Raw genomic sequence first — 57671 nt, 5'->3', positions numbered from 1 at the left:
GCGAGATCCGCGAGCGCTCCGGAGACGTTCGACAGCTTCGCCCGGGCGGCTCCGGCGCTCTCACCGCTCCACTCGTCCTCGTCCGGTGCCGCATTCGACACGTCCTCGGAGACCTCGCGGATTCGCTTCGCGAGGTCGGTCATGTCGGCGGAGGCTCCCTTGAGCGGCATCGGGTCCCATGCGAGGAGATCGGACCAGGTCGTCATGGGCGGCCCCCAGTGCTCCGCAGGAGGGAATTCGCCCACTCCTCGATGCTGCGGTCCGTTCTCGTCATGTCGTCTTCGAAGGCGGCGATCGCATCGACGGTTTCCGCGAGGCGGGTCGCCGCCTCGGTGAGGATCTTCGCGAGCGCCTCGCTCGCTCCGGCGTAGTCGCCCTCCGCGTCGGATCCGGGCGCAGCCGCGCGAATGCTGGCGGAAAGGTCGGGAACGCGCAGTCCGGCGAGGCGCTCGGAGGCGTCGCGAAGGTCCTCGCGCGCCTTCGCGAGGGCTCCTTCGTCGATGTGCAGGTCCGCCACTCGGCCACCCTATCGGACGGCCCGGTTTCCATCCACCGACGGCTCGGGCCCGCTCCGATCGACGAGGGCGGGGCCCTCGAGCCGACTCGCGGAGGAGAGGACGGGCCTCAGGCCTTGACGGCGTCCACCGCGCCGCCGAAGCGGCGGTCGCGGCCCGCGTACTCGAGGAGGCAGTCCCACAGCGCCTCGCGGTCGAAGGCCGGCCAGGGCGTGTCGACGAACATCATCTCCGCGTAGGCGAGCTGCCACAGCAGGTAGTTCGAGATTCGTTTCTCCCCCGAGGTCCGGATCATGAGGTCGACGTCGGGCACGTCGGGCAGGTAGAGGTGGCGGGCGAAGGAGCGCTCCGTGACGCCCTCGGGCTTGAGCCGCCCGGCCGCGGCCTCGCGCGCGATGTCGCGGGCGGCGTCGGCGATTTCCGCGCGCCCCCCGTAGTTCACGCACATGACGAGGTCGAGCGTCGCATTGTCCCGCGTCGCCTCATCGGCCTTCTGCAGCGCGCGGATCACCGACTTCCACAGGCGCGGCTCGCGCCCCGACCAGCGGACGTGGACGCCCCACTCCTTGAGCTGCCCGGTCCTGCGGGCGAGCACGTCGGAGGCGTAGTTCATGATGAAGCGGACCTCGGCGGGGCTGCGCTTCCAGTTCTCCGTCGAGAAGGTGTAGACGCTGAGGTAGCGGACCCCCGCGTCGATCGCGCCGGCGATCGTGTCCATGAGCGCGTACTCGCCGGCCCGATGCCCCTCCGTGCGCGGGAGGCTCCGCGAGTTCGCCCATCTCCCGTTCCCGTCCATCACGAGGGCGACGTGGGCGGGGACCTCAGAGGCGGAGAAGACCGGTGCCGGGGTCGCCCACTCCCCCGGGCCCGGCAGGCGCCCGTACGGGTCTCCGCCGGCGCGGTCCATCGGGGTCGGGGAAACGGGCATCAGCGGGTCCTCTCGAGAACGCGGAGCGAGCGGATGCGCCGCTCGACGTGCCACTGAGCATAGGAGGACACGAGCGCGTGCGCCTCGGTGCGCGCGAACTCCTCCGAATGATCGGCCCGCGCCCAATCGCCCGACAGGAGGTCGCCGAGCAGGATCATCGCCTCGATCGACGGCGCCGCCGCCCCCGCGGGGCGGCAGTCCTCGCACACGGCCCCGCCCTCGTGAATGGAGAACGCGGCGTGCGGGCCCGCCGCGCCGCACACGGCGCAGTCGAAGCACGAGGGCGCCCAGCCGGCGATCGCGAGCGCGCGCAGGAGGTACGAGGTGAGGACGAGGGACGGGTCGTGGCGCACGTGCGAGAGCGCGAAGAGCGCGCCGATGAGGAGGAGGTACTGGGAGCGGGCGCCCTCGTCGGAGTCCTGCGTGAGGCGCTCGGCCGTCTCCGCCATGACGGACGCGCGCGTGTAGAGCCCGAAGTCGGACGCGAGCGCATCCCCGTGCGAGGCGATGAGCTCGACCTGCGTGATCGTGTCGAGGCTCCGGCCCTTCGCGAGCTGGACGTCGATGACGCCGAAGGGCTCGACCCGGGACCCGAACCTCGAGGACGTGCGGCGCACGCCCTTCGCGACGGCGCGGACGAGCCCGTGATCGGCGGTGAGGAGCGTGATGATGCGATCGGCCTCTCCGAGCTTATGGGTGCGCAGCACGATGGCCTCGTCCCGGTACGTCCTCAACACCCGGCCATCATCCCACCCGCCACCGCCGATTCGCCCAACGGGGCGCTGCGCGCCGCGTCACGCCGGGGCCTGGGCCGGATTCAAGCGATCCGAGTCTATCCCGCGCCGAAGATCTCCGCGATCGCTGAGCTCAGAGACTCGGGAGCCCCGAGTGAGAAGAGGGCGGACAGGGCGCGGGCCGCAGATGCTCCGGCGAGCTCCTTCCACAGGCGCTCTTTCAGATCGTTGGAGCACTGGCATCGTGCGAGCATCCCATAGAGACGATCGCTCGCACTGACCGACTGCCCGGGGGCGACTCCCGCGAAGCTCACGGAGAACGGGGCTGCGGCGTCGATGGCGTCGAGCTCGACACGAAGCGCACCGCTCCCCTCCTCTCGCCCGACGCTCCGAACTTGCGCCCCCTCGACCCCGAGGACTTCGGCAGCCGGAGCGCCGAGGACCTTCACGCACCATCGTCTGCGCTCCGGCAATACACTCGCGTCCCCCTCGTGACGGACCGAAAGCCGACCCGAGTCCTGGTCCCAGTCGAAACGGGTCGTGGAGGCGCGTTCCCCCGCCTCCACCGATTCCGCAGGCGCGATCCCATCGTCGTCTTCGCGCAGCTCATACGAGCCTCCCGCCCCGACGATGACGACCAATTCGATGGAATCCGGATTAGCGATGCCGCATTCCTCATCCTCGGCGCCCGCGAGCGGCAGCACGCACCCCGCACGACCGAGCACCGGAATCGAGGAGAGCGGACGGTGGGCAACGATCTCGCGCCCGCCCTCGTAGCTCATCCCTGTGAAGATGTCAGTCCAGCGCCCCTCCGGCAGCCAGACGCGCGCAGCGCCGAGACCGGTTATCCGCGAGGACGGTGCCGTGATGGGGGCGACCGTCAGACGGGAGCCGAACATGTACTGGTTGGGGACGCGCCACGAGCCCTCCGCTTCGGGATCCTCCCAGTACATCGGTTGGATGAGGGGAACGCCGACGCCATGACCGCGCAACTGCTCGGAGTGTAGGTAGGGAATGAGCCGATGTCGAAGGCGCAGGAAGCGCGCCTGGATCGTTTCATGTTCGGCGGGGAAGGCCCACGGCTCTTTCCGAGTGAACGCTGAAACCGTTGAATGCAGGCGCATGATCGGGCTGAAGACCCCGAATTGAACCCAACGGGTCGCGAGTTCGTCGTCCGCGACACCGCCCATATGACCGCCGATGTCATGGCTCCACCAGCCGAAACCGATATTCGCCGCGGTCGCGGTGAATTCGGGTTGGAAGGCGAGGGACTCCCAGGAGATCACCGTGTCGCCGGAGAAGCCGATCGGGTAACGATGCGAGCCCGGACCGGCGTAGCGCGACAGAGTCACTCCTCGTCCCCGAGTACGAGCGGACTCCAGGACGTGCGCATGATTAAGCATCCACAGCGGATCGAAGCCAGCGATCCTCGAGTTCGTCCCCTGCTGCCAGTCGACCCACCAGAAGTCGACTCCCCCGCGTTCAAGGGGCCCGAGGACTTCATCGAAGTAGGCTTCGAGGAAGGTGGGATCCGCCGGATCGAAGGCGACCGGCTCCTCGCATGCAACGTCGACGCCGAGACGAGCCGCGAGCTGGAGGTAGGCATCCTCATAAGCGCGAATGCCGTCGGCGGGGTGAAGGTTGAGGGCGAGGGCGAGGCCGCGCTCATGAAGACGCAAGGCGAACTCCTCAGGCTCGGGGAACAGATCCCGATTCCATGTGAATCCGGTCCATCCCGAGCCGAAGCGCTCGGGCAGAGAGGTGAGGTGCCAGTCCATGTCAAGGACCGCAACGGCAAGGGGAACCCTGTGAGCGGCGAATTCGTCGAGGATACTCAGGTACTCGAGCTCATCGTAACGATGGAATCGGCTCCACCAGTTGCCCAAGGTGAAGCGCGGGAGGATCGGCTGCGGTCCGGTAAGTCGATAGAAGTCCGCGATCGCTCCGCGGAAGTCGGCTCCGTAGGCGAAGATGTAGCAGTCGTGGGATCCGGGCTCGCGCGCGCACGGCTCCCCAGCGGGGCCGAGGGCGAGACTCGAGTCCTCGAGGCACGTGATGCCGCGCCCGTCCATGATGCCGGCCTCGAGGTCGATGCGTCCGTTCGCATTGTCCAGGGTGCGGGCGGTGCCTCCGAGATTGCGATAGTGGATGTCGTCGATCGACTCGTCGACCCCCCATCGCCATTGGGCCCCCCACCGGCGGTTGCGCCGTTCCCGGGCGCTCAGCCCGTGCGGGCTGAACTCGCACCCGTCATAGTCGAGGCTCATCCATTCCGTCGCGATGCGCACTCCCCCGCCGATCGCGTCGGCATCGATGCGGATCGACGCTCCGTCCGCGACGGAACCGGCCCGGTCGATCACCATTTGGGTCGCGCGGTCCTCGAAGACGCCACTGGGAGACCATTCGACGCGTATGAGCCGTTCGGTCAAGACCTGGATTCGCCACTGGGCACCCCTCGCCACGCGGTCTTCAGGCGGTAGGCCGGCAACCGGCAGGGCGAATCGGGAGTTCGCGGGAGTCCGACGCATGGGGGCGGTCCTTTCAGATCGGGCGGTCTCGTATTCGGGGAGGTGACGGGGCCAGGCGATGAGGAACGCGTGCGCGGGCGGAGGAAACCTCCGCCCGCGCACTGTGAGGACTCAGCCCTTGACGGCGCCTGCAGTCAGCCCCGAGACGATGTACTTCTGGAGGTACTGGAAGAGAAGGATGACGGGAATCGCCGCCACCACCGCTCCCGCTGCGAAAACGCCCCAGGGAGCATTGCGCTCATCGGAGGCCCAGTTGAACATGCCGACCGCCAAGGTGAACTGCTCGGGCTGCTGGAGGACGACCTTCGCGATGACGAAATCGCCGAAGCTCGAGATGAAGCTCAGGAGAGAGACGACCGCGAGGACCGGAAGCACCAGGGGCATGATGATCGTCCAGAAGGTCTGGGCGTGCGAACACCCGTCGATCTCCGCGGCCTCGTCGAGTTCCCTCGGAATCGAATTGAAGAACCCATACAGGAGGAAGGTGTTCGAGCCGAGCGCGCCCCCGAGGTAGACGCAGACTAGGCCGAGCTTCGAGTTGAGGCCGATGATCGGGAAGACGTCCTGAATGCCGAGGAGTAGCAGGTAGAGCGCGACGAAAGCGAGCATCTGCGGGAACATCTGGACGAGGAGGAGGAAGGTGAGCGTCCCCCTGCGCCCCTTGAATCGGTAGCGGCTGAAGGCGTAGGCCGCGGCCGCGCCCATAAGGACCGTCCCGATCGCCGTAATGGAGGAGACGATGAGGGAGTTGACGATCCAGTTCCAGTACTGGCCGCCGTTCCTCGTGCTCAATGCGGCGAAGTTGTCGAATGAGAGAGTGCGGAACAAGTCATTGGAACCGGTAAGAGTCGCATTGGGAACAAGAGATACCGAGAGAACGTAGAGCAGCGGGATGACGCAGTAGATGATGACGGCGATGCCGACGAGATGGCGCCAGCCCACTTCGCGAAGCCATCGCGCTCCGGTGAGCGAGGTGTGGAGCTTCTTCGGCGCGGTCGAGGGTGTCGTGCTCATCAGAGTTCCTCCAGAGCCTTGGTCTTACGGAATCCGAGCCAGGCGATCACGCCGACGACGAGGAAGATGACGATGGACATTGCGGACGCGAGGCCGTAATCCTTCGAGCCCCCCTCGAAGGCGATCTTGTAGACCATCGAGATGAGGATGTCCGTCTCACCCACGGGAACCGACAAGCCCGGATAGTTCGGCCCGCCGTTGGTGAGCATGTAGATGAGGGAGAAGTTATTGAAGTTGAACGCGAAAGAGGCGATGAGAAGCGGCACGGTCGATTGGAGGACCAGCGGGAGCTTGATCGACCAGACCGTGCGTAGCCCGGAGGCACCATCGATCTTCGCCGCCTCCATGCAGTCAGACGGAAGGGATTGGAGCGCCCCCATGCACACGAGGAACATGTAGGGGAAGCCGAGCCAGAGGTTCACGCCGAGGATCGATACCTTGGCCAACATCGGATCGGTGAGCCAGGGGATGTGGTGACCGCCGAGCAGTACCTCGTTGATGAAGCCGTACTTCTCATTGAGCAATCCGCGCCAGACCAGGGTCGCGAGGAAGCCCGGGAAGGCATAGGGCAGGATCAGCAGGGACTGATAGAGCCTGCGTCCCTTCACTCGCTCGTCGGCGAAGACGAGGGCAAGGAACAAACCGAACGCGAAGGTCGTGAGGACTGAGAGGATCGCGAAGGCGAACGACCAGAGGAGGGCCTTGAGGAAGGGAGTGCCCAGGTCCGGCGAGGTGAAGATGTTCCCGTAGTTCGCCACACCGACGAAGACTCGCCAACCGGGTTTCAGGGTCTCGCCCGTGTCCGATGCGAAACAGCCCTTCTCATCCGAAGCCGTGTACACGGTCCCCGTCTGATTGTCCGTCATAGTGTCGGCGACCGCATCGTAGATGAGGTTGGACTTTGCAAGATAGCCCTTCGCTCCGTCCGACGTCACGTAGAAGCCCGCGTTCGGATCGTCGCTCACCGGCGCGAAGAGGCCCGTGACCTCCTTCTGTCGGGTCACGAGCTGGTCGAAGGTGAGGAGCGTTTCACCGGGGATCTCGGTAATCGAGGCGCCTGAAACAGTCGCCCCATCGACGGCTTCGAGCGGGGTCGCCGAGTCCCCGACCATCACCCGGCCAGTCTCCGGGTCGATGATTGCGAGCCCGAGGGTACTCCCTCGGTCGAGTACGGCCGTGGCAACGTCCGGCGTACCGTCAACGCGCGCCGTGTTCGTGGCGAGGAGGGCCTCGATGGCGTCCTGCTTCGTCGAGTTGTGTCCCTGGCCATAGTTCGTCAGGGACACATAGCCGGTGTAGCCCATTACGAAGACCTGGTAGATGAGGAGGAAGATCATTCCCGGCACGAGGTACTTCGAGGGGATCATCCTCGACGAGAAGTAGACGTAGTTGACGACCACGAGGAGGACGACGAGTATCCCGACGATCGTCCATGAGCGAACGAACGCGGCGGTGACGACGCCGTACACCCCGAGGGCGTCGACGAGCATGATGAGGACGAGTTTGATGAAGAAGCCCGGCCTGCGCACGTCTCGAGCATGAGAGGGCTGGTAGGACGGGGACTTCTCGACGTCGAGCGACGTCGAGGATGAAGTGGACATGAGGGGACTCCGGATTCTCACGGGGCGACTCTCGAGGGGCCGACGATGTGCTCGATGATTGCGCCGATACGATGTGATCGGCCCGAGGAGCGATCCCGGGCGATGACCACCCGGGACCGCTCCGAAGCGGTGCCCTACTTGGCGATGGCCTTCTCGATATTTCCGACCATGGCGGCCCAGCCGTCCGCCGCGCCCTCCTTACCGGTGGCGATGTTGCCCTCCGTCGCCCCCCAGAATTCCCACACGGAGGACATCGCGGGGATCGCGGGCATCGGAACGCCGTTGCCGGCGACCTCCGCGAAGCCCTTGACGTCCGCATCGTCGATCTTCGAGGCGACCGGGGTCATCGCGGGAACGCGACCGCCGAGATCGTACATCTTCTGCTGAGCGGCCACCGTGCCCATGTACTCCATGAACTTGGCGACGAGGAGACCGTTCTCCGTCTTGGCGGATGGGAAGAATGCCTGGACTCCGACGAAGGGCTGTGCGGCGGCATTCCCCGCCGCGGGAATCGGAAGGACGGACACATCCATGCCCGCCTCCCGGAACGCGGTGACATTCCACGGCCCGGTCACGATGTAAGGGCTCTTCCCATCGAGGAACGTCTGCTTGGCGATATCAGCGCTAATGGACAGATCGAGGATCCCCGCGTCCCCCTGGCTCTTGAGCCATTCGGCGAAGGCGGTCCCCTCAGAGCCCTTGATGCCGAGCTCGGCGGTGTACGAGCCGTCGGCCTCCTGCTTGAAGATCGGGGCGCCGAAGGACGTCTGGAAGGCATACATGTGGTACGGGTCCAACTGACCGTTCTCGCCAGCCTGAACGACGAAGGGGCGTTCGACGTTCGCCGCCTTGCCGGAGGCGATCATCTCGTCGAAGCTCTTCGGCTCATCGGTCACCAGCGCATTGTTGCGAATGAGCGCGACGGACTCAACGGCGTAGGGCATTCCGTAGGTCTGACCGTTGTACGTGACGCCCTGGATGGCCGCCGGGGCGAGGTCGGGCTTCGCCGCACCCAGGTCAACGGTACCGACGACGCCGTTCTCGACGAGCTGTCCGAGCCCGTCGTGGGCGGTGACGATGACGTCGGGACCGTTGCCCGTCGGCACCTGAGTGATGAATTCCTGGGCGATATCGGCCGTCGGCTTCTGGACCGTGTTGAGGCCGATCTTCGTCTCCGCAGTGAAGTCCTTCGCGATCTCCTGCATCTGGGGATACCGCGTATCATCGGCCCAAATGGTGATGGTGCCGAGCTCACCGGTCGTCCCCGCCGAGGATTGGGCCTCCTCCATGGCGGTCCCTGCGGACCCGGACTGTGAGGCGGTCGAGCCGCAGGCCGCAAGAGTCGACGCGAGTGCGGCGATTCCGACGAGGGCAATGCTCCGTTGCATTTTCGCTCCTTCTTCGATGGGATGGACTCGCGCCGTGAATGCGGGACGCAAGTCGCTGAAAGCGAATGTAACGGTTACACCGCAATTGCCGCAATGATTCGGGAGAGCTTGCCCGAGCTGTAACATTCGTGACATCCCCCTCATCCCCGTGAAGGAGGCCGATGTGAAGAGTCGCACTCGAATGTCGGACATCGCCGAGCAGGCCGGTGTGTCGATCGCGACCGTCTCTCGCGTCATCAATGACACGGGACGCGTGTCAGAGGTGACTCGCCATCGGGTACTCGTCGCCATCGACTCCTTGGGGTACGAACGCCCGTTCCCGGAACAAGCGACGGACTCGCCCCTCATCGGCATCATCGTCCCCGAACTCATCAATCCGGTCTTCGCCTCGTACGCGCACGCGCTTCAGTCCGAGCTCTCGGCTATCGGCGCCGTCCCCTTCCTGTGCACGCAGACGCCGGGGGGCGTCACCGAGGACGACTACATTTCCCGGCTTCTCGACTCTCATGCCGACGGACTCATCTTCACGTCGGGCCGACACGCCGACTACCACGCCGATCTCTCTCGGTATTCGAAGCTTCTGGAACAGCGTATCCCCTTCGTCACCATCAACGGGTCAAGAGAAGAAGTCTCGGCACCCGACTTCTCCACGGACGATGCCAGCGGCATCCGCTGCGCGGTTCGTCACCTGGCTTCACTCGGGCACGAGAGAATCGCACTCCTCACGGGCCGACGCCACATCATTCCGAGCTTGCGGAAGATTGAGGCGTTCGTCTCCGAGACGGGTCTCCTCGGCGTCGGCCCTCCTCGAGTCCTTGAGACCTTCTACACCTACGAGGCTGGTGCCGCCGGCGCGAAAGAGCTGATTGCCGACTCCATGACTGCGATCATCTGCGCCTCGGATCTCCAGGCTCTCGGCGTGATTCGAACGGCTCAATCGCTCGGACTCTCGATACCGGACGATCTGTCCGTCGTCGGCTTCGACGACACCTCGCTCATGGCGCACACCGATCCGCCACTCACCTCGATCCGACAACCCGTGCAGGCAATCTCCCGCGCCGCGGTTCGGATGCTCGAGATGAAGATCGAATTCGGCTCGAACGAGCGCGGCTCTTTTGAGTTCACTCCCGACCTCATCGTTCGCTCATCGACGGGTCCCGTCCGGGAGTCGGCCCGTTCTGCACCCGCCTCCCACGGCGCCGGACAGTAGCGGCCAACGCCCACTCCGCGATTCACTCCCCTCCTCCGACGCGTCGGCCCGCCCTCGTCGATGAACGAGGACGGGCCGGGCGGTTCGCGAGAACGGAGGCGGATCAGCGCAGGGCGCGATTGACCGCCGAGATCACGGCCTTGTAGGTCGCGCGCGTGATCGAGGAGTCGATGCCGACGCCCCACACGATCTGCCCGTCGACGGCGGCCTCGACGTAGGAGGCGGCCTTCGCGTCGCGGCCCTGGCTCATCGCGTGCTCGGAGTAGTCGAGGACGCGGACGTCGAGGTCGAACTGGTGGAGCGCCGAGACGAAGGCGTCGATCGGGCCGGACCCGGTCGCGTTCACCGTCACGGTCTCGCCGTTGTCCTTGAGGACGGCCTCGAGCTCAACGTGGTCGTCGTCCGAGCTCGTCACCTTCGAGGACCCGAGGACGAAGCGGCCCCACGGCGTGAGATCGGCCGCCGCCGAAGTCGGGAGGTACTCGTCGGCGAAGATCTTCCACAGCGCATCCGCGTCGATCTCCCCGCCGAAGGAGTCCGTGTGGCGCTGGACGATGCGGGAGAACTCGATCTGGAGGCGGCGCGGCAGCTCAAGGTTGTGCGCCGTCGACATGAGGTAGGCGACGCCGCCCTTGCCGGACTGCGAGTTGACGCGGACGACGGCCTCGTAGGAGCGGCCGACGTCGTGCGGGTCGATCGGGAGGTACGGGAGCTCCCACGGGACCGCGTTCTCGTCGCCGCCGGCCTCGGCCACCTTCTTCTTGCGGGCCGAGAAGCCCTTCTTGATCGCGTCCTGGTGGGAGCCGGAGAAGGACGTGTAGACGAGGTCGCCGACGTAGGGCCAGCGCGGAGAGGTCTCCATCTGCGTGCAGAACTCGACGGTCGCGCGGATCTCGTCGACGTTCGACAGGTCGACGCCCGGATCGACGCCCTGGCTGAAGAGGTTGAGGCCGAGAGTCAGCAGATCGACGTTGCCGGTGCGCTCGCCCTGGCCGAGGAGGCAGCCCTCGACGCGGTCGGCGCCCGCGAGCATCGCGAGCTCCGCGGCCGCGATGCCGGTGCCGCGGTCGTTGTGCGGGTGGACCGAGATCGCGATGTTCTCGCGGTGCGAGAGATTGCGCGACATGTACTCGATCTGGTCGGCATAGACGTTCGGAGTCGCCCGCTCGACGGTCGCCGGGAGGTTGAGGATGATCTCGCGGTCGGCGTCGGGCTGCCACACGTCCATGACGGCCTCGCAGATCTCGAGGGCGAAATCCCGCTCGGTGTCGATGAAGATCTCCGGGGAGTACTCGAAGCCGAAGATCGTCTCGTCGCCGAGGCGCTTCTCCGCCTGCGCGATGACCTCGCGCGTGCCCGACACGGCGAGGTCGATCGTCTGCGCCTTGTCGTTGCGGAACACGAGCTCGCGGAACAGCGGCGAGGTCGCGTTGTAGAGGTGGACGGTCGCCCGCGGGAAGCCGACGAGCGCTTCGAGGGTCCGCTCGATGATCTCGGGGCGCGACTGGGTGAGGACGGAGATCGTCACGTCGTCGGGAACGGCACCCGAATCGATGAGCGAGCGGACGAAGTCGAAGTCCGTCTGCGAGGCTGCGGGGAACCCGATCTCGATCTCCTTGTAGCCGCGGGAGACGAGGAGGTCGAACATCTTGCGCTTGCGCACCGAGTCCATCGGCTCGATGAGCGACTGATTGCCGTCGCGCAGATCGGTCGACATCCAGCGCGGCGCCTTCGTGATGCGCTTGGACGGCCAGGTGCGATCGGGCAGATCGACGGGGTTGACGTCGAGGAACGCGCGGTACTTCTGTACGGGCATTCCGGATCCGGCGGGGGTGGGGACAGTGCCTGTGGTCTTCACGAGATGACTTCCTGTGTCGTGGACTCGCCCGTTCATCGGGCTCGGGCCGGACACGACGTCAGCCGCGACGAGGTTCCGGCCCTTTCAGGCCTCGTCGCGGCGAAGAAGAAGGAGTTGCTGTGCCGAGCGCATGTCTGCACTGTAGGCCCTCCCCGCCGATCGCGCGCGGGAGCCCCACGATCCGGACGCCCTCGGCCTACGTATCCAAGGTCCGGACGCCCGGGCCCGGACGCCCACCTGCCCGGACGCCGTTTCCCCGCGAAGTCGGCAAGGAGATCCCCTCGACGGGGCAAGGTGATGCTTTCGACGAAGAAAGGTGATGCTCTCGGCGGCGGAGGGCGCGGCGGGGGCGCCGGGGGATCAGGCGGTGACGACGGTGCCGACCGAGCCGGTGAGGGCGCGGGAGGCGTCGGCGAGCGCGCAGATCACCCCGCGCCGCGCGCCGGCGGGGGCCCCGGCGACGAATTCGAGGACGGCCTCGACCTTCGGGCGCATCGAACCCTCGGCGAACTCCCCCGCATCGACGAGGGCGCGCCCGCGCTCGAGCGACAACCGCGGCAGCCACTCCTGGTGCGCGGTCCCCCAGCCGATCGCGACGCGCGGGACGGCCGTGAGGATGACGAGGGTCGAGGCGCCGAGCTCGTCGGCGAGGAGGGCCGCCGACCGATCCTTGTCGACGACCGCGTCGACGGCGCGCATTCCCGTCGCGGTGCGGATGACGGGGATCCCTCCCCCGCCGGAGGCGACGACGATGAATCCGGCGTCGGCGAGGGCCCGCACGGCGTCGACCTCGACGGTCGCGCGCGGCGCCGGCGAGGCGACGAGCCTGCGGAATCCTCGCCCGGCGTCCTCGCCGAAGACCTGTGTCGGGTCCTCGGCGCGGCGGCGCTCGGCCATCTCGCGGGTGAGGAACTGGCCGATCGGTTTCGTCGGATGCGCGAAGGCGGGGTCGGCCGGGTCGACCTCGACGCGGGTGAGAAGGCCCGCGACCCGTCCGGAGCGGCCGCGGCGCGCGAGCTCCTCGTCAAGGGAGCGGACGAGGTGCTCGCCGATATAGCCCTGGCTCATTGCGACGGTCTCGGGAAGGTCGACCTCGGGGACGCCCGGGTCGACGGCGGCGCCGAGCGCGAAGGCGCGCGTGATCTGCCCGACCTGGGGGCCGTTGCCGTGGGCGACGACGAGCGGCCCGGCCTCGGAGATGTCGACGAGGGCGGGAGCGCAAGCGCGCAGGAGGCGAAGCTGGTCGTCGGGCGTGTGGCCGAGCGCGTTGCCCCCGAGGGCGACGACCGCGATAGGCGCCCGGGGGATCTGCGTCATGTCAGAATCCGAGTCGCCCGAGCATCTTCGGGTCGGACTGCCAGTCCTTCGCGGTCCTCACGTGAAGGTCGAGGAACACGCGCTTCTTCAGGAGGTCCTCGATGAGGGGCCGCGCCTTCGATCCGATCTCTTTGAGCCGGGATCCGCGCTTGCCGATGATGATCGCCTTCTGGGAGTCGCGTTCGACGTAGACGTTGACGTGGACGTCAACGAGGGGCGGCCGCTCGTCGCCCTCGCGGCGGGGCCGTTCGACGATCTCCTCGACCTGGACGGCGAGCGAGTGCGGGAGCTCGTCGCGCACGCCCTCGAGGGCGGCCTCGCGGATGAACTCGGCGATGAGGGTGTCGCGCGACTCGTCGGTGACATCGCCTGCGGGGTAGAGGGGCGGCGAGAGCGGGACGGTCTGCGAGAGGACGTCGAGGAGGATGTCGATCCCCTCCCCGCTCATCGCGGAGACCGGGACGATCGCGGCGAATTCGCCCATCTCGTCGATGGAGAGGAGGTGCTTCACGAGCCGCTCGCGCGACACGAGGTCGGCCTTCGTCGCGACCGCGATGATGGGACGTCGCACGTCGCGCAGCTCGCGGGCGATGAACTGGTCGCCGGGCCCGATCTTCTGGTCGGCGGGCAGGCAGAAGACGACGACGTCGACCTCGGCGAGGGCCTCGCGGACCATGTCGTTGAGCCGCTTGCCGAGGAGCGTGCGCGGCCGGTGGTATCCGGGGGTGTCGACGAGGACGAGCTGCGAGCCCTCCCGGTGGACGATGCCGCGGATGTTGTGGCGGGTGGTCTCCGGGCGCCCCGAGGTGATGGCGATCTTCTGACCGACCAGCGCGTTCGTCAGCGTCGACTTGCCGACGTTCGGGCGCCCGACGATCGAGACGAATCCCGCGCGGAAGTCCTCGGGATAGTCGGGCATCATGAGGCCCGCGCCCGCGTTCGCGTCGTCGCGCAGGCCCTTGAGATCCTCGAGGCGCGCGAAGACGTCCTCGGGGTCGCCGTCCTCGTCCTCCCAGTCGTCGACGTCGGCGTCCCCGTCCTCGTCGATCGACGAGGACGCGGCGGGATCGCCGGACGGGCCTGCTTCCGAGGGGCCGTCGTCGGCGGAGTCCCCGGCATCGCCGTTTCCGTCGCCCGCCTCGAATCGGGCGAGGTCGGCGTCGTCGAACTCGACCTCGGCGCCCTCGAAGGCGTTGGGGCCCGCCATCAGCTCGTCGTCGCTGGGGAATCGCATGTCTCAGTCCTCGCTCTTCGGTTCGGTCGCACCATTATCGTCCACGCGCGCGCAGAGGACGGTCCCGACCTGGCGGCGGCGCCCGCGGGCCTTCTCGGCCTCCATGCGGACGCCCTCGGCGACGCCGACGGCGCCGGGGAGGGGGACGCGCCCGATCGCCTTGGCGAGGAGCCCGCCGACCGAGTCGACGTCCTCATCCTCGAGCTCCATGCCGAGGAGCTCGCCGAGCTCGCTGATCGGGAAGCGGGAGGGGACGCGCCACGTGCCGTTCCCGAGGTCCTCAGGCTCGAGGACGACGCGGTCGTGCTCGTCGGTGAGCTCGCCGACGACCTCCTCGATGAGGTCCTCGAGGGTGACGAGGCCGGAGACCCCGCCGTACTCGTCGATGACGATCGCCATGTGGAAGTGCTCGGCCTGCATGTGCCGCAGGAGGTCGTCGGCGGGCTTCATCTCGACGGTGAACTCGGCGGGGCGCATCATCTGCTCGGCGACCTGGTCCATGTCGGAGCCGTAGGTCTCGAGGCGCTGGACGACGTCCTTGAAGTAGAGGACGCCGCGGATGTCGTCGACGTCGTCTCCCTCGACGGGGATGCGCGAGAACCCGGAGCGGACGAAGAGGCGCAGGGCCTTGCGGGCGGGCAGGTCGACGGGCGCGGTCACCATCTCGGTGCGCGGGACCATGACCTCGCGGACGAGGGTGTGGCCGAGGTCGAGGACGGAGCGGAGCATCTCCCGGTCCTCCTCCTCGAAGCCCTCGGTCTCGCCGACCTGGTCGACCATCTCGCGCAGGTCGTTCGCCATTTCGGCGCGGGCCTCGGCCTCGGTCTGGGCGGGCTGGGGCAGGCGGCCGCGCAGGCGCACGACGAGCGGGTCGAGGACGCGCGAGGCGTCGACGAGCCGGGAGACGAGCGGCGCGCCGCGCAGGGCGATCCGCTCGGGGCGGCGCGATCCCCACCGCGAGGGGAGGAGGGAGACGAGGACGAACTGGACGAGCGAGACGACGAGGAGCGCAACGAGGCCGGTCGCCCACCAGGACAGCCCGGCGCCCGCGATCGCGAGGGTGAGGCAGATCGCGAAGACGACCTGCCAGAAGGTCCGGAATCCGCGGACGACGAGGCCCGTGCGGGTCCGGTGCTCGAGGAGGAGCGCGAGGAGCGGCGCGTGGCGCTCCTCGTCCTCGACGAGGTCCTCGGCGGTGGCGAGCGAGAGGCGTTGGAAGGCGACCTCGACGGACTGGAGCGCCGAGGCGACGGCGACGGCGACGAGCGCGAGGACGAGGAGCGCCGCCGCGGGGATCGACTGGGCCCAGTCCGAGGTCATCGGGTCGCGAGGAAGGTGAGGAGGAGTGTGCGTTGGAGGGAGAACATCTCCTCCTTCTCGTCCTCCTCGGCGTGGTCGTAGCCGAGGAGGTGGAGCATCCCGTGGGTCGCGAGCATGAGCATCTCCTCGACCGTCGTGTGCCCTGCCTCCTTCGCCTGCGCCTCGGCGACCTGCGGGCAGATGCAGATGTCGCCGAGCGTCCCGGCGGGAGTCGGCTTCCCGGCCGTGCCGGGGCGGAGCTCGTCCATGGGGAAGCTCATGACGTCCGTCGGGCCCGGAAGGTCGAGCCAGCGGATGTGAAGGTCCTCCATCGGCTTGGGGTCGATGAAGAGGATGTTGAGCTCAGCGTCGGTGGCGACGTGCATCTGCGTGAGGACGTGGTCGGCGAGGGCGGCGAACTCCTCCCCGTCGATCGCGTACTCGGTCTCGTTGATGACCTCGGTCATCTCTCCCCCTTCTCGTGGTGCCCGGACCCCGTCCTCGTCCCCCTGCTGCGGGAGCGCGAGGAGAGGGCGCGCGTCGCGGCGGCGCGGTCCTCCCAGCGGGAGTAGGCGTCGATGATCTGGCCGACGAGCTCGTGGCGGACGACGTCCGCGCTGGTGAGCCGCCGGAATTCGATGCCGTCGATGCCGTCGAGGATTCTCTCGATGACGGCGAGGCCGGACTGCGAGGCGCCGGGCAGGTCGATCTGCGAGGCGTCGCCGGTGACGACGATCTGCGAGTTGAAGCCGAGGCGCGTGAGGAACATCTTCATCTGGTTGGCGGTCGTGTTCTGCGCCTCGTCGAGGATGATGAAGGAGTCGTTGAGGGTCCGCCCGCGCATGTAGGCGAGCGGCGCGACCTCGATCGTCCCGGCGGCCATGAGCTTGGGCAGGGCCTCCGCGTCGAGCATGTCCTTGAGCGCGTCGTAGAGCGGGCGCAGGTACGGGTCGATCTTGTCGGTGAGCGTGCCGGGGAGGAACCCGAGGTTCTCCCCCGCCTCGACCGCCGGGCGCGTGAGAACGATCCGGCGGACCTCGCCGGCGAGGAGCTTGCGGACGGCGACCGCCATCGCGAGGTAGGTCTTGCCCGTGCCCGCGGGTCCGACGCCGAACACGATCGTCGAGCGCTCGATCGCCTCGACGTAGGCGCGCTGGCCCGCGGTCTTCGGCCGGATCGAGCGGCCGCGGACCGTGAGGACCTCCTCGGAGGGGGCGCCCGCGAGCGCCGTCGACTTGAGGAGACCGATCGCCCGCTCGACGGCGTCGGCGTCGAGCGGCGTGCCGCGGCGGGCGAGGCCGACGAGCTCCTCGAGGAGGTCGGCGGCGACGTCGACGTCCGCTTTCAGTCCAGTGAGGGCGGCGTCGCGCCCGATGACGTGGAAGGAGACGCGCGGGAATCCGCGTTCGAGGGCGCGCAGGACCTGGTCGGCGGTCCCGAGGACGAGGATCGGATCGAGGTCGGCCGGGATCGGGACGTGCCGGGTCGCGGCGACGATGCGCGCCACTTCGGGGTCGGTCACTGAGCCTCGCTCTCCTTCGGGGACGCGCCCAGTCTAGCCGGGCGGGATCCCCGGGGCGCTCGGGCGGGTCGCGCTCGGCCGCCGCTCGGAGGGCTGCGGGATCGACGAGGTCGGGGCGGGGCGCCGGTGGAGGCGTTGCCGGGCAGCCCCGGGAGTGTCGACGAAGGCCGCCATCGCCTGGTACGTCTCCCGGTCGGCGATAATCGAGGGGTGACCCCGCTCGCCCGACTGCTCGCCGACCCGCCCGACCTCCCGGTCGTCGCGGCCCTCGCCGATCTGTCGGCGCGGATCGCGCCCGGCCGCGCCCTCGTCCTCACGGCTCCCCCGGGCTCGGGCAAGACGACGCTCGCGCCGCCGCTCCTCGCCGAGCGCCTACCCGGCCGCGTCCTCGTCGTGCAGCCGCGCCGGATCGCCGCCCGCGCGGGCGCGCGGCGTCTCGCCGCCCTCCTCGGCGACGAGATCGGGGGCCTCGCCGGGTTCTCCGTGCGCGGCGCGACGCGCCTGTCGGGGCGCACCCGCGTCGAGTTCTGCACTCCCGGCGTGCTCGGGCGGCGCCTCCAGGCCGACCCGTCCCTCGAGGGCGTCGGCGCGGTGATGATCGACGAGTTCCACGAGCGCCACCTCGACACCGACCTCGCCCTCGGGCTCCTCCTCGACGCGCGGGCCGTCCTGCGCGAGGACCTCCATCTGACGATCGCGTCCGCGACCCTCGAGGCCGATCGGGTCGCCGAACTCCTTTCCGGCGTCGTCCCGGAGGTCGACCGCGTCGACGTGCCCGGCGTCCTCCACCCGCTCGAGGTCCGCTACGCCGCTCCCCCGCGCGGCGTCGGATCCCTCGAGGCGGGTCCGCGCGGCGAGGTCCGCGTGCCCCGCGCCTTTTGCGCGCACGTCGCCGCCCGCACGCGCGCCGCCCTCGCCGCGACCGAGGGGGACGTCCTCGTCTTCGTGCCGGGCGCGCGCGAGATCGACGAGGTCGCCTCGGGCCTCGGCGGATTCGGCCCCGGATACCTCGACGGCGAGCAGGTCGAGGTCCTCCCCCTTCACGGCTCGTTGTCGGCCGCCGAGCAGGATCGGGTCCTCGTCCCCCGCTCCGGCGGGCCGCGTCGCATCGTCGTCGCGACACCCGTCGCCGAATCCTCCCTCACGGTCCCGGGCGTCCGCTGCGTCGTCGACTCCGGGCTCGCGCGCGAGCCGCGCCTCGACATCGCGCGCGGCACCTCCTCCCTCGTCACCGTGTCGGCCGCCCGGGCCCGCTGCGACCAGCGCGCGGGCCGCGCCGCGCGCCTCGGGCCGGGCCTCGCGATCCGCTGCTTCGACGAGGTCGACTGGGCCCGCAGGCCCGCCCAGGCCCTTCCCGAGATCCTCGTCGCCGATCTTTCCGACGCCGCGCTCCAGGCGGCGTGCTGGTCGAACGACGGGCTCGCGGGGCTCGCGCTCCTCGATCGGCCGCCGGCCGCCGCGCTGACGGCGGCCCTGACGAGTCTCGAAGGGCTCGGCGCCCTGTCCGCGGGGCGAGCGACCGATCTCGGGCGCCGCGTCGCGAGGCTCCCCCTCAATCCGGGCATCGGCTGCGCCCTCGTCGCTACCTCCCCGCGGATCGGAGCCGAGCGGGCCGCGCGCTTCGCCGCACTGCTCGGGGAGGAGCCGCGCGTGAATGATGCGGACCTCGCCGCCCTCGCGCGCTCGCTGAAGGCGCGCGACCGGGCACTCGCCGCGCGTGTCGATCGCGGGGCGTCGCGGCTGCTCCGCTTGCTCGGGGACCTGGGCGATCGACGGGAACCGGGGTCCGAGGGCGCCGCTTCAGGCGGGGGTGCTGATTCGGCCGGGGGCGCTGGGGCGGCCGTCAGCCGGCCCATCCGCCTCCGTGACGAGGACGCCCTCGCCCTCGTCGTCGCGCATGCCCGCCCCGCGTGGATCGCGCGCGCCCGCGGGAAGGGGCGGCGCTACCTCCTCGCCGACGGACAGGGCGCGTCGCTGCCTGAGAATTCGCCGCTCGAGGGAAGCGAGTGGCTCGCCGTCGCCGAGGTCTCACGAGCCGCCGGGGCCGACGGCCTCATCCGCGCGGCCGTGCCGATCGCGGCCGACGACGCGGTGGAGGTCGGCGCGCCGCTCCTGCGGACGATCGCCGAGACCTCGCTCGTCGGCGGGCGGATCCGACTCGCGCGCCGCGAATCGCTCGGCGCGATCCCGCTCGGCGAGCCGCTCGCCTCGGCTCCGAGCGAAGAGGAGGCGCTCTCCGCCCTCGTCGACCTTCTCGGCTCGGAGGGACTCGGAATCCTCGACTGGACGCCCGCTGCCAGGAGTCTGCGCGAGCGGCTCTCAGCCCTGCATGCGGTGGATCCGGACTCGTGGCCCGACATGTCCGACGAGGCCCTCCTCGCCGCGGCGCCCCTCTGGCTCGCGCCCGAGCTGCCCGGGCTCGCGAGGGGACGACCCATTGCCGGGATCGACATGGTCCGGGCGCTGCGCTCCCTGCTCGAATGGCCGGTCGCCGGGCGCCTCGACGAGCTCGCGCCCGTCGACATCGAGATCCCGACCGGCGCTCGCCGCAGGATCGACTGGTCGAGCGGGAGGCCCGTCCTCGCCCTGCGCGTCCAGGAGGCCTTCGGGTGGCTCGACACTCCGACCTTCGCGGACGGGCGCCTGCCCCTCGTCCTCCACCTCACGGACCCCGCCGGGCGGCCGACCGCGGTGACCTCCGACCTGCGGAGCTTCTGGGCCGGCCCCTACCGGGACGTGCGCGCCCAGCTGCGTGGGCGCTACCCCAAGCACCCGTGGCCGGAGGACCCGTTCTCGGAGAAGCCGACCTCGCGCGCCAAGCCCCGGCGGTAGCTTCGATTCGCCGACGGCATTACCCGACCCCCACCGAGAGCATCACCTTCGCGCGCCGAAAGCATCACGTTCGCGCGCCGAGGGGATCTTCGAACGCCCAGGTCGGCCGGGCTCACGCCTCCTTGCGCGCCGCGATGTCCTCGAGCGTCTGCGAGAACTCGAACACCACCGGATCGCCGCCGATCCGGTGCTCGTCGGCGTGCAGGGCGTCGATCGCCGCAAGATCGTCCGCCTCGAGCTCGAGGCCCGCGGCCGCGAGGTTCGCCTCCATGCGCTCGCGGTGCGTCGACTTCGGGATGACGATGTGTCCGACCGCGAGGTGCCAGGCGAGGACGACCTGCGCGGGCGTCGCGCCGATCCTCTCCGCGATCCCGACGATCGTCGGATCGGCGAGGTCCGCGCCCTGGCCGAGCGGCGAGTACGCCTCGATCGCGATGCCGAGCTCGACGCACGCGTCGCGCACATCGGGGCGGTGGAAGAGCGGGTGGGCCTCCACCTGGTCGACCGCCGGCACGACGCCGGTCGCGTCGACGATCCGGCTGAGGTGCTCCGGCAGGAAGTTCGAGACGCCGATCGAGGTCGCGAGCCCCTCCTCGTTGAGGGCGATGAGGGTCTCCCAGCTCTCGAGGTAGAGGTCCTTCGACGGGACCGGCCAGTGGATGAGGTAGAGGTCGACGCGGTCGAGCCCGAGCGCGTCGAGAGAGCGCGAGAGCGCCTCACGGGCGCTCTCGCGCCCCTGGTCGAAGTTCCGCAGCTTCGTCGTGACGAACAGGTCGTCCCGGTCGATCCCCGAGGTCCGGATCGCCTCGCCGACGCCCGCCTCGTTGTAGTACGCGGCTGCGGTGTCGATGTGGCGGTACCCGATCTCGAGCGCCTCGGTCACGGCGACGGCCGTCGATTCCGGCGGGATCTGGAAGGTCCCGAATCCGATGGCGGGGATCTCGGTCCCGGAGTTGAGCAGGAGGTTCGGCGTCGGCGCGATCATGTCCTCAGCCTACGTCCGGGCCCCCGGTACGTCAGTGGCTAGCGTGATGCTCGACACCTTGTGGCGAGAGTCGGAATGAACCGGGGATCGCCCTCGTTGATCGGAATGACGCGCCGCGACGGCGATACTCCGCCGCGACGACCACCGATGCCACCGCGAACGTTCGCGACCTCGAACTCGAAGGAGCCCCATGTCCGACCAGACCGCCATTGAAGATTTCGACCTCCTCGTCGTCGGAGGCGGCAAGGCCGGCAAGTCGCTCGCCATGGAGCGCGCGAAGAAGGGCCTCAAGGTCGCGATGGTCGAGCGCCGCTTCGTCGGCGGCACCTGCATCAACGTCGCGTGCATCCCGACGAAGACCCTCGTCGCCTCGGCCCGCCGTCTCGAGAACGCCCGCACCGACGAGGCCTTCGGCGTCGTCGGCACCTCCGGCGCCTCGGTCGACCTCGGCAAGCTCCGCGCCCACAAGGAGGGGATCGTCTCCGCGATGGTCGGCGCCCACGAGAAGATGTTCGCCGCCCCCGGCCTCGACTTCATCCGCGGCGAAGCCCGCTTCGTCGCCGAGCGCACCGTCGAGGTCGCCCTCGAAGACGGCGGCACCCGCACGATCCGCGGCGAGAGGGTCCTCGTCAACCTCGGTTCGCGCCCTGCGCGTCCCGAGATCCCCGGCTTGTGGGAGTCCGGCGCGTGGACGAACGAGGAGATCCTCCGCCTCGAGACCCTCCCGAAGTCCCTCGCGATCATCGGCGCCTCCTACATCGGCGTCGAGTTCGCCTCGATGATGGCCGCGTTCGGCGTCGAGGTGTCGCTCATCTCCTCCGGCGCGCACGTCCTCCCCCGTGAGGACGAGGACGTGGCCGCGGAGATGGAGGCGAGCCTGACGGACATGGGCGTCTCGATCGTCGGGAACGCCCGCGCCCTGTCCGCCTTGCGCGAGGACGGGCTGACCACGCTCCTCCTCTCGAACGGACAGACCCTGTCCGCCGAGGCCGTCCTCGTCGCCGCCGGCCGCACCCCGAACACGGACGGCATCGGCCTGGAGAACGCCGGGATCGCCCTCGACGAGCGCGGATTCATCGCCGTCGACGAGCACCTGCGCACGAGCGCCGAGAACGTCTGGGCCGCGGGCGACGCCGCTGGCACCCCGATGTTCACCCACGCCTCCTGGTCGGACTTCCGCATCATCCGCGCCCAGTTCGACGGCGCCGACGACTCCGATCCGCGCACCTCGAAGGCCGGACGCGTCATGCCCTACGCGGTCTTCGCCACCCCCGAGCTCGGCCGCATCGGCCTGTCGGAGACCGAGGCGCGCGAGGCGGGCCGCGAGGTCCTCGTCGCGAAGATCCCGGTCGCCCAGATCCCGCGCGCAAAGACGATGCGCGCGTCGCGAGGCGTGTGGAAGGGCGTCGTCGATGCGGCTACCCACGAGATCCTCGGCGTCGCGATCCAGGGCCCGGACTCGGGCGAGGTCGTCACGGCCGTCCAGGTCGCGATGGCCGCGGGCATGACCTACGAGAATCTCTGCTTCCTCCCGATCGCCCACCCGACGATGGGCGAGGGCCTGCAGATCCTCTTAGATCAGCTCGCCTGATCGGGAGATCCAGGAATAGCGCGAGGGGCGCGCCGGGCCGACGGGTTCCGGCGCGCCCTTTCGTCGATCGACGAGGGCGGGGCGNGCGCCCGAAACCGACCCCCACCCCGACGGAACCGGGCACATACGCCGCAATCAGGCGCACACCACCCGCAATGCGCCCGAAACCGACCCCCACCCCGACGGAACCGGGCACATACGCCGCAATCAGGCGCACACCTCCCGCAATGCGCCCGAAACCGTATCAGGCACCGGCGGAATCGGACGCACACGCCGGAAACAGGCGCACACCGCCGGCAAGGAGCCCGAAGCAGCTCTGGCTCGCGCCGACCCCATGAAGCGCCGCAGTCAATCCGTGGTCTCAACCGCTCACCCCGAACCAGCGCCCCCTCCCGTCCTCGTCGATCGGCGCGCGAAGAGGAGACGCGCTCATCCACAGGCGCCGCACGGCGAAACGCGCGTCCACAGGGGGCTCACACCTTGGTCCGGCGATCAGCGAGCCTTACTCCACTATCGGGACATGGAGCGCGCACACTTCGACCTTGTCATCCTCCACGGCGGATTCCGACGCGAGATTCGCCGCGGGAGCCTCGTGCGCGTGAAGCACGGAGTCGCGATACGCCTTGCGGACGCCGCCAATGACCTTGAGGAATGGGAGAAGCGCGAGCTCGTCACCAGAGCCAGGATCCTCGCTGTCGCCGCGACCATGCACACGGCGATCGTGCTCACTCACAATTCCGCGGCGATACTCCACGGAATCGAAACGTGGGGAATGAACCCGGAGGTCTCATTCTCGGCCGCAAGTCGCCTTCGGGCTCGTCCGCTCCCCGCAGTCATCATCGGCGGAACGGAGATACCAGGATCGCGGACGCGCCCGATGGTCGACACCATCCGCAGGGAGACCACGACCTGTTGTGAGGGGTTGGAAGCCTCGACGCTCGAGGACACGGCCGTGGACTGCGCCCTCGACCTCCCACCGCTCGAGGCATTCGTCATCATTGCCGGGATTCTTCGGAAGCTGAGCGCGTTCGATCGGTTCGACCTCACGGCATCGCGTGCTCGCGAACGACGGGCGCGGGCCGCCGTTGTCCAGCGCCTCGACGAGGTATCGGCCGATTCTCCTCGGAGGGAGAGCGCGAGACTCCTGGTCAGTCTCGCGGATGCGGCCTGCGAGACCATCGGTGAACGCGTGCTTCACTTCGTCCTCATCACCCTGTTCCCCGCGATCATGACGACACAGGTCGAGGTCCGCACCAATGGCAAGCGCTATTTCCTCGACGTCGCGATCATGGACCTGAAGATCGCCTTCGAGTTCGATGGCGTCATCAAGATGGGCAACGATTCCCGGGAGTTCCGCGACGCACAGGCCAAACTGCTCGCGCGACAACGCGATCTGGAGGACGCGGGGTGGACCGTCATCCGCGTTGGATGGGGCGACCTGCTCGATCTGTCGAAGCTCCGTGACAAGCTCTTCAGAAGGATCATCGCGGTCGCCAAGCGCCCGCTGATCCCGGACTCTCAGACTCAGGATCTCTGGTCGAGGCAGATCTCCCATCGACATGGCGAGAGGACCCGTGCGGCCGAGAGGCGGCGTCCGTGAAGTTCGAGCGGACCGGAGTTCGCGTCGCGTTTGCGGCCTGAGGCGCATACGCCTGCATCCGCTATCGCGCGCATGGGCCGGAATCAGGCACACACCTCCCGCAATGCGCCCGAAACCGCCCCAGACCCCAACGGATTCGGGCACATACGGCGGAATCAGGCACACACCACCCGCAAAGCGCCCGATTCTCAGGTCGAGCCGAAGGGGAGATCCCCTCGACGAGCGAAGGTGATGCTTTCGGCGAGGCAAGGTAATGCTCTCGGTGGGGGAAGTGGGAACCCAAGCATGCCGCGGACGGGCGCGCCGAGCCGAGCGTCGGGAAAGCCGCGTCTCAGCCGGGCCGAGCGTCAGGCGAGCACGGGTTCAGGAAAGCAGCGCACCAGCCGAGCCGTGGCTCGGACGAACCACGGCTCAGGCGAGACCGGGATCGAGGGCGAGGAGATCCTCGACGGTCTGGGGCCGCAGGATCCACCGCGCCTCGCCGTTCTCGACGGCGACGACGCCGGGCTTCGTCAGCATGTTGTAGTTCGACGCCATCGAGTAGCCGTAGGCGCCGGTGACGGGCACCGCGAGGAGGTCCCCTCCGCGCACGTCGGAGGGCAGATCGACGTCCCACACGACGACGTCGCCGCTCTCGCAGTGCTTGCCGACGACGCGCGAGCGCACGAGGGGCGCGTCGGAGACACGGTTCGCGAGCGTCGCCGTGTACCGGGCGCCGTAGAGGGCGGGCCGGATGTTGTCGGCCATGCCGCCGTCGACGGCGACGTAGCGCCTCGAAGCGCCGTCCTCGAGGTGAGCGTCCTTGACGGCCCCGACCCTGTAAAGGGTGAGGGTCGTCGGCGCGACGGTCGACCGACCGGGCTCGACGGACACGCGCGGCACGGGGATTCCGAGCTCGGCGCACCGCCGCTTGACGACCGTCGCGATCGCGCGCGCCGCCTCGACCGGGGGCGTGGGAATCGGGTCGTCGCCCGTGTAGGCGACGCCCACTCCCCCGCCGAGGTCGAGTTCAGGCAGGGGCGCTCCGATCCGGGCCGACGCCTTCGCGAGGAGTTCGCACATGATCGAGGCGGCCTCCTCGAAGGCGGCCGTCCCCTGGATCTGAGATCCGATGTGGCTGTGGAGTCCCCGCAATTCGAGGTGGGGAGAGGCCTGGATCGCGGCGACGACCTCGTCGAGCTGCCCGTCGAAGGCGCCGACGCCGAACTTCTGGTCCTCGTGCCCGGTGGAGATGTAGGCGTTGCCGCCCGCGTGGACGCCGGTCTTCACGCGGATCATCACGCGAGCGGTCGTGTTGAGCCGCGCGGCGATCTCTTCGATCTGGGCGACCTCGGGGAGGGAGTCGATGAAGATCCGCTCGATCCCCTCGCCCTGCCCGGCGGTGAGGGCGAGTTCGATCTCGGCGTCGAGCTTGTTGTTCCCGTGCAGGCCGATCGACGAGGGCGGGGCGCCCGCGCGCAGCGCGAGCGCGAGCTCGCCGAGGGAGGCGGTGTCGACGCCCATGCCCGCTTCGACGACGGTGCGGACGACGTCGGAGCAGAGGAAGGCCTTGCCGGCGTAGAAGGCGTCGCCGCCGTTCATTCCGTAGCCGTCCCAGAACTCCTCGGCCATGGCGGTCGCCCACACGGTCGCCCGTCCGCGCAGGTCGGCGCGGTCGAGGACGAAGGCGGGGGTCGCGAAGTCGTTCGCGAGGTCGGTGAGGGCGACGCCCCCGACCTCGAGGACGCCGTCCTCGCGCCGGCGCGCGCTCCACGGCCAGAGGTCGGGCCTCTCGGCGGGCTCGGGGCAGCGGAGGTCGCCGACGGGGCGGTGATCCATCGAGTCGAGGGCGTCGCTCATCGTCACATCCTCTCGGGGGCGGCGACGCCGAGGAGGCCGAGGCCGGTCGCGAGGACGCGGGTGACGGCGTCGTTGAGCCACAGGCGGGCGACGTGCCCGGCGTCGACGGGGTCGTCGCCTCGCGGAGTGACGCGGCACTGGCCGTACCACGTGTGGTAGGCGGCGGCGAGCGACTCGAGGTAACGGGCGACGCGGTGCGGTTCGCGGAGCTCGGCGGCCTGGGCGACCTGGGCCGGGAACTGGGCGAGGACGCCGAGGAGTTCGGCGTCGGCGGGCGCGTCGAGGGCGGCGGGCTCGAACCCGGCCTCGCGCGTCACGCCATGCTCGGCCGCGTTGCGCGCGACGTTGCGGGTGCGGGCGTGCGCGTACTGGACGTAGTAGACGGGGTTCTCGTTGGTGTGCGAGGCGAGGAGGTCGAGGTCGATGTCGAGGTTGGAGTCCATCGACACGCGGACGAGGGCGTAGCGCGCGGCGTCGACTCCGACGGCGTCGACGAGGTCGTCGAGCGTGACGATCGTGCCGGCCCGCTTCGACATGCGCACGGGCGCGCCGTCCTTGAGGAGGTTGACCATCTGGCCGATGAGGATCTGCATGTTGACGCCGGGCGTGTCGCCGAAGGCCTCGCACATCGCCATCATGCGGCCGATGTAGCCGTGGTGGTCGGCGCCGAGGAGGTAGATCGCGGCGTCGGCCCCGCGGTCGCGCTTGTCGAGGTAGTAGGCGACGTCGCCGGCGAAGTAGGCGGCCTGGCCGTCGGACTTGATGAGGACGCGGTCCTTGTCGTCGCCGTAGGTGGTCGTGCGCAGCCAGACGGCGCCGTCCTCGTCGAAGACCTCGCCGCGCTCGCGCAGGCGCTCGATCGCGCGGGCGACGGCGCCGGACTCGTGGAGGGAGTCCTCGTGGAAGAAGACGTCGAATTCGGAGCGGAAGTCGCGCAGGCGCTGCTTGATCTCGTCGAACATGAGGTCGACGCCGCGGGCGCGGAATGCTTCGACGGCCTCATCCTCGGGGAGGGTGACGGGGTCGGGCTCTCCGGCGGCGGCCGCGTCGGCGCGGACCTGGGCGGCGATGTCGGCGATGTACTGGCCGCCGTAGCCGTCCTCGGGGGCCTCGCGTCCCATGGCGCGCGCGTAGAGGGACTTCGCGAAGCGGTCGATCTGCGAGCCGTGGTCGTTGAAGTAGTACTCGCGCGTCACCGAGGCGCCGGAGGCGGCCATGAGGCGGGCGAGGGAGTCGCCGACGGCGGCCCAGCGGGCGCCGCCGAGGTGGACGGGGCCGGTGGGGTTCGCGGAGACGTACTCGAGGTTGATGCTCGTGCCCGCGAGCGAGTCGTTCGTCCCGTAGGACTCCCCCGCCTCGACGATGGTGCGGGCGAGTTCGCCGGCGGAGGCGGCGGCGAGGCGGATGTTGAGGAAGCCGGGGCCGGCGATGTCGACGGAGTCGATGCCCTCGTGCGCCTCGAGGGCGGGGGCGAGGATCTCGGCGAGGGCGCGCGGGGCGAGCCCGGCCTTCTTCGCGAGCTGCATCGCGAGGTTCGTCGCCCAGTCGCCGTGGTCGCGGTTGCGGGGCCGTTCGACCTTGACGGCCGCGGGGACCTCTCCGGGATCGAGGGCGAGGGCGCCCTTCTCGATGGAGTCGAGGACGGCGCCCCGGATGACGAGTGCGAGTTCTTCTGGAGTCACCCCCACAGGGTAGGGCGTCGCGCCCGCGCCGGGCCACCCCGCCCACGGCCCCGCGGAACGGACGAGGTCGGGGCGTCGCACCTGCTCAGACCGGAAACGTTACCGGTTCGCAATCATGGGACGCGCCGCCCCGCCCTCGTCGATCCCAAAAAACGCCGGAATCCTGCGCTTCTTCGTCACCGAATTGTGACCTTCGTAACGGCGAAATCCTTGCGCCGCGCCTTCCGAACCTCCTATAGTCCTCAGTACCGGAAACGTTACCGGTCCGATTCGTTCGGATCGATGACGGCTCCGCCTCGCATCCCCCGCATGCTCGAGCACAGTCGCGAGAGCACGAGAACTGTCCAAAGGAGGACATCAGCGATGTCGAAGTTCATGAAGGTCGCCGCAGCGGGCGTCGCCGCGGCCGCCGCCCTCACCTCGCTCGCCGCCTGCTCGTCCGGCTCGAACACCGCGAAGGACGACGGCAAGGGCTCCGTCTACTACCTCTCCTTCAAGCCCGAGCAGGACTCCATCTGGCAGGAGGTCGCCAAGGCCTACACGAAGGAGACCGGCGTCGAGGTCAAGGTCGTCACGGCCGCCTCCGGCACCTACGAGCAGACCCTCAAGTCGGAGATCGCGAAGTCCGACGCCCCGACCCTCTTCCAGATCAACGGCCCCATCGGCATGAAGAACTGGATGGACTACACCGCCGACCTCTCCGGCACCGACTTCTACAAGGCCCTCCTCGATCCGTCCATGGCCGTCGGCCAGGACGGCAAGGTCTACGGCGTTCCCTACGTCGAAGAGGGCTACGGCATCATCTACAACCAGAAGATCATGGACAAGTACTTCGCCCTCGACGGCGCGAAGGTGAAGTCCATGGACGAGATCACCAACTTCGCCACCCTCAAGGCCGTCGCCGACGACATGCAGGCGAAGAAGGATCAGCTCGGCATCGAGGGCGTCTTCGCCTCGACCTCCCTCAAGCCGGGCGAGGACTGGCGCTGGCAGACCCACCTCGCGGATCTCCCCGTCTACTTCGAGTACCAGGACAACAAGGTCGACGACATGACCGACCTCACGTTCAAGTACAACAAGGAGTTCAAGAACATCTTCGACCTCTACCTCACCGACTCGACGATCGACCCGAAGCTCGCCTCGTCGAAGGCCGTCACCGACTCCATGGCCGAGTTCGCGCTCGGCAAGGCCGCGATGGTCCAGAACGGCAACTGGGCGTACGGCCAGATCTCCGAGGTCGACGGCAACACCGTCGCGGCCGAGGACGTCAAGATGCTCCCGATCTATACCGGCCACGAGGGCGAGGAGTCCCAGGGCCTCAACATCGGCACCGAGAACTTCTTCTCCATCAACTCCAAGGCCTCCGAGGCCGACCAGAAGGCGTCGATCGACTTCGTCAACTGGCTGATCTCCTCCGACACCGGCAAGAAGTACATGGTGAACGACCTCGGCTTCATCCCGCCGTTCAACACCTTCACCGAGGCCGACCAGCCGACCGATCCGCTCGCCAAGGAGGTCATCCGCTACATGTCCGATAAGGACAAGACGACGGTTCCGTGGGTCTTCACGACCTTCCCGAGCCAGACCTTCAAGGACGACTTCGGCGCCGCCCTCTCGCAGTACGCCGCGGGCCAGATGGACTGGGACAAGGTCGTCGAGCTCTTCACCACCGAGTGGAAGGCCGAGAAGGGCGCCTGATCGGCTCCCCTAGGCCCATTCGAACCACGAGGCGGGTGCGCGGGCGAGAAGTCCGCCCGCGCACCCGCCTTTTCCACACCCTCTTTCAGGAGCGACGACCATGCTGAAGAGTCTTAAGAAATACGGGGCCGTATTCCTCGGCCCGACCCTGCTCGCCTTCACCCTCGCCTTCCTCGCGCCCTTCGCGATCGGCCTCTACCTCTCCCTCTGCAAGTTCACGACCGTGACGAACGCCAGCTTCGTCGGCATCAAGAACTACATCGACGCGTTCTCGGCCTCCCAGGGCTTCGTCCGCGCCCTCCTCTTCACCGCGGGGATCACGATCCTCTCGGTCATCACCGTCAACATCTTCGCCTTCGCGATCGCCTACGCGCTCACCCGCAAGCTCAAGGGGACGAACTTCTTCCGGACGGTCTTCTTCATGCCGAACCTCATCGGCGGCATCGTCCTCGGCTACACGTGGCAGACGATCATCAACGCGGTCCTCCTCCACTGGCAGACCACCCTCGTGACGAACGCCACCTACGGCTTCATCGGCATCATCATCCTGCTCAACTGGCAGATGGTCGGCTACATGATGATCATCTACATCGCCGGCCTCCAGGCGGTGCCGAAGGACCTCATCGAGGCCGCCGAGATCGACGGCGCCGGCAAGTGGCTGATCCTCAAGAACGTCACCATCCCGATGGTGATGCCCTCGATCACGATCTGCCTGTTCCTCACGCTGTCGAACTCCTTCAAGCTCTACGACCAGAACCTCGCGCTCACGAACGGCCAGCCGCTCGACATGACCGAGATGGCCGCACTCAACATCGTCAACACGTTCTTCGCGCGCACCGGATTCGAGGGCGTCGGCCAGGCCAAGGCCGTCATCTTCTTCCTCATCGTCTCCGGCATCGCGTTCCTGCAGCTGCGCGCGACCCGAGGCAAGGAGGTCGAGGCATGAGCACCGCCGCCGCAACCCGTACGTCCGCTCCCATCGAGAACGCGCCGAAGAGGAACGTCCTGGGGACCTCCCTCCTCTACCTGGTCCTCGCCGCCCTCACGATCGTCTTCATCGGGCCGCTCCTCTTCATCCTCAACAACTCGTTCAAGGGCCGCTTCTTCATCTCGGACGACCCCTTCGCCCTGCCCCTCGGCGAGTACTGGACGGGCCTGAAGAACTACGTCAACGGCCTCGAGACGACGAACTTCTTCGCCGCCGCCGGCTGGTCGTTCTTCATCACGATCGGCTCGGTCATCGTCATCGTCTTCTTCTGCGCGATGACGGCCTACTACATCACCCGCGTGAAGACCTGGTGGACGAACGCGCTCTACCTGCTCTTCGTCTTCTCGATGGTCGTCCCCTTCCAGATGGTGATGTTCCCGACCGTCAAGCTCGCCGACATGCTCAACCTCGACAACCCGGTCGGCATGATCGTCCTCTACCTCGGCTTCGGCGCCGGCCTCTCCGTCTTCATCTTCTCCGGCTTTGTGAAGTCGATCCCGATCGAGATCGAAGAGGCGTCGATGATCGACGGCTGCGGCCCGCTGCAGAACTACTTCCGCATCGTCATGCCGATGCTCAAGCCCGTCATGATCACGGTCGCGATCCTCAACGCGATGTGGGTGTGGAACGACTACCTCCTCCCCTACCTCGTCATCGGCCTGTCGACCCCGTACAAGACGATCCCGGTCGTCGTCCAGCAGCTCGTCGGCTCGCACGGCTCGAACGACATGGGCGCCCTCATGGCGATGCTCGTCCTGGCGATCATCCCGATCGTCGCCTTCTACCTCTCGAGCCAGAAGTACATCATCGAGGGCGTCGTCGCCGGCGCCGTGAAGGGCTGACCCGAGGTGCTCGACACTCGCCGCGCCGGCGTCCTCATGCCGGTCTCCTCCCTGCCCGGACCGTGGGGCATCGGCTGCTTCTCCACGCAGGCCGAGCGCTTCATCGCGTCCCTCGCGGAGGCGGGCCAGGAGATCTGGCAGATCCTGCCACTGGGGCCGACCGGCTACGGCGACTCCCCCTACTCGAGCTTCTCGACGTACGCAGGGAACCACTACTTCATCGATCTCGAGCGCCTCGTCGCCGACGGGCTCCTCGTCCCCTCCGACCTCGCCGGTCTGGAGTGGGGCGAGGACCCCGAGCGGGTTGACTACGGCGCCCTCTACGCCTCGCGCAACGCCGCCCTGCGGACGGCGTTCTCGCGGGCCGGGGACGTCTCGACCGACCCGGGCTTCGCCGCCTTCGAGCGGCGCGAGTCCGCGTGGCTCGAGGACTTCGCCCTCTTCATGACGGCGAAGGGGCTCAACGCGCAGGAGCCGTGGACGCAGTGGCCCGAGGGGCTGCGGCGCCGCGACGAGCGCGCTCTCGATGAACTCCGCAACGACAACCCCGATGAGATCGCCTATTGGAAGTGGCTCCAGTGGATCTTCGACGGCCAGTGGCGCCGCCTCCACGCCCTCGCGAACGACGCGGGCGTGAAGATCCTCGGCGATCTCCCGATCTACGTCGCCGCCGACTCGGCGGACGCGTGGAGCCGACCCGAGCTCTTCGAGCTCGACGAGGACCTCGCGCCCCGCCGGGTCGCCGGCGTCCCGCCGGACGGCTTCTCGGAGATCGGCCAGGTGTGGGGCAATCCGCTCTACGACTGGGACCGTCATCGCGCGGAGGGCTTCTCCTGGTGGATCGAGAGGATGCGCCGCCAGCTCGACCTCGTCGACGTCCTGCGCCTCGACCACTTCCGGGGGATCGAGTCCTACTTCGCGATCCCCGCGGGCGAGTCGACCGCGAAGAACGGCGCGTGGGAGAAGGGCCCCGGAATGGAGCTCTTCACCGCCCTGCGCGCCGAACTCGGTCCGCTCCCCCTCGTCCTCGAGGACCTCGGCTACCTCACCCGCGGCGTCGTCGACCTGCGCGAGGCGTCCGGGTTCCCGGGGATGCAGATCCTCCAGTTCGCCTTCGACTCTCGCGAGCCGTCCGACTACCAGCCCCATCGTTTCGAGCGCGACACCGTCGTCTACACGGGCACGCACGACAACGACACCCTCATCGGCTGGTACGGGGCGCTCCACGAGGCGGATCGGGCGAAGTCCGTCGTCTACCTCAACAACGCGCGCACGCCGCTCGCCGAGATCCCGTGGGACTTCATCACCCGCGCGATGACCTCGGTCGCGAACACGTGCATCGTCCCCATGACCGACTACCTCTGCCTCGACGGCTCGGCGCGCATCAACACGCCCGCGGTCTCCGAGGGCAACTGGCAGTGGCGCATGGCCGACGGCGCCTTCGACGAGCCCCTCGTCGAGCGGATCCGCGCCCTCACCGAAGTGGCCGAGCGGGCCCCCGCCCGCTGACCCCTCCACTCGCAAGGAGGCGAGAACCGCCGTGAGCCCTCGAGAATCGAGTACTCGGCCGACGATCAAGGACATCGCGAAGGCCGCCGGAGTCGGCGTCGTCACCGTGTCCCGGGCCCTCAACGACAAGCCCGACGTGTCCGAGGCGACCCGCGACCGCATCGTCGCCCTCGCCGAGGAGATGGGATACCGGCCGAACCGCCACGCGCGCTTCCTCAAGCTCTCCCACAACCCCGCGATCGCGCTCCTCATGAAGGGCGTCGACAATCCGTTCTTCCAGCGGATGCTCGACACGATGGAGACGCGGATCCGCGAGCGCGACTACCTCCTCACGGTGGTCAAGGTCCCCCACTGGGCCGACGAGTTCGAGGAGGCGATCAAGCTCGTCGACGAGGAGCTCATGGCGGGCGTCATCTTCCTCGGCGGCGCCTTCGCGCACGACGCCTCGGTCTTCGAGCGGATGCGCGTCCCCTTCGTCCTCTCGACGGTGTCGCGCCTCGATCGCGTGCCCGACGGCCTCTACTCCTCCGTCTCGGTCGACGACGAACTCGAAGCCTCGCGCGCCGTCCGCCACCTCATCGACCTCGGGCACGAGAAGATCGCCGTGCTCGGCGTCCCGGCGTTCGACGTGTCGGTCGGCGCGCAGCGCGTCGCCGGCTACCGCAACGCCCTCGCGAAGGCGGGCATCCCCGTCGACGAGGGGCTCATCCGCTACGAGGTCCTCGACCAGGGCAATCCCTACACGCTCGAGCACGGCTACCGGCTCGCTCAGCGGCTCCTCGCCGAGCGGCCGGACGTCACCGCGATCTTCGCGATCGCCGACGTGCTCGCGATCGGCGCGATGCGGGCCGTCCGCGAGGCGGGTCTGCGGATCCCCGAGGACATTTCGATCATCGGCTTCGACGGCATCACCTTCGGCGACTTCGTCGAGCCGCGCCTCACGACCCTCGCGCAACCGCCCGAGCAGATCGCGAAGATCACCTGCGATATCCTCTTCGACCAGATCGATTCGGGGCCCGTGCAGCACGTCTTCGTCCCCGGCTCCATTCACGAGGGCGGGTCGACCGGTCCCGTCCGCGCCGACTGATCGGGGGATCCTCTTATGAGTTCGCGCTTCGGACCCGACTCCTCGCTCCACCAGGTCCTCTCGTGGATCGCCGCCCTCGTCCTCGCGAACCTCGCATTCTCCGTCCTCGCGGTTCCGGTCGTCACCGCGGGGGCGGGACTTCTGGTGACGGCGGTCGTGTCCGCCCGTCTCATCGAATCCGAGTCGACGGCGCTGCTCCCGGCGCTCGACGCGGCGGTGAGGCGGGCGGGCCCGGCCGCCTGCCTGCTCCTCCTCGGCGAGGCCGTTCTCGCCCTCCTCCTCGCGTGGGAGTGGACGGCGGCGACCCGCCTCGCGAATCCCACGATCGAGATCGTCGCGAAGGCGGTCCTCGTCTTCGTCGCGCTCGTCCTCCTCGTCGTCCACGTGTGGGTGTGGCCGATGACGGCGTACCGCCTCATCGAGAGGGGGTCCGTCTCGGTGCGCGACCTCCCCGTCCTCGTGCGCGCCTCGCTCCTCGTCGGCATGGCGAAGCTCCCTCGGACGATCCTCCCTCTCCTCGTCGCGATCGGCCCCTTCGCCCTCGCCGCCGTCTCGCTCCCCTGGGCGATCCGCGTCGGGTTCTGGTTCCTCGTGTTCGGGGTCGCGTTCTCCACCTACGTCTGCGTCCTCGCCGCCCGCCCGGTGCTCCGTCCGGCGATTTCGGGGGACGAGGCCGGGGCGGCGCGCCCGCAGGCCGACTGATCGACGCCCTCTCCCCCTCGGGAGCCTCGATGCCGTAGAATTTCGGCGTGCCGAAACACGAGCGTCGAACCGCGGGGGGCGCGCGCCTCATCCCCCTCCTCGGACCCGCCTTCGTCGCCGCGGTCGCCTACGTCGACCCGGGCAACGTCGCCGCGAACATCACCGCCGGCGCCCGCTACGGCTACCTCCTCGTGTGGGTGCTCGTCGCGTCGAACCTCGCGGCGATGCTCGTCCAATACGAGAGCGCGAAACTCGGCCTCGTCACCGGGAAGTCCCTCCCGGCCCTCCTCGGAGAGCGGCTCGGACGGCCCGCCCGCCTCGCATTCTGGTTCCAGGCCGAGGTCGTCGCCGCCGCGACCGACCTCGCCGAGGTCATCGGCGGCGCCGTCGCCCTCCACCTCCTCTTCGGCCTCCCCCTCCTTCCCGGGGGACTCATCATCGGCGCGGTCTCGACGCTGCTCCTCCTCTGGCAGGACGAGGGACGGCAGAGGCGGTTCGAGATGATCGTCGTCGCCCTCCTCCTCGTCATCACGATCGGCTTCCTCGCGGGCCTTGTCGTCTCCCCGCCGGACCCGGCGGGCGTCGCTTCCGGCCTCCTCCCGCGCTTCGCCGGACCGGACTCCGTCCTCGTCGCCGCCTCGATGCTCGGCGCGACGGTGATGCCGCACGCCGTCTACCTCCACTCCTCCCTCGTCAACGACCACCACGACGCGCTCCCCTCGCGCGAGCGCCTCCCGCAGCTTCTGAGGGCGACGCGCATCGACATCGTGTGGGCGCTCGGCCTCGCGGGCCTCGTCAACATCGGCCTGCTCCTCGTCGCGGCCTCCGCCCTCCACGGCGTCGCGGGCACCGACACGATCGAGGGCGCCCACGCCGCGATCGCGCACGCCCTCGGGCCGGCGGTCGGGACGATCTTCGCGATCGGGCTCCTCGCCTCCGGGCTCGCCTCCACCTCCGTCGGCGCCTACGCCGGATCGGAGATCATGGCGGGCCTCCTCCACGCGAAGATCCCGCTCCTCGTCCGCCGCCTCATCACCCTCGTGCCCGCCCTTATCATCCTCGCGCTCGGAGCGGAGCCCACCTGGGCGCTCGTCGTCTCCCAGGTCGTCCTCTCCTTCGGGATCCCCTTCGCGATCATCCCGCTGATGAGCCTCACCCGGAACCGAGAGCTCATGGGCGACGAGGCCGATGGGACGGCGACGCGAATCGCCTCCACGCTCGTCGCCGCCCTCATCGTCGGGCTCAACGTCGTCCTCCTGTGGCTCACCCTCGCGCCATTGCTCTCCTGAAACCCCTCCTCGACTCCGCACCTTCGCACCATCGCGCCTTCGCGCCTCCGGATCCACTGCCCGCACGCCCTCACCGAGAGCATCACGTTCGCGCGTCGAGGGGATCTCCCCGCCCGTTGGACGCACCGCCCCGGCCTCGTCGATCCGAGGACCGGAAGGCGAACCGACGGCCGAACGCGAAAGGGCCCTCCCGGAACGATCCGGAAGGGCCCCGACGAGTGCGACGCGCCTACTTGCGGTGCGCCTCCTCATACTCGTCCATGAGGGAGATGCGGCGCTGGTGGCGCTCGTCCTCGGAGAAGGGGGTCTCGAGGAAGGCGTCGATGAAGGCGAGGCACTCCTCGACGGTGTGCTGGCGGGCGCCGACCGAGACGACGTTCGCGTTGTTGTGCTCGCGGGCGAGGCGCGCCGTCGAGTCGTTCCACACGAGCGCCGCGCGGACGCCCTTCACGCGATTGGCGGCCATCTGCTCGCCGTTGCCCGAACCGCCGATGACCACGCCGAGCGAGCCGGGCTCGGCGACGACGGCCTCGGCCGCCTCGAGGCAGAACGGCGAGTAGTCGTCGAGGGAGTCGTATTCGTGTGCGCCGTGGTCGACGACGTCGTAGCCGGCCTCGCGCAGGTGGGCGACGACCTGCTCCTTGAGTTCGTAGCCGGCGTGATCGGTTCCGATGTGAACGCGCATTGATGCCCTTCCTTGGGTGACGATTTCGATCAGCCCCTCCAGTATGACACCCGTCACGACCTCAGGGAGCGGGGCGAACGGCCCACGACGAGGGCGGAGCGCGTTCGTCGGATGGGCGCGCGCCCTGCTAGACTGGCCGACCGTCGGCCCCGATAGCTCAGTGGATAGAGCGTTCGCCTCCGGAGCGAAAGGTCGCAGGTTCGAATCCTGTTCGGGGCACCGAGTGAAGTCCTCGGGCGTGCTCCACGCGCTCGGGAACTTCGTTGTCCGCGCCGGCCGCAGACGCCCAACGGCTCATGCCCCCTCCCCCTCCATCTCCACCCCAACCGCTCCAACGCCACCCCAAATCCCATTGGGGTGCCGTTACGACCAGAAACGCCCCCTCCCCCTCCACCCCAACCGCTCCAACGGCACCTCAAATCCCATTAGGGTGCCGTTGATCGCGCCGCCCACGAGCCTTCTCCCTCTCACGCGCGGTCAGAGCGCGAAGGGCAGGACCACGGCGACGACGACGAGCGCGAGGAGGCCGATCGCGAGCGCCAGCCCGCCCGGATGCCCGACATTGAGCGTCATCCCGACGCCCGCGCGCTTGGGGACGAGGAGCCGAGAGTCCGCCGGATTCGAATAGACGAGCCCGCCGAGCCAGTGCGCGTCGTCGTCCGACTCCGCCCCGTCCGTCCCAGCCGCCTCGCGCCGACCGAGGCGCAGCGACGCGACGATCAGCCAGGCGAGGACGAGCGCGATCGGGACGAGGGAGACGATGAGCACGGCGGTCCCCGCTCGCTCCGCCCGGAAGAACGGGAGGAGCGAGACGAGCGCGAAGACGAGCGCCATCGCGAAGGCGAGGGGACCCATTGCCCGCTCCCCCAGGCGCGTGCGGGCCGCCTGACGCGGATCGAGCCCGGCCGCGGACCGGCGCACCGCCCAGGCGACGAGCCCGAGGAGAGCCAGTAGCCCCGTTCCGACGAGCAGCGAACCGGCGACCGCGAGCGGCGTTTTCGCCGTCCACGCGTCGGCGACGCCATTCGCGCCCCAGTGCGTGGGGAACGGATCGGGCAGGGCCGCGTAGTTCGCGAAGAGGACGACGCCGGAGACGAGGAGGACGATGAGCGCGGCCCCGAACCAGAGAAGCGTTCCGATCGCGGGTGCGCGGTCGGGCGCACGCCCCGAGCCCCCGCGCGAAGAGTCTTCACCGCGGGCCCGGGCGCTTCGGTCTGCCCGACGCCCTTCCCGTCCGACGCCGCCAGGACGACGAACGTCCGCACGGGCCGCACTGCCCGGCCCGGCGAACCAGGAGCCCCTCCTCTTCGCCTCGACGACGCCCCGCCTCGCCCTCGTCCAGAGGAGAAGGGAGGCGGCGAGCTGAGCGAAGAGGAGGAGGACGTACCAGCGCCCGAGACCCTCGCCTCCGGTCGCAGCGCCGAGGGCGAGGACCGCCCCGAAGACCGCGAGCGCGAGGACGAGGCACCCGATCCTCCAGGTCCGAAGAGCGCGACGGACCGCGGGATCCCCGAGCCGATCGGCGGGAACCGCCGCGCCGAGTGGCCGCGAACGATCGGAGAGCTCGGGGACGACGGCGAGGACGAGCCCGAAGAGGAGCGAGGACACTCCGAGGACGAGAGCGACGCGCATCGCGGCTGCCTTTCGCGGGGCGGGCGCCCCTCGCCGTCACGCTATACCCGCGCGGTCCCGCCGGCGCGAGGATCGCGGGTGCATGAGGTCGGCGTCGACTTGGGGGCCGTGGCGCGGTCCCGCCGGCGCGGGGATCGCGGACGAGGCCGGGGCCGGGCGCCCGCGACGGGAGGAGATTGGGACGGACGCCCCCACCGGGGACGAGGAGGCGGCGGTACCCTGACGGAAGTCCCGCGCAGATCGCGCGCCGCTTCGTCGACGGACAGGAATCCCATGACCTTCCAGTGGTGGTCGCTCCTCCCCTTCGCCGCGATGCTCGCCTGCATCGCGCTCCTCCCGATCATCCCGGCGACGGAGCACTGGTGGGAGAAGCGGAGCAGCCAGCTCCTCGTCGCGCTCGTCCTCGGCATCCCGACGTCGCTCTTCATGCTCTCCATGGCGGGGACCGGGGCGCTCGTCGCCACGGCGATCGAGTACCTCCAGTTCATCGCGCTCCTCTTCGCGCTCTTCGTCATCTCCGGCGGCGTCCACCTCGAGGGCGACATCCGGGCGACGCCGCGGAACAACACGATCTTCCTCGCGATCGGCGGCGTCCTCGCGTCCTTCATCGGGACGACGGGCGCCGCGATGCTCCTCATCCGACCGCTCCTCGCGACGAACAAGGAGCGCGAGCACCGCGTCCACACGGTCCTCTTCACGATCTTCGTCGTCGCGAACTGCGGCGGCCTCCTCACCCCGCTCGGCGACCCGCCCCTCTTCCTCGGATTCCTGCGCGGCGTGCCCTTCCTCTGGACGCTGCGCCTCTGGAAGGAGTGGCTCTTCGTCCTCGTCCTGCTCCTCGGCACGTACTATTCGATCGACTCGGTCCGCTACGCCTCGGAGTCGAAGGCCGACATCGCGCGCGACTCCGCCGAGATCACGCCGCTGCGCCTGCGCGGGCGCCTCAACCTCCTCCTCTTCGCCGTCGTCATCATCGCCGTCGCGTTCATCCCCTCGTGGGACGGCGAGCTCGTCGCCGCCGGGGAGGCCCACGGCGCCGAACTCGTCCCCTGGCGCGAGCTCGTCATGCTCGCCGCCGCGGCGATCTCCTACCGGATCGGGGACAAGAAGGTCCGCTTCGAGGAGAACGCCTTCACCTGGGGGCCGATCGCCGAGGTCGCCACGCTGTTCATCGGCATCTTCGCGACGATGGCCCCGGCGCTGCGCTACCTCGAGCAGGTCGCCCCCTCGCTCCCCCTCAACCGCGTCACCTTCTTCCTCTTCACCGGGTCGCTCTCCTCGGTCCTCGACAACGCGCCGACCTACGCGACCTTCTTCGAGATGGGCAAGGCGCTCGGCGGCGAGGGGACGCTCGTCGCGGGAGTCCCCGAGTACTTCCTCGTCCCGATCGCGCTCGGCGCGGTCCTCTGCGGCGCGATCACCTACATCGGCAACGGTCCGAACTTCATGGTGAAGTCGGTCGCCGACGCCGACGGCGTCCCGATGCCGAGCTTCGGCGGATACGTCGTCCGCGCCTTCGAATTCCTCGTCCCGATCCTCGCCGCGATGTGCCTCCTCTTCATCGCGGAGTCGACGATCTCCCACGTCTGCGGACTCCTCGTCACCGCGGCGCTCATCGCTCTCGCGGCCTACCGCGTCGTCAAGGCGCGCGGCCTCGAAGCGGCGAGGGCCTCGGAGGAGTAGCGGCGGGCCGCGAAGGCGCGGCCTTCGGACCGACGACGAAGCGGGGCGCTCAATCGCGCGGCAGTTGGCGCCCCGTCTCGCCGGGCGCCGCGGGCTCCTCCCACAGGCCGCGCTCGGCGAGCAGATCGCGAACGAGGCGCGGCTTGTTCGTCACGAGGCCGTCGACTCCGAGTCCGACGAGGGCGAGGACCTCCTCCGGCTCGTCGACGGTCCACACGTGGACCGCGAGTCCGGCGGTGTGGGCGGCGGCGACGAAGCGGCGGTCGACGACGGTGAGCAGCCCGTAGGTCACGGGCACCTGCGCGGCGACGACGCCCTGATGGGCGCCGGGGACGCGCCAAAGCTTTGGAGCGGTCGCAGTCTTCGCGGCGGCGACGAGCCGGACGACGGCGTCGACGCCGATCGAAGTCGCGACGCGGGCGCCGGTCCGCTCGCGGATCCAGCGCAGTCGCGACTCGGAGAAGGACGCGAGGACGACGCGATCGAGCGCCGAGTGCTCCTCGAGGACCTTGAGGAGCGGACCCTCGACGCCGGCGGCCTTCGCATCGATGTTGAAGTACATGTCGGGGAACGCCTCGAGGGCCTGCGCGAGGAGCGCCATCGGGTGGCCCTGGGAGTCCCGGAGCCGCGAGATCTCGCGCCAGGTGAGATCGGCGATCGCCCCGGTTCCGTCGAAGCAGCGGTCGACGGTCGGGTCGTGGCTGATGACGACGTATCCGTCGGCGGTGAGGTGGACGTCGGTCTCGATATGCCGGATGCCGAGGCGGTGGGCGCTGGCGAAGGCCTCGAGGGAGTTCTCCGACGCCTCCTCGTCGCCGCCCCGATGGGCGAGGACGAGCGGGCCGACGCGCGAGGAGACGGGCATCATGAGCAGGCCTGTTCGCCGATGTAGATCGCGTTCTCGTCCGCGAGCCAGGCCTGCGGATCGACGGGCTGATCGTTGGAGTCGTGGACCTCGAAGTGAAGGTGCGGGCCGGTCGACCAGCCGTTCGAGCCGACGGCGCCGATCCTCTGCCCGGCCTCGACCGTCTGCCCCTCCTTCACGAGGATCTCGTTCATGTACTGGTGGAGGTACATCGTGTAGAAGACCGAGCCGTCGTCTCGCGTGTGCTTGATCTTCACGAGGGCGCCCGAGTGCGAATTCTCCGAGACCTCGACGACGACGCCGGAGTAGACCGAATGGATGGGCGTGCCCATCGGGGCGGACATGTCGATGCCCTCGTGCATGAGGAGTTGCCCCGAGATCGGCGAGACGCGCATGGAGAAGGGCGAGGTGATCTCGAAGGAGCCCTGCGGGAGCGGCCAGTAGATGGTCGTCGGATCGACGGTGACGGCGCGGTCGCCGTTCGCCGACTCGCCCGACGGAAGGCAGGTGGTGAGCGTGAGGGGCGCGCGCACGCGGGCGCGCGAGGCGGCGGTCTGCGAGCCCTCAAGCGCCGTCGAGGCGGCGAGGACCTCGCCGTTCGCCCAGGAGGACCCGGCGACGGCGCCGGGGGCTCGGGCCGGGAGTTCGACGGAGGAGTTCGCGCCGACGAACCCGGAGAGCGGGACGGCGACGGTCATCGCGGCGAGGGAGGCGAGGAGTCCGACTTTGAGGGCGCCGCGCCGGTTGGGGCGGGGGGCGCGCGACGGAGCCTGTTCGCGGTGCTCGGCTTCGACGCGGGAGCGCAGTTCTCGACGCGACGGGTACGGGCACGCGGGCTGCTGGTCGGACAAGCCGTTCTCCTCGACATCGACGCTCTTCGCGGCCGAACGGCCGCACCGCCCTCGAAAATACACCGAAGCGGGCACGGCCTGCCAGGTGTTGACAGGCTTCGGGCCCGGGATCACATCCTCAGCGGTCCTCGTCCCTCTCCCGCGCGAGATCGTCGCGCTGGAGGGAGTCGCGGACCTCGCCGACGAGCTCCTCGAGGACGTCCTCGAGGAAGAGCACGCCGAGGACCTCCCCGAGATCATCGGCGACGAGGGCGCAGTGGGAGCCGGTCCGCTGCATGTGGCGCAGCGCGTCCTCGACCTCGTCGCCCGCGTGGACCGTGCCCATGCGCCGGATGCGCCAGGGAGTCACCGGTTCCTCGCGCTCGGCGGCGTCCGCGTAGAGGACGTCCTTGAGGTGGAGGTAGCCGATGATCGCGCCGGTCTCATCGACGATCGGGAAGCGGGAGAAGCCGGTGACCGCGACCTCGCGCTCGACGCGCGCCGGCGTCGTGTCGGCGGGCAGGACGACGAGGTCGTCGAGGGGGACCATCGCCGACCCCGCGGTCTCCTCGGAGAACTCGAGGGTGCCGGTCAGGAGTCCGAGGTCGTCGCTCAGCGTGCCCTCGGCGGCGCTGAGCTCGACGATCGAGGCGACCTCCTCGGCGGTGAAGGTCGCGGCGATCTCCGCCTTCGGCTCGACTCCGCGCAGGCGGAGGAACCAGTTCGCCATCGCGTCCATCGCGTGGATGATCGGGCGGACGACGTGGCCGATCGCGACGAGGGGCGGGGCGAGGAGGAGGAGCATCCGCGCCGGGTTCGCGATCGAGACGTTCTTCGGGACCATCTCGCCGAAGACGACGTGGAGGAAGAGGACGAGGGTGAGGGCGAGGGCGAAGCCGACGACGTGGCTCGTCGAGGGCGGGGCGCCGATGCTCTCGAGGGGGGCCTCGACGAGGCGCGCGATGGCGGGTTCGGCGACGACGCCGAGGGTCGTCGAGGCGACCGTGACGCCGAGCTGGCAGATCGCGAGCATGAGGGAGACGTGCTCGAGGGCGTGCAGCGCCTGCGCGGAGCCGCGGGCGTCCTCGGCGCGCAGAGGCTCGATCTGGGATCGACGGGTCGAGGTCGTCGCGAACTCGCCGGCGACGAAGAAGGCGTTGAGGGCGAGGAGGAGGACGGTGATCCCGAGGCCCCAGGCGGCGTTCACAGCTCGACCTCCTCGTCGTCGGCCTCGGGGGGCGGGACGATCGCGATGAGGGTGATCCGCCGGCCCTGCATGGCGACGACCTCGAGGCTCGAGCCCTGCGCCCACGCGGTGTCGCCGACCTGGGCGACGCGCCCGAGCTCGGACATGACGAGTCCGGCGATCGTGTCGTAGGCGCCGTCCTCGGGGAGGGCCACGCCCGTCCGCTCGAAGAGCTCGTCGGGGCGGAGCGTTCCCGGGACGAGGAGCGCGCCGTCCGCGCGCGTGCGGATTCCGAGGCGGCGGCCGTCGTGCTCGTCGGAGACCTCGCCGACGATCTCCTCGACGACGTCCTCCAGGGTGACGACGCCGGAGACCCCGCCGTACTCGTCGACGACGACCGCCATTTGAAGCCCCTCGTCGCGGAGCTGGACCATGAGCGGCCCGATCGGCGCGGTCTCGGGAACCGACGGCGCGTCGGCCATGAGGGACACGGAGACGACGGGGACCTCCGCGCGCCGTTCGAAGGGAACGGCGATCGCGCGGCGCAGGGAGACGATGCCGACGATGTCGTCGAGGTCCTCCCCGATGACGGGGAAGCGCGAGTGCCCGGTCTCGTGGGAGAGGGCGACGACGTCGGCGGCGGAGGCGTCGGAGTCGAGGACGTGCAGGCGCCCCCGGTCCGTCATGACGTCGACGGCCGTGAGCTCGGAGATCCTGATCGAGTTCGTGAGGAGGGAGGCGGTCGAGGTGTCGATCGTCCCCTCCTGGGCGCTGTGACGGACCATCGCGGCGAGCTCGGAGGCCGAACGCGCCGAGGAGATCTCCTCCTGGGGCTCGATCCCGAGGAGGCGCAGGACGGCGTTCGCCGTCCCGTTGAGGACGACGATGATCGGAGTGACGAGGGTCGTGAAGACCGTCTGGAAGGGGACCACCATTCCGGCGGTCCGCAGCGGGTGCGCGAGGGCGAGGTTCTTCGGGACGAGCTCGCCGAAGAGCATGGAGAAGGCGTTGACGAGGATCGCGGCGACGATCGCGGCGGCGCCCGCCGCGATCGCCTCGGCCGCGCCGACGCTCCCGAGGCCGTCGGCGAGGAGTTCGGCGAGGGCGGCCTGAGTCGTGTAGCCGAGGAGGATCGTCGTCAGCGTGATACCAACCTGCGCGCCGCTCAGCTGCGTCGAGAGCGAGCGGGTCGCCTTGAGGACTCCGGCGGCCGACTTGTCGCCGGCGCTCGCGCGCTTCTCGACGACCGCCTGGTCGAGGGCGACGAGGGAGAACTCCGCGGAGACGAAGACGAAGGTGCCGGCGGTGAGGAGCACGCCCAGCGCGAGCATGAGGAGATCAACGAGCACGTCGACTCCTCGGGGCGCGCGGTCGGATCGGGCGGTGAAGGGGCTCTCGGCCCGTACTGTCGTCGTCCATCGTCCCCTCAGTCTAGTCGGGGTCCTCCGCCCTCGGCGCGGCGAATCCGCGATGCGGTGGGGCGCGTCCGCGCGCCGGAAGAACGCCGGGCCGCCCTCGGAACGGCGGTCGGTGCACCCCGTTCCCCCAGTGCGCCCCCGCAACGGGTCAAGGAGGGGTCTCCGAACTTCAGGCGCGGACCAAGTTTCCGTCCGACCTCGATCGAATCTCCACCAAGTCGGGCCTAAAGGCCCATGCCGGTTCTACACTTGCCGCGTTGGTTCGATGGCGAGCGGAAAAGGAGGCCGAGGTGGCGCCTTCCAACGGAGACCGACCCGGTGCGGAGAGCTGGTACGTGGAGAGGATGCGCGAGGCCTACGCGGCGGACCCGAATTCCGTCGACGCCTCCTGGAGGCAGTACTTCGCGACCGAATCCGCTCCCCCTCAGCTGCGCGCCTCGCGCCCGCCGGTTCCCGTCTCCGAGCCGCCCGAGGGCTTCGTCGCGCCCTCGCCCGCCGCCGAGCCCGCCGCCCCCGCTCCGGCGGCGCGCGAATCCGCCGAGGCGCCCGCGGCCCCCGTTCACGCCTACGCGCCGGCCGCGACCTCACCCCACGTCCACGGAACCGAGACCTTCGGCGAGCCGAAGACCGTTGTCGTCGCCGCGGACGCCGCCTTCGAGGAGGACGCGCACGAGGAGCCGACGACGAACGTCGAGTCGGTCACCCGCTCCGACCTGCCGCCCGCCCCGCCCTCGCGAATCGCCGAGGCAACCTCCCCCTACACGCGCCAGATGCACGGGCACGCCGCCGCCGCCCGCAGCGCCGACGCGCGCACCAAGGACGAGCTCCACGTCCTCAAGGGCGTCGCCCGCGCGACCGCCCGCAACATGGACGAGTCGATCTCCGTCCCCACCGCGACCTCGCAGCGCCAGGTCCCCGCGAAGCTCCTCATCGAGAACCGTGCGCTCCTCAACGCCCACCTCGCCCGCACGATCGGCGGCAAGGTCTCCTTCACGCACCTCATCGGCTACGCCCTCGTCGAGGCCCTCTGCGAGATGCCCGACCTCAACGTCCGCTACGAGACCGAGGGAACGAAGGCGGCGATCCACCGCCTCGCCCACGTCGGATTCGGACTCGCGATCGACGTGAAGAACAAGAACGGCGAGCGGTCCCTCATGGTCCCCGTCATCCACGAGGCCGACACTCTCACCTTCATGGAGTTCGTCGACGCCTACCAGGACCTCGTCAACCGCGCCCGCAAGGGCGACCTCGGGACCGCGGACTTCCAGGGCGCGACCGTCACCCTCACCAACCCCGGCACCCTCGGGACGACGACCTCGGTCCCGCGCCTCATGAAGGGGCAGGGCGTCATCATCGGCGTCGGGACGACCGACTACCCGGCCGAGTACCGGGGCGTGTCGCCGCGCAAGCTCGCGGCGATGGGCATCGGGAAGGTCATGTACCTGTCCTCGACCTACGACCACCGCATCATCCAGGGCGCGGCCTCCGGCCAGTTCCTCGGCCTCATCGACAAGAAGCTCTCCGGCCTCGACGGCTTCTACGAGCGCGTCTTCGCCTCGCTCCACGTCCCCCACTACCCCTACGCGTGGGAGGCCGACCACGAGTACGACCCCGAGCGCGAGAAGGGCAAGCCGGCGCGCATCGCCGAGATCATCCACGCCTACCGCTCGCGCGGCCACCTCGCCGCCGACACCGACCCGCTCGCCTACCGGGTTCGGCGCCACCCCGACCTCGACATCACCCGCTACGGCCTCTCCGTGTGGGACCTCGACAGGCCCTTCCCCACCGGCGGCTTCGGCGGCCAGGACCAGATGGTCCTGCGCGACATCCTCGCCCGCCTGCGCGACACGTACACGCGCTCCGTCGGCATCGAGTACATGCACATCCAGGACCCCGAGCAGCGCACCTGGGTCCAGCGGCGCATCGAGCTCCCCTACGAGGTGCCCGAGCCCGCCGAGCAGCGCCGGATCCTCCAGACGCTCATCCGCGCCGAGGCCTTCGAGGAGTTCCTCCAGACGAAGTTCGTCGGCCAGAAGCGCTTCTCCCTCGAGGGCGGCGAATCCCTCATCCCGATGCTCGACGAGCTCCTCGCCCGCTCGGCCCGCGAGGGCGTCCACGAGGTCGCGATCGGCATGGCGCACCGCGGGCGCCTCAACGTCCTCGCGAACATCGCCGGCAAGTCGTACGCCCAGATCTTCTCCGAGTTCGAGGGCAACCAGGACAAGTCGACCGTCCAGGGCTCGGGCGACGTCAAGTACCACCTCGGCACCTGGGGCGTGTACTCCCTCGAGGACGGCGTCGCGACCAAGGTCTACATGGGAGCCAACCCCTCGCACCTCGAGGCCGCCGACGGCGTCCTCGAGGGCATCGTCCGCGCGAAGCAGGAGCAGCTCGGCGACCCCGACCTCCCGATCATCCCGGTGCTCATCCACGGCGATGCCGCCTTCATCGGCCAGGGAGTCGTCCAAGAGACGCTCAACATGAGCCAGCTCACCGGCTACAAGACCGGCGGCACGATCCACATCATCGTCAACAACCAGATCGGCTTCACCACCGGGCCGACCTCGGGCCGCTCGACCCGCTACCCGACCGATCTCGCGAAGGGCCTCCAGGTCCCGATCCTCCACGTCAACGGCGACGACCCCGAGGCCGTCGTCCGCGTCGCGAGCCTCGCCTTCGAGTACCGGCAGACCTTCCACAAGGACGTCATCATCGACATGGTGTGCTACCGCCGCCGCGGGCACAACGAGGGCGACGACCCGTCGATGACCCAGCCGGTGATGTACGCGCTCATCAACCGCATCCCCTCGACGCGCGCCGTCTACGTCCGCAACCTCGTCGGCCGCGGCCAGCTCACCGAGGACGAGGCCCGCGCCTCGACCGCCGAGTACGAGGACGAGCTCTCCCGCATCCTCGGCGAGACCCGTGAGAAGGGCTGGCGCCCCGAGAAGCGCGAGGAGGAGTCCGACTGGGTGATGCCCGAGTCGCAGCTCCCCGGCCAGGGCATGATGATCGGCTGGCAGACCGCGACCTCGACCGAAGAGATCCGCCGCATCGGCGACGCCCACGTCGCCTACCCCGCCGGATTCACCCCGCACCCGAAGATGGCGCAGCTGTGCGAGCGCCGCCGCGAGATGGCCTACGGGAAGCGCCCGATCGACTGGGGCTTCGGCGAGCTCCTCGCCTTCGGCACGCTCCTCATGGAGGGCACCCCGATCCGCCTGTCCGGCGAGGACGCGCGCCGCGCGACCTTCGTCCAACGCCACGCGGTCCTCCACGACCACGTCGACGGCCGCGAATTCACGCCCCTCCAGTTCCTCACGGAGAACCAGGCGCAGTTCGACGTCTTCGACTCGCCGCTCTCCGAATACGCGGTCCTCGCCTTCGACTACGGCTACTCGGTCGAGCGCCCCGACGCCCTCACGATCTGGGAGGCGCAGTTCGGCGACTTCGCGAACGGCGCGCAGACGGTTATCGACGAGTTCATCTGCTCGGCCGAGCAGAAGTGGGGCCAGCGCTCCTCGCTCGTCATGCTCCTCCCCCACGGCTACGAGGGTCAGGGCCCCGATCACTCGTCGGCCCGCATCGAGCGCTACCTCCAGCTCGCCGCCGAGGACAACATGTGGATCGTCCAGCCGTCGACCCCGGCGAACCACTTCCACATGCTGCGCCGCCAGGCGTACACGCGCCCGCGCAAGCCGCTCATCGCGATCTCCCCGAAGCAGCTCCTCCGGCTCTCCGCCGCGACCTCGTCGGTCGAGGAGTTCACCTCCGGCGCCTTCCGCCCGGTGATCGGCGAGGTCGACGCCGCGATCGATCCGGCGTCGGTGACGCGCGTCCTCCTGTGCACCGGTCGCGTCTACTATGACCTGGTGAGAGAGCGCGAGGCGCGCGGCGATCGCTCGACGGCGATCGTCCGGCTCGAGCAGCTCTACCCGCTCCCCGAGGCCGAGATCCGCGAGGTTCTCGCCGCGTACCCCGCGGCCGAGCTCCTCTGGGTCCAGGACGAGCCGAAGAATCAGGGCGCGTGGGCGTTCCTCGCTCTCAACATGTTCATGGAGTGGTCGACGCCGGTCCGCCTCGTCTCGAGGCCCGAATCGGCGACGACCGCGGCCGGACGCGCGTCGCTGCACAAGGAGCAGAACGCCGACTTGCTCGCGCGCGCGTTCGACCGCTGACCGAAGGGGTCGACATGCGACTGTGCGTCGTCGGCGACGAGCTCGTCGCCGGTGCCGGGGATCCGCGCGGACTCGGATGGGTCGGGCGCGTCGTCGCGCGGTCCGAGTTCCCCGATCCGCCGACCGTGATGGCCCTCGGGATGCCCGGCGAGACGACGCGCGCCCTGTCGACCCGCTGGGAGGCCGAGGTCTCCCCGAGGCTCGCCTCGGGGGGCCCGCGCGGCCTCCTCATCGGGGTCGGCGCCGCCGACGTCAAGGCGGGCGCGAGCTCGGCGCGCTCGCGCCTCAACCTCGCGAACGTCACCGACCGGGCGACGACCCTCGGCATCCCCTGCTTCGTCGTCGGACCGCCTCCGCTCGCGGGCGCCGATCAGCAGGCGGTGAAGGAGCTCTCGCGCTCGTGCGCGGAGGTCTGCCAGCGCCGCGGTCTTCCCTTCGTCGACACGTACACGCCGCTCGTCTCCCACGACCAGTGGTTCGAGGACATGGCCGCCTCGCGCGCCCGCACCTCGGACGGGCTCACGCTGCCCGGCCAGTCGGGGTACGCGCTCATCGCGTGGCTCGTCCTCCACTGCGGGTGGTACGAGTGGACGGGCGCGACGCCGAGAGACTGACCCTCCCGCAGCGCCGTCATCGGTCACAAGGTCATCCGTCTGTCGCCGGTCGCGCGACGCCCGGGCGCTCCGAAGGCATTCCCCTCCCCTCACCGAGAGCATCACCTTTCTCCGTCGAGGGGATGCGCGAGACCACGCGCGACAGCACGGCGGGGACGCGCGCCGCGGGCAGGGCCGGGTAGGCCTCGGGCGTCTGCAGGACCGCGGAACGCGGTCCGAAGCGGGCGGGGCCCGGCCCGCGGCGGGCGGGCGGGCCGGCCCCGTCCTCGCGCGCCCTTCTCGAACCGCCCGCTCGGGCGGACGCCCTTCCGACGCGCCCGAACCGATGCCTACAGTGGTCCCGTGTCCGCCGCGTATCTCGTCGTCGTCGTGCTCCTCGTCCTCGCGCCCGGGGCCGACTTCACGCTCATCGTCCGCAACACCCTCGCCAGGGGCCGCGCCTTCGGCATGGCGACGACGCTCGGCGTCGTCGCGGCCGCCGCCCTCCAGGGGTTTGCGGCCTCCGTCGGGCTCGCGACGCTCATCGTGTCCGTGCGCCCGCTCTTCCTCGCGATCAAGTGGGCGGGCATCGTCTACCTCGCCTGGCTCGCCGTCTCGATGCTCCGCTCGGCGTTCCGCGGCGAGGAGAAGGGGGACGTCCCCGAGACTCCGCAGGGCGCGCGGGCGTCGATCGGATTCGGACAGGGCTTCCTCTGCAACATCCTCAATCCGAAGGTCCTCGTCTTCTACATCGCGCTCCTCGCCCAGTTCGTCCCCGAGAGCTCGCCGTGGTGGGTCTGGCTCGCCTACGCGTGGGTCCACCCGCTCGTCACGCTCGCCTGGTCGGGGCTCGTCGTCGGCGCCGTCGGGTTCCTCGGGGCGTGGTTCGAGCGCCGCACGGTCCGCCGGGTCTTCGACGGGGTGTGCGGGGGCGTCCTCGGAGGGTTCGCCGCGGTCCTCGCCCTCGAGAACTGAGGGTCCCGCCCTCGTCGATCGGAAACGGGAAATGCCCGGAGGCTTGGCCTCCGGGCATTCTTCGCGACTACGGCTCAGGCGTTGGGACGCTTGCCGTGGTTCGCGCCGTGCTTGCGACGATCGCGACGCTTACGGCCCTTCTTCGACATTTCGTTCTCCTCACGGGTCTGACTCGACCCGGACAGTCTTCCACACATCGCCCGCCGAGGCCAACAACGCGCGGCCCCTGGCGACGGACGTCACTCGTCGGTCGGCGCGGCGCCCGAGGCCGCGAGCGCGCGGGCGATCCGGTCCTCCAGATCCGCGGGAACGGCCTCGTCGAAGCAGGTTCGCATGACGGCGCGCAGGTGCCGCTCCGCCTCGAGGAGGTCCGTGCAGTGCGCGCAGCCGGTCGCGTGCGCGAGGAGGAGGACCCGCTCGTGCGCCCCGGGGCCGGCGGTCCCGTCCTCGTCGAGAATCGCCCGCCGCTCCTCGCACTCCTCACAATCGACGAGGGCGAAGAGCGCCTCGCGCACCTCGTCGCAGCCATAAGTCTCAGGCATCGCGTTCTCCTCCGATCCCGTACTCGGCCGCCACCTGGGCGAGCGAGCGCCGCAGCGCGGCTCTGCCCCGGTGGAGGCGCGACATCACCGTTCCGATGGGGATGTCGAGCGTCCGGGCGATCTCCTTGTAGCTGAGGGAGTCGACGTCCGCGAGGACGACGACCATCCGCTGCTCCTCCGACAACTCGTCGAGCGCGCGCTTCACCTGCTCGGTCGGCATGGCCGCGAGCGCCTCGACCTCCGCGGACCTCAGTCCGACCGCGTCGTGGGAGGCGGCCTCGGCGAGCTGCCAGTCCTCGACCTGCTCCGTCGACGCCCGCGAGGGGACGCGCTTCGCCTTGCGGTAGTGGGAGATGTAGGTGTTCGTGAGGATCCGGAAGAGCCAGGCCTTGATGTTCGTCCCCGGCTCGAACTGGTGGAACTTCGAGTACGCCTTGAGGTAGGTCTCCTGGACGAGGTCCTCTGCGTCCGCGCGATTGCGGGTCATGCCGAGCGCCGCGCCGAAGAGTCGGCCGGCGAGCGGGAGGGCCTCGGCGGCGAAGCGCGCGTCGATCGCGCCGCGCTCGGCGTCGGCCCCGGTGCTCGTGTCCTCGTTCATCGCCCTCCAGCGTAGACGCAGGGCGAGGGGGCGCAGGCGCGCGCGGGACGGGCGGCGGGCGGATCGCCCGCGCCGCCTCGGGGTCGCCGTGCGCGCGTTCATGCCGGTGCAACGGCTCGGGCGCGGGCGCTATTCCGCCGAATCGGATGATTGTGGTCGACGAAACACCGGGGGAGTCCGACAATGGAGGGCATGAACATCCTTCGCCTCGTCGCTCGTCCGCTTCTCGCGGCGCCGTTCATCGTCGACGGCGTCTCCGCGCTTCGCTCCCCGCGCGATCACGTCGACCGCGCGAAGGTCGTGCTCCCCCTCCTCGAGAAGGTCGCGCCCGAGGCCGAGATCGATGAGGAGGACCTCACCCTCGCGACCCGCGCCCTCGGCGGCGTCGCCGTCGCCTCCGGCGTCTGCTTCGCCCTCGGCCGCGCCCCACGAGCCGCCGCCTCCGTCCTCGCCGGGATCGCCGTCCCGATGGCGCTCGTCAACGCGCCGGTGTGGACCGCGCGCTCGAAGACCGAGCGCCGCGAGCTGGTGTCCGATCTCGTGCGCCGCCTCGCCCTCGTCGGCGGGCTCGGGATCGCCGCGGCCGACCGCGTCGGCGAGCCCTCCGCCGCCTGGAGGGTCGCGAACTGGCGCGCCCAGCGCGGCCGCATCGCCGAGGTCCGGGCCGAGGAGCGCCGCCGCCTCCTCGCCGCGGGCTCGGCCGAATGACGGTCGACTGGTCGGCGCCCGCGAGCCCCGGCCCGCTCGACGCGTCGGTCGAGATCCCCGGTTCCAAGTCCCAGACGGCCCGCGCCCTCTACCTCGCCGCCGTCGCCCAGGGCCCCTCGGTCCTGCGCGGCGTCCTCGATTCGCGCGACACCCGGCTGTTCATCGCGGCCCTCCGCGCCTTCGGCGCGCGCATCGACGTCGAGGGGACGACCGCGCGCGTCGCCCCGCTCGATCCGGCGCGCATTCCCGGCGGCGCCGTCGACTGCGGCCTCGCCGGGACGGTGATGCGCTTCCTCCCGCCGCTCGCGGCCCTTTCCTCCTCCCCGATCCGCTTCGACGGCGACGAGGCCGCCCGCGTCCGCCCGCTCTCCCCGCTCCTCGACGCCCTCTCCCTCCTCGGCGCGCGCATCGAGTACGAGGGCGAATTCGGCTTCCTCCCCTTCACGATCACCGGCCCCCTGCGCGCGCCCGACACCGGGCTCATCGAGGTCGACGCCTCGGCCTCGTCGCAGTTCCTCTCCGCGTTGCTCCTCGTCGCCCCGCTTCTCGCGCGTCCCGCGTCCGGCGCGCCGCTCGTCGTGCGCGCGCCCGGCCGGGTCGTCTCCCTCCCCCACGTCGAGATGACGCTCGCCGCGCTGCGCGCCCGGGGCGTCGACGTCTCGCCGCTCGTCCCCGAGTCCGGCGCTCCCGGCGCTCCCGGCGCGATCGACGAGGGCGGGGCCCGTGCCTGGCAGATCGTCCCCGGCGTCCCCGCCGCGCTCGACGAGACGATCGAGCCCGATCTGTCGAACGCCGGCCCCTTCCTCGCCGCCGCGATGACGTGCGGCGGACGGGTCCGCATCCCGAACTGGCCGACCGCGTCGACCCAGGCGGGCGACGCGTGGCGCGAGATCCTCCCCGCGATGGGCGGAACCGTGAGTCGCGAGGGCGCCGGCCTCGTCGTCTCAGGCCCCGGGATCGGCGCGATCCGCGGCATCGACCTCGACATGTCGCGCATCGGGGAGCTCGCCCCCACGGTCGCTGCGCTCGCCGCCCTCGCGAACGGGCCCTCGCTCCTCACCGGCATCGCCCACCTGCGCGGACACGAAACCGACCGACTCGCCGCCCTCGCGACCGAGCTGCGCGCCGCGGGCGCCGACGTCGACGAACTGCCCGACGGCCTCGCGATCCGGCCGGGCGCCCTCGTCGCCGCCCGCCACCGGGCCTACGGCGACCATCGGATGGCGACCTTCGCCGCGATCCTCGGGCTCGCCGCCCCCGGAACGACCCTCGACGACATCGCGTCGACCTCGAAGACCCTCCCCGACTTCCCCGCCATGTGGGACCGTCTGCTCGGACGGGGGGCGGCCTCGTGACCCGGGACATCGGCACCGACGATCCGCGCGTGCGCGTGAGGGCGGGCAGAAGTTCTCGCCCCCGGACGAAGGTGCGCCCCGACCGCTCGAAGGAGCCGATCGGTCGCGTCATCGCGATCGACCGCGGACGCTACCGCGTGCGCCTCGAGGACTCGGGGATCGAGGTCAACGCCGTCCGCGCGAAGGAGCTCAAACGAGGCGCGGTGATCATGGGCGACCGCGTCCGCGTCACCGGCGACCTCTCGGGGCGCGTCGACACGCTCGCCCGCATCGTCGCCGTCGAGGAGCGCACGACCGTTCTGCGCCGCTCCCTCGAGGACGCCCCCGACCTCAAGGGCGAGAAGGCGATCGTCGCGAACGCCGAGCTCATGTGCATCGTCGTCGCCCTCGCCGACCCGCCGCCGCGCACCGGCATGATCGACCGATGCCTCGTCGCCGCCTACGAGGCGGGGATGACGCCCCTCCTCTGCCTGACGAAGTCCGACCTCGCCGACCCGTCGGAGATCCTCGCCGCCTACGCCCCCTTCGGCCTCGCGACCGTCGTCGCGCGCGCCGACACCGGAGAGGGGATCGACGAGCTGCGCGACGCGCTCGCGGGACGCTTCTCCGTCCTCGTCGGCCACTCGGGAGTCGGGAAGTCGACGCTCCTCAATGCGCTCGTGCCGGGCGCCGACCGCGCCGTCGGCCGCGTCAACGACGTCACCGGTCGCGGCAGGCACACCTCGACCTCCTCGCAGGCCTTCGCCCTGCCGAGCGGCGGGTGGATCGTCGACACGCCGGGCGTCCGCTCCTTCGGCCTCGGGCATGTGTCCGTCGAAGACGTCCTCGGCGTCTTCCCCGAGGTCGAGGACGCGACCGACTACTGCCTCCCCCTCTGCTCGCACGCCGAGTCCGAGCCGAGCTGCGCGATCGACGCGTGGAGGCGCGGCGAGGACCCCTTCGAGAGCATCGACGAGGGCGAGGCCGCCGCCCGGTCGAAGGCGGCCGCATCGGTGCGGCGTCTGCTCGAGGCCGTCGCGACCGCCGAGGCAGCCTCGAAAGCGGCCCGCTGAGCCGAAGGCGGCCCGCCGAAACGCGCCCCTGCGTCTGCGGCGCTTCTCCCGCAAATCCGCACGCAGTTTCGGCGCTTCTTCGGTGCGCTCTGGACGGGCACCGAAAGAAAGCGCAGGTCACAGCCTCGCCCGATCGACGCCGACGGAGAAACTGTGTGTGTTTCTGCGGGCGGGATCCCGGGACGCATCCCCTCGACGGACGAAGGTAATGGGCGGTTTCAGGTGGTGAGTGCAACGCCTTGAGTGTGTGGGGTGGTTGCTGTGGGTTTTCGTTGTTCTGAGGCGGTTCGCCGCCAGGTGTTGGATCTGCTGATTGAGAGTGTGCCGGTTAGGCAGGTGCATTTGCGGGTGGGTGTCGCGGTGTGCACGATCCGCAAGTGGGCCAAAGATTGGGGCATGACGTTTCGTGTGGGTTCGCGAGGCGGGTGGGTGGGCAGTGCGCCCGCCGACCCTGTGGAGGGGCTGGTCAGCGGGGTCGGGCATGGGGCCCGGTTGACGATCGGGGGCCGCCAGCTCATCGAGTACTTGCACGGTCAGGGGATGAGCATGCGGGGGATCGCCCGCGAGCTTGGGGTGGCGGCCTCGACGGTGAAGCGGGAGTTGGATCGTGGGGGCGGCCAGTATCGGGCGGTACGCGCTCATGAGGAGGCTGCCGGGAGGCGGGCTCGTCCCAAGCCGTTCAAGCTGGAGGATCCTCGGCTGCGCGCCTTCGTGGTCGCCAAGCTTAACGAGCACTGGTCGCCTGAGCAGATCTCGCGGGCCTGGGCGTGTGGGGACAATAGGGGGGTGACGATCAGCCCGGAGACGATCTATCAGGCCCTGTATGTGCATGGGCGCGGCGCGTTGCGTCAAGAGCTCAAGGTGGAAAAGGCGTTGCGGTCGGGGCGCACGCGTCGCCTGGCGCGTTCGCCGCTGGCTCTGGCGCGCTCGAAGGGGAAGTCGTGGGTGGAGGGCGCCAGGATCGTGGACCGGCCCCAAGAGGTGGAAGGACGCCAGGTTCCGGGCCATTGGGAGGGGGATCTGATCGTGGGGGCGAACAACAAGAGCGCCGCGATCACCCTGGTGGAACGCACCACGGGCTACCTGCTCGTCCGGCCCCTGCCAGCGTGCCACGACACGGCAAGTGTGATCGACGTGCTCGCCGACATGATCAGCCCTTTCCCGCTCACGCTTCGCGAGACGATCACGTGGGACCAGGGAGGGGAGATGGCGAACGCGAAAGACCTGACCAGCCGGACCAAAACGAAGGTGTATTTCGCCGACCCGCATTCGCCCTGGCAGCGCGGGTCCAACGAGAACACCAACGGCCTGTTGCGCGACTACTTCCCTAAAGGCACCGACCTGAACGACTATCCCCCAGAAGCATTCGCCGAGGCCGAACGCCAACTCAACACCCGACCCCGCAAACGCCACGGCTGGAAAACACCCGCCGAACTCATGCAAAAATTACTCGACGACAACGCCGTTGCACTCACCGCCTGAAACCGCCATGCTTTCGGCGCGCGAAGGTGATGCTCTCGTCGAGGGGAGGTCAGCGGAACCAGAGGATCCGGCCGACGTTCTGGTAGAGCGCCTTGCGGACGTGCGCGGGAACGAGCCGGTAGCCGCCGCGGACGACGATGTTCTTCAGCTCCTGGGCGCGCGAGGTGAGCCCGGCGTTCGCGAGGAGGCGCTGGAGCGCGACCTCGGACTTGAACATCTGGAGGCCGCCGCGCCGCTTGTAGGCGCCGTCGCCGATCCGGTAGAGGACCAGTGGCTCCTGGACGTTGCAGCACGGGATGCCGGTCGCGACCATCCGCGCGAACAGCCAGTAGTCCTCCATGTGGTCGACGTGCTCGTACCCGCCGGCCTGGGCGACCGCCGACTTCGTGTAGACGACCGTCGGATGGTTGAAGGGGTCGCGCTTCGTGATCGTCTCGCGGATCTCCCGGGTGCCGAGCGGCATGCGGCGAACGAGTCCGCGCTCGTCCTCGTCGACCTCGAACTCGGCGATCGCCGAGCCGACGAGCTCGAACCCCTCCTCGACGAGGGGCAGCTGCATGGCGAACCGGTGCGGGAGGGAGATGTCGTCGGCGTCCGCGCGGGCGACGACGTCGTACTCGCAGACGGCGAGCCCCTCGTTGAGGGCGTTCGACAGGCCCCGGTTCGTCGGGATCCGCACGACGCGCACGGGGATCCCGCCGGTGAGGTCGTCGCGCTCGCCGGCCTCGGCGGCCGCCAGCACCTCGTCGACGCCCGGGGCGACCGGCCCGTCGCAGACGAGGACGATGAGCGAGGCGCGGCGCGTCTGATCGGCGCCGATCGAGCGGAGCGAGCGCTCGAAGAACTCCGGGGCGTCGCCCTTCCACACGGGAAGGAGGACGGCGAAGTCGAGGGGCGCGTCGGAGCGGCGGGGCATCCGCCCCATGGGGGCGCCGGCCTCGAGGACCGCCGACTGGCGGCCGACGGGCGTGTCCCAGAGGATCTCGGCCGTCGGGCGCGGCGTGCGCGAGCCCTGGACGAGGCCGTCGCGCAGGTCGCGCAGCCGGTCGGAGCGCGACTCGGAGCCGGCGATCATCCGGACCCAGCGGAGCAGCGTGGCCCCGCCGAAGACCGTTGTGTCGAGGGGGCCGAGCGCCCGCGAGCGCGAGAACGCCCACACCTTGTTGCGGACCTCGTTGAAGAAGCGCGGACCCGGGTCGACGTCCGTCGAGTTCGCGAAGGCGCGGGTGCGGTGCTCGACGCGCGCGGCGTCGACGTAGAGGCCGACGCGGTGGCGCAGGAGGCGCGCCGTGTACTCGAAGTCGTCGTTCCACAGGAAGTAGTCGGCGACCGGAAGGCCCTCCTCGCGGATCGCCCGCGCGTCGATGAGGACGGCGACGAAGGACGAGGTGCGGATCTGCTTGGCTCCGACGCGCGCGGCCCTCTCGCGCAGAGCGGGGTCGATGAGGAAGCGCTCGCGCGGCGTGTTCATCGGATGCTCGCGCCCGTCGATCCAATCGGCGCGGCATGCGAGGAGGGCGGGCTGGCCCGGGTAGGCGTCTCGGGCTCTCAGGAGCTCTTCGAGGGCGGTCGGCGAAGGAACGGTGTCGTCGTCCATCAGCCAGACGAAGTCCGCGCCCCGCGCGATCGCCCGGGAGATACCGGCCGCGAAGCCGCCGGCCCCGCCGAGGTTCTCCGGCATCCGGACGAGGTCGGTGACGACCCCGTGGGAATCGGCGATGTCCGCCGACCCGTCGGTCGAGGCGTTGTCGATGACGACGACGTCGTCGAGCGGCCGCGTCTGCGCGGCCAGCGCGTCGAGCGTGTCGCGCAGCATGGACGCGCGGTTGTAGGCCACCACCACGGCCGCGATCGATGCGTGCGTCATGCGGTTCAGGGTATCGGCTCGCGCCATCCGATTCGGGGCGCGCGGCCGCCATTGTGACCCAGCGCTCGCATTGCAACCGGATCGTGATGGCGAGGGGTGCCTCCGAGCCCCGGCGCCGGGCCCTCCCGCGCGCCCCGCGCGTATACTCGGACGAACAGCGTCCCCCGGTCGGAAAGGCCTCCTCTCCCCGGTCATGATCACCCGAATCCTGCCCCCGCTCGTCGATCCGC

At 69.7% G+C, this 57671-nt stretch carries 47 protein-coding genes and 1 tRNA gene (2 of these 48 cut by a window edge); 21 read left to right on the top strand and 27 right to left on the bottom strand.

Features of this window, described 5'->3' with window-relative positions; genetic code table 11:
* From DY157_RS02215 to DY157_RS02180, 8 genes are all read right to left on the bottom strand, one after another.
* Positions 1-206 carry the beginning of a hypothetical protein gene (locus DY157_RS02215; protein ID WP_115727033.1) on the bottom strand. 781 nt of this gene lie to the left of the window's left edge, so the window shows 206 of its 987 coding nt (coding positions 1-206); the start codon lies at positions 204-206; its stop codon lies beyond the left edge, outside the window.
* The gene (locus DY157_RS02210) at positions 203-517 is read right to left on the bottom strand and encodes a hypothetical protein (RefSeq protein ID WP_115727032.1); all 315 of its coding nucleotides are present in this window, start codon (positions 515-517) and stop codon (positions 203-205) included. Before DY157_RS02210 ends, DY157_RS02215 begins: the two co-directional genes overlap by 4 nt.
* A 107-nt stretch (positions 518-624) precedes the next feature.
* Positions 625-1443 (bottom strand): isoprenyl transferase, encoded by an 819-nt coding sequence (locus tag DY157_RS02205; RefSeq protein WP_115727031.1) that lies wholly within the window; start codon positions 1441-1443, stop codon positions 625-627.
* The gene (gene recO / locus DY157_RS02200; RefSeq protein WP_115727881.1) at positions 1443-2177 is read right to left on the bottom strand and encodes a DNA repair protein RecO; all 735 of its coding nucleotides are present in this window, start codon (positions 2175-2177) and stop codon (positions 1443-1445) included. The genes DY157_RS02205 and recO overlap by 1 nt, the downstream gene beginning before the upstream one ends.
* Positions 2178-2275: 98 nt before the next feature.
* Positions 2276-4540 carry a glycoside hydrolase family 31 protein gene (locus tag DY157_RS02195; protein ID WP_160159408.1) on the bottom strand — a complete coding sequence of 755 codons (2265 nt, stop codon included), beginning with the start codon at positions 4538-4540 and terminating at the stop codon, positions 2276-2278.
* Between the two features lie 276 nt (positions 4541-4816).
* Complete coding sequence (locus tag DY157_RS02190) at positions 4817-5719, bottom strand: sugar ABC transporter permease (protein WP_115727029.1); 903 nt, start codon at positions 5717-5719, stop codon at positions 4817-4819.
* Positions 5719-7320 carry an ABC transporter permease subunit gene (locus tag DY157_RS02185; RefSeq protein WP_115727028.1) on the bottom strand — a complete coding sequence of 534 codons (1602 nt, stop codon included), beginning with the start codon at positions 7318-7320 and terminating at the stop codon, positions 5719-5721. Before DY157_RS02185 ends, DY157_RS02190 begins: the two co-directional genes overlap by 1 nt.
* Positions 7321-7454: 134 nt before the next feature.
* The gene (locus tag DY157_RS02180) at positions 7455-8708 is read right to left on the bottom strand and encodes a sugar ABC transporter substrate-binding protein (protein WP_115727027.1); all 1254 of its coding nucleotides are present in this window, start codon (positions 8706-8708) and stop codon (positions 7455-7457) included.
* A gap of 181 nt (positions 8709-8889) precedes the next feature.
* On the opposite strand from DY157_RS02180, the gene DY157_RS02175 reads away from it, so the two are divergent.
* Entirely contained in the window at positions 8890-9918 is a 1029-nt protein-coding gene (locus DY157_RS02175; RefSeq protein WP_115727026.1) for a LacI family DNA-binding transcriptional regulator, read from the top strand.
* A 103-nt stretch (positions 9919-10021) separates the two neighbouring features.
* Here DY157_RS02175 and leuA read toward each other — a convergent pair whose 3' ends face one another.
* The 6 genes from leuA to DY157_RS02145 all read right to left on the bottom strand — a co-directional run bounded on the left by leuA (position 10022) and on the right by DY157_RS02145 (position 17148).
* Positions 10022-11734, bottom strand: a complete 1713-nt coding sequence (leuA, locus tag DY157_RS02170; RefSeq protein WP_174232114.1) for a 2-isopropylmalate synthase — start codon at positions 11732-11734, stop codon at positions 10022-10024.
* Between the two features lie 402 nt (positions 11735-12136).
* Positions 12137-13093, bottom strand: a complete 957-nt coding sequence (arcC, locus tag DY157_RS02165; protein ID WP_115727024.1) for a carbamate kinase — start codon at positions 13091-13093, stop codon at positions 12137-12139.
* A 1-nt stretch (position 13094) separates the two neighbouring features.
* Positions 13095-14327, bottom strand: coding sequence for a GTPase Era (gene era, locus DY157_RS02160; protein WP_115727023.1), 1233 nt, complete (start codon positions 14325-14327; stop codon positions 13095-13097).
* A gap of 3 nt (positions 14328-14330) precedes the next feature.
* Positions 14331-15647, bottom strand: a complete 1317-nt coding sequence (locus tag DY157_RS02155) for a hemolysin family protein (protein WP_115727022.1) — start codon at positions 15645-15647, stop codon at positions 14331-14333.
* Positions 15644-16093: an rRNA maturation RNase YbeY gene (gene ybeY, locus DY157_RS02150; RefSeq protein ID WP_115727021.1), complete on the bottom strand. Its 450-nt coding sequence runs from the start codon at positions 16091-16093 to the stop codon at positions 15644-15646. The genes DY157_RS02155 and ybeY overlap by 4 nt, the downstream gene beginning before the upstream one ends.
* The gene (locus DY157_RS02145; RefSeq protein ID WP_115727020.1) at positions 16090-17148 is read right to left on the bottom strand and encodes a PhoH family protein; all 1059 of its coding nucleotides are present in this window, start codon (positions 17146-17148) and stop codon (positions 16090-16092) included. The genes ybeY and DY157_RS02145 overlap by 4 nt, the downstream gene beginning before the upstream one ends.
* A gap of 210 nt (positions 17149-17358) precedes the next feature.
* Here DY157_RS02145 and hrpB point away from each other — a divergent pair, with 210 nt between their 5' ends.
* The gene (hrpB, locus tag DY157_RS02140) at positions 17359-19980 is read left to right on the top strand and encodes an ATP-dependent helicase HrpB (protein ID WP_115727019.1); all 2622 of its coding nucleotides are present in this window, start codon (positions 17359-17361) and stop codon (positions 19978-19980) included.
* A gap of 112 nt (positions 19981-20092) precedes the next feature.
* Here the strand turns inward: hrpB and DY157_RS02135 are convergent, their stop codons facing one another.
* On the bottom strand, positions 20093-20965 hold the full coding sequence (locus tag DY157_RS02135; RefSeq protein WP_115727018.1) for an aldo/keto reductase: 873 nt from the start codon (positions 20963-20965) through the stop codon (positions 20093-20095).
* Between the two features lie 190 nt (positions 20966-21155).
* On the opposite strand from DY157_RS02135, the gene DY157_RS02130 reads away from it, so the two are divergent.
* The gene (locus DY157_RS02130; protein WP_115727017.1) at positions 21156-22556 is read left to right on the top strand and encodes a dihydrolipoyl dehydrogenase family protein; all 1401 of its coding nucleotides are present in this window, start codon (positions 21156-21158) and stop codon (positions 22554-22556) included.
* Positions 22557-23076: 520 nt separating this feature from the next.
* Complete coding sequence (locus tag DY157_RS02125; protein ID WP_115727016.1) at positions 23077-24156, top strand: hypothetical protein; 1080 nt, start codon at positions 23077-23079, stop codon at positions 24154-24156.
* Positions 24157-24567: 411 nt separating this feature from the next.
* Here DY157_RS02125 and lysA read toward each other — a convergent pair whose 3' ends face one another.
* Both lysA and argS read right to left on the bottom strand, forming a co-directional pair.
* Positions 24568-25995: a diaminopimelate decarboxylase gene (gene lysA / locus DY157_RS02120; RefSeq protein ID WP_115727015.1), complete on the bottom strand. Its 1428-nt coding sequence runs from the start codon at positions 25993-25995 to the stop codon at positions 24568-24570.
* Between the two features lie 2 nt (positions 25996-25997).
* Positions 25998-27677 carry an arginine--tRNA ligase gene (argS, locus tag DY157_RS02115; RefSeq protein ID WP_115727014.1) on the bottom strand — a complete coding sequence of 560 codons (1680 nt, stop codon included), beginning with the start codon at positions 27675-27677 and terminating at the stop codon, positions 25998-26000.
* Positions 27678-28040: 363 nt separating this feature from the next.
* On the opposite strand from argS, the gene DY157_RS02110 reads away from it, so the two are divergent.
* From DY157_RS02110 to DY157_RS02080, 7 genes are all read left to right on the top strand, one after another.
* Entirely contained in the window at positions 28041-29375 is a 1335-nt protein-coding gene (locus tag DY157_RS02110) for an ABC transporter substrate-binding protein (RefSeq protein WP_115727013.1), read from the top strand.
* A gap of 100 nt (positions 29376-29475) precedes the next feature.
* Positions 29476-30321, top strand: coding sequence for a carbohydrate ABC transporter permease (locus DY157_RS02105; protein WP_115727012.1), 846 nt, complete (start codon positions 29476-29478; stop codon positions 30319-30321).
* Entirely contained in the window at positions 30318-31205 is an 888-nt protein-coding gene (locus DY157_RS02100; RefSeq protein ID WP_115727011.1) for a carbohydrate ABC transporter permease, read from the top strand. Before DY157_RS02105 ends, DY157_RS02100 begins: the two co-directional genes overlap by 4 nt.
* Before the next feature lie 6 nt (positions 31206-31211).
* A complete protein-coding gene (gene malQ / locus DY157_RS02095; RefSeq protein WP_115727010.1) occupies positions 31212-32714 on the top strand; it encodes a 4-alpha-glucanotransferase in 1503 nt (500 codons plus the stop codon).
* Positions 32715-32745: 31 nt separating this feature from the next.
* Positions 32746-33801 carry a LacI family DNA-binding transcriptional regulator gene (locus DY157_RS02090; RefSeq protein WP_115727009.1) on the top strand — a complete coding sequence of 352 codons (1056 nt, stop codon included), beginning with the start codon at positions 32746-32748 and terminating at the stop codon, positions 33799-33801.
* Positions 33802-33816: 15 nt separating this feature from the next.
* A complete protein-coding gene (locus DY157_RS02085; RefSeq protein WP_115727008.1) occupies positions 33817-34503 on the top strand; it encodes a hypothetical protein in 687 nt (228 codons plus the stop codon).
* Positions 34504-34550: 47 nt separating this feature from the next.
* The gene (locus DY157_RS02080) at positions 34551-35792 is read left to right on the top strand and encodes an Nramp family divalent metal transporter (RefSeq protein WP_115727007.1); all 1242 of its coding nucleotides are present in this window, start codon (positions 34551-34553) and stop codon (positions 35790-35792) included.
* 229 nt (positions 35793-36021) lie between these two features.
* Here the strand turns inward: DY157_RS02080 and DY157_RS02075 are convergent, their stop codons facing one another.
* Complete coding sequence (locus DY157_RS02075; RefSeq protein ID WP_115727006.1) at positions 36022-36477, bottom strand: ribose-5-phosphate isomerase; 456 nt, start codon at positions 36475-36477, stop codon at positions 36022-36024.
* Positions 36478-36623: 146 nt separating this feature from the next.
* Between DY157_RS02075 and DY157_RS02070 the strand changes: the two genes are divergently transcribed.
* Positions 36624-36696 (top strand) — tRNA-Arg (locus DY157_RS02070).
* Between the two features lie 258 nt (positions 36697-36954).
* On the opposite strand, the gene DY157_RS02065 is transcribed toward DY157_RS02070, so the two are convergent.
* Complete coding sequence (locus DY157_RS02065; protein WP_115727005.1) at positions 36955-38109, bottom strand: DUF5808 domain-containing protein; 1155 nt, start codon at positions 38107-38109, stop codon at positions 36955-36957.
* A gap of 273 nt (positions 38110-38382) precedes the next feature.
* Between DY157_RS02065 and DY157_RS02060 the strand changes: the two genes are divergently transcribed.
* Positions 38383-39792, top strand: coding sequence for a sodium:proton antiporter (locus DY157_RS02060; protein WP_115727004.1), 1410 nt, complete (start codon positions 38383-38385; stop codon positions 39790-39792).
* Between the two features lie 49 nt (positions 39793-39841).
* On the opposite strand, the gene DY157_RS02055 is transcribed toward DY157_RS02060, so the two are convergent.
* The 4 genes from DY157_RS02055 to DY157_RS02040 all read right to left on the bottom strand — a co-directional run bounded on the left by DY157_RS02055 (position 39842) and on the right by DY157_RS02040 (position 44004).
* On the bottom strand, positions 39842-40660 hold the full coding sequence (locus DY157_RS02055) for a glycerophosphodiester phosphodiesterase family protein (protein ID WP_115727003.1): 819 nt from the start codon (positions 40658-40660) through the stop codon (positions 39842-39844).
* Positions 40657-41508, bottom strand: a complete 852-nt coding sequence (locus DY157_RS02050; protein WP_174232101.1) for a M23 family metallopeptidase — start codon at positions 41506-41508, stop codon at positions 40657-40659. Before DY157_RS02050 ends, DY157_RS02055 begins: the two co-directional genes overlap by 4 nt.
* 118 nt (positions 41509-41626) lie before the next feature.
* Positions 41627-42694: a hemolysin family protein gene (locus DY157_RS02045; RefSeq protein WP_115727001.1), complete on the bottom strand. Its 1068-nt coding sequence runs from the start codon at positions 42692-42694 to the stop codon at positions 41627-41629.
* Positions 42691-44004, bottom strand: coding sequence for a hemolysin family protein (locus tag DY157_RS02040; RefSeq protein ID WP_115727880.1), 1314 nt, complete (start codon positions 44002-44004; stop codon positions 42691-42693). Before DY157_RS02040 ends, DY157_RS02045 begins: the two co-directional genes overlap by 4 nt.
* A 431-nt stretch (positions 44005-44435) precedes the next feature.
* Here DY157_RS02040 and DY157_RS02035 point away from each other — a divergent pair, with 431 nt between their 5' ends.
* The 3 genes from DY157_RS02035 (at position 44436) to DY157_RS02025 (ending at position 49837) form a co-directional block, all read left to right on the top strand.
* Complete coding sequence (locus DY157_RS02035) at positions 44436-48269, top strand: multifunctional oxoglutarate decarboxylase/oxoglutarate dehydrogenase thiamine pyrophosphate-binding subunit/dihydrolipoyllysine-residue succinyltransferase subunit (RefSeq protein WP_235827099.1); 3834 nt, start codon at positions 44436-44438, stop codon at positions 48267-48269.
* A gap of 14 nt (positions 48270-48283) precedes the next feature.
* Positions 48284-48883 (top strand): GDSL-type esterase/lipase family protein, encoded by a 600-nt coding sequence (locus DY157_RS02030; RefSeq protein ID WP_115726999.1) that lies wholly within the window; start codon positions 48284-48286, stop codon positions 48881-48883.
* Between the two features lie 342 nt (positions 48884-49225).
* Complete coding sequence (locus DY157_RS02025; protein ID WP_160159407.1) at positions 49226-49837, top strand: LysE family translocator; 612 nt, start codon at positions 49226-49228, stop codon at positions 49835-49837.
* Between the two features lie 74 nt (positions 49838-49911).
* Here DY157_RS02025 and DY157_RS11955 read toward each other — a convergent pair whose 3' ends face one another.
* The 3 genes from DY157_RS11955 to DY157_RS02015 form a co-directional block, all read right to left on the bottom strand.
* A complete protein-coding gene (locus DY157_RS11955; RefSeq protein ID WP_380976188.1) occupies positions 49912-49986 on the bottom strand; it encodes a 50S ribosomal protein bL37 in 75 nt (24 codons plus the stop codon).
* A 90-nt stretch (positions 49987-50076) separates the two neighbouring features.
* On the bottom strand, positions 50077-50379 hold the full coding sequence (locus DY157_RS02020) for an anti-sigma factor (RefSeq protein WP_160159406.1): 303 nt from the start codon (positions 50377-50379) through the stop codon (positions 50077-50079).
* Positions 50372-50977, bottom strand: a complete 606-nt coding sequence (locus tag DY157_RS02015; RefSeq protein WP_115726996.1) for a sigma-70 family RNA polymerase sigma factor — start codon at positions 50975-50977, stop codon at positions 50372-50374. Before DY157_RS02015 ends, DY157_RS02020 begins: the two co-directional genes overlap by 8 nt.
* A gap of 192 nt (positions 50978-51169) precedes the next feature.
* On the opposite strand from DY157_RS02015, the gene DY157_RS02010 reads away from it, so the two are divergent.
* From DY157_RS02010 to DY157_RS01995, 4 genes are all read left to right on the top strand, one after another.
* Entirely contained in the window at positions 51170-51685 is a 516-nt protein-coding gene (locus DY157_RS02010) for a DoxX family membrane protein (RefSeq protein WP_235827038.1), read from the top strand.
* Complete coding sequence (gene aroA / locus DY157_RS02005) at positions 51682-53040, top strand: 3-phosphoshikimate 1-carboxyvinyltransferase (RefSeq protein ID WP_115726994.1); 1359 nt, start codon at positions 51682-51684, stop codon at positions 53038-53040. The genes DY157_RS02010 and aroA overlap by 4 nt, the downstream gene beginning before the upstream one ends.
* Entirely contained in the window at positions 53037-54092 is a 1056-nt protein-coding gene (gene rsgA, locus DY157_RS02000) for a ribosome small subunit-dependent GTPase A (protein ID WP_115726993.1), read from the top strand. Before aroA ends, rsgA begins: the two co-directional genes overlap by 4 nt.
* Before the next feature lie 300 nt (positions 54093-54392).
* Entirely contained in the window at positions 54393-55574 is a 1182-nt protein-coding gene (locus tag DY157_RS01995; protein WP_160159405.1) for an IS30 family transposase, read from the top strand.
* Positions 55575-55623: 49 nt separating this feature from the next.
* Here DY157_RS01995 and DY157_RS01990 read toward each other — a convergent pair whose 3' ends face one another.
* On the bottom strand, positions 55624-57441 hold the full coding sequence (locus DY157_RS01990; protein WP_115727879.1) for a glycosyltransferase: 1818 nt from the start codon (positions 57439-57441) through the stop codon (positions 55624-55626).
* Positions 57442-57634: 193 nt separating this feature from the next.
* Here DY157_RS01990 and DY157_RS01985 point away from each other — a divergent pair, with 193 nt between their 5' ends.
* Positions 57635-57671, top strand: partial view of a CDP-glycerol glycerophosphotransferase family protein gene (locus tag DY157_RS01985; protein ID WP_115726991.1) — the start only. The gene runs 1676 nt beyond the window's last position; only the first 37 of its 1713 coding nucleotides appear in the window; the start codon lies at positions 57635-57637; its stop codon lies off the right edge, out of view.

The organism is Actinomyces culturomici (assembly GCF_900499005.1).
Taxonomy (GTDB): Bacteria; Actinomycetota; Actinomycetes; order Actinomycetales; family Actinomycetaceae; genus Pauljensenia; species Pauljensenia culturomici.
Note: the sequence above shows the minus strand (reverse complement) of the source record. Positions and strands in the feature narration are given on the sequence as shown.

Coding starts and splice junctions, on each gene's coding strand:
- DY157_RS02130 (WP_115727017.1), top strand. CDS start 21,156: ATGTCCGACCAGACCGCCATTGAAGATTTCGACCTCCTCGTCGTCGGA.
- DY157_RS02185 (WP_115727028.1), bottom strand. CDS start 7,320: ATGTCCACTTCATCCTCGACGTCGCTCGACGTCGAGAAGTCCCCGTCC.
- lysA (WP_115727015.1), bottom strand. CDS start 25,995: ATGAGCGACGCCCTCGACTCGATGGATCACCGCCCCGTCGGCGACCTC.
- era (WP_115727023.1), bottom strand. CDS start 14,327: ATGCGATTCCCCAGCGACGACGAGCTGATGGCGGGCCCCAACGCCTTC.
- DY157_RS02010 (WP_235827038.1), top strand. CDS start 51,170: ATGAACATCCTTCGCCTCGTCGCTCGTCCGCTTCTCGCGGCGCCGTTC.
- DY157_RS02075 (WP_115727006.1), bottom strand. CDS start 36,477: ATGCGCGTTCACATCGGAACCGATCACGCCGGCTACGAACTCAAGGAG.
- DY157_RS02065 (WP_115727005.1), bottom strand. CDS start 38,109: ATGCGCGTCGCTCTCGTCCTCGGAGTGTCCTCGCTCCTCTTCGGGCTC.
- DY157_RS02035 (WP_235827099.1), top strand. CDS start 44,436: ATGCGCGAGGCCTACGCGGCGGACCCGAATTCCGTCGACGCCTCCTGG.
- leuA (WP_174232114.1), bottom strand. CDS start 11,734: ATGCCCGTACAGAAGTACCGCGCGTTCCTCGACGTCAACCCCGTCGAT.
- DY157_RS02105 (WP_115727012.1), top strand. CDS start 29,476: ATGCTGAAGAGTCTTAAGAAATACGGGGCCGTATTCCTCGGCCCGACC.
- arcC (WP_115727024.1), bottom strand. CDS start 13,093: ATGACGCAGATCCCCCGGGCGCCTATCGCGGTCGTCGCCCTCGGGGGC.
- DY157_RS02125 (WP_115727016.1), top strand. CDS start 23,077: ATGGAGCGCGCACACTTCGACCTTGTCATCCTCCACGGCGGATTCCGA.
- DY157_RS02205 (WP_115727031.1), bottom strand. CDS start 1,443: ATGCCCGTTTCCCCGACCCCGATGGACCGCGCCGGCGGAGACCCGTAC.
- DY157_RS02155 (WP_115727022.1), bottom strand. CDS start 15,647: ATGACCTCGGACTGGGCCCAGTCGATCCCCGCGGCGGCGCTCCTCGTC.
- DY157_RS01990 (WP_115727879.1), bottom strand. CDS start 57,441: ATGACGCACGCATCGATCGCGGCCGTGGTGGTGGCCTACAACCGCGCG.
- DY157_RS02180 (WP_115727027.1), bottom strand. CDS start 8,708: ATGCAACGGAGCATTGCCCTCGTCGGAATCGCCGCACTCGCGTCGACT.
- DY157_RS02030 (WP_115726999.1), top strand. CDS start 48,284: ATGCGACTGTGCGTCGTCGGCGACGAGCTCGTCGCCGGTGCCGGGGAT.
- DY157_RS02195 (WP_160159408.1), bottom strand. CDS start 4,540: ATGGTGATCGACCGGGCCGGTTCCGTCGCGGACGGAGCGTCGATCCGC.
- DY157_RS02060 (WP_115727004.1), top strand. CDS start 38,383: ATGACCTTCCAGTGGTGGTCGCTCCTCCCCTTCGCCGCGATGCTCGCC.
- aroA (WP_115726994.1), top strand. CDS start 51,682: ATGACGGTCGACTGGTCGGCGCCCGCGAGCCCCGGCCCGCTCGACGCG.
- DY157_RS02055 (WP_115727003.1), bottom strand. CDS start 40,660: ATGATGCCCGTCTCCTCGCGCGTCGGCCCGCTCGTCCTCGCCCATCGG.
- DY157_RS02085 (WP_115727008.1), top strand. CDS start 33,817: ATGAGTTCGCGCTTCGGACCCGACTCCTCGCTCCACCAGGTCCTCTCG.
- DY157_RS02110 (WP_115727013.1), top strand. CDS start 28,041: ATGTCGAAGTTCATGAAGGTCGCCGCAGCGGGCGTCGCCGCGGCCGCC.
- DY157_RS02135 (WP_115727018.1), bottom strand. CDS start 20,965: ATGATCGCGCCGACGCCGAACCTCCTGCTCAACTCCGGGACCGAGATC.
- DY157_RS02020 (WP_160159406.1), bottom strand. CDS start 50,379: ATGCCTGAGACTTATGGCTGCGACGAGGTGCGCGAGGCGCTCTTCGCC.
- DY157_RS02190 (WP_115727029.1), bottom strand. CDS start 5,719: ATGAGCACGACACCCTCGACCGCGCCGAAGAAGCTCCACACCTCGCTC.
- DY157_RS02100 (WP_115727011.1), top strand. CDS start 30,318: ATGAGCACCGCCGCCGCAACCCGTACGTCCGCTCCCATCGAGAACGCG.
- DY157_RS02040 (WP_115727880.1), bottom strand. CDS start 44,004: ATGCTCGCGCTGGGCGTGCTCCTCACCGCCGGCACCTTCGTCTTCGTC.
- DY157_RS02175 (WP_115727026.1), top strand. CDS start 8,890: ATGTCGGACATCGCCGAGCAGGCCGGTGTGTCGATCGCGACCGTCTCT.
- ybeY (WP_115727021.1), bottom strand. CDS start 16,093: ATGACCGAGGTCATCAACGAGACCGAGTACGCGATCGACGGGGAGGAG.
- DY157_RS02015 (WP_115726996.1), bottom strand. CDS start 50,977: ATGAACGAGGACACGAGCACCGGGGCCGACGCCGAGCGCGGCGCGATC.